Source organism: Paenibacillus barcinonensis, from assembly GCF_003217495.1.
Taxonomy (GTDB): domain Bacteria; phylum Bacillota; class Bacilli; order Paenibacillales; family Paenibacillaceae; genus Paenibacillus; species Paenibacillus barcinonensis.
Map to the genome: position 1 here is coordinate 5,130 of NZ_QJSW01000019.1, position 56,911 is coordinate 62,040.

At 48.0% G+C, this 56,911-nt stretch carries 59 protein-coding genes, 1 tRNA gene and 2 riboswitches (1 of these 62 running past the window's edge); of the genes, 47 read left to right on the forward strand and 13 right to left on the reverse strand.

Annotated elements, in window-relative coordinates; all coding sequences use genetic code 11:
* The coding region (locus DFQ00_RS22005; protein ID WP_110898632.1) for a helix-turn-helix domain-containing protein at positions 1–409 on the forward strand (409 nt) is incomplete at its 5' end.
* Between the two features lie 296 nt (positions 410–705).
* Positions 706–1,134, forward strand: a complete 429-nt coding sequence (locus DFQ00_RS22010; protein WP_110898633.1) for a helix-turn-helix domain-containing protein — start codon at positions 706–708, stop codon at positions 1,132–1,134.
* A 164-nt stretch (positions 1,135–1,298) separates the two neighbouring features.
* Here DFQ00_RS22010 and DFQ00_RS22015 read toward each other — a convergent pair whose 3' ends face one another.
* The 3 genes from DFQ00_RS22015 to DFQ00_RS22025 form a co-directional block, all read right to left on the reverse strand.
* Positions 1,299–1,922, reverse strand: a complete 624-nt coding sequence (locus DFQ00_RS22015) for a nitrogen regulation protein NR(II) (RefSeq protein ID WP_110898634.1) — start codon at positions 1,920–1,922, stop codon at positions 1,299–1,301.
* A gap of 30 nt (positions 1,923–1,952) precedes the next feature.
* Positions 1,953–2,156 carry an XRE family transcriptional regulator gene (locus DFQ00_RS22020; RefSeq protein WP_110898635.1) on the reverse strand — a complete coding sequence of 68 codons (204 nt, stop codon included), beginning with the start codon at positions 2,154–2,156 and terminating at the stop codon, positions 1,953–1,955.
* A 282-nt stretch (positions 2,157–2,438) separates the two neighbouring features.
* A complete protein-coding gene (locus DFQ00_RS22025; RefSeq protein ID WP_110898636.1) occupies positions 2,439–3,140 on the reverse strand; it encodes an urease accessory protein UreF in 702 nt (233 codons plus the stop codon).
* Positions 3,141–3,536: 396 nt separating this feature from the next.
* Between DFQ00_RS22025 and DFQ00_RS22030 the strand changes: the two genes are divergently transcribed.
* Positions 3,537–3,619: transfer RNA gene (locus DFQ00_RS22030), tRNA-Leu, on the forward strand.
* Between the two features lie 220 nt (positions 3,620–3,839).
* Here the strand turns inward: DFQ00_RS22030 and DFQ00_RS22035 are convergent.
* A complete protein-coding gene (locus DFQ00_RS22035) occupies positions 3,840–4,316 on the reverse strand; it encodes a glutathione peroxidase (protein ID WP_110898637.1) in 477 nt (158 codons plus the stop codon).
* A 376-nt stretch (positions 4,317–4,692) separates the two neighbouring features.
* Positions 4,693–4,867, forward strand: a riboswitch (cyclic di-AMP (ydaO/yuaA leader).
* 117 nt (positions 4,868–4,984) lie between these two features.
* Here DFQ00_RS22035 and DFQ00_RS22040 point away from each other — a divergent pair.
* Both DFQ00_RS22040 and DFQ00_RS22045 read left to right on the forward strand, forming a co-directional pair.
* Positions 4,985–5,410, forward strand: a complete 426-nt coding sequence (locus tag DFQ00_RS22040) for a hypothetical protein (protein ID WP_110898638.1) — start codon at positions 4,985–4,987, stop codon at positions 5,408–5,410.
* A gap of 89 nt (positions 5,411–5,499) precedes the next feature.
* Complete coding sequence (locus tag DFQ00_RS22045) at positions 5,500–6,261, forward strand: HAD family hydrolase (protein ID WP_110898639.1); 762 nt, start codon at positions 5,500–5,502, stop codon at positions 6,259–6,261.
* A 154-nt stretch (positions 6,262–6,415) separates the two neighbouring features.
* On the opposite strand, the gene DFQ00_RS22050 is transcribed toward DFQ00_RS22045, so the two are convergent.
* Positions 6,416–7,711 (reverse strand): Nramp family divalent metal transporter, encoded by a 1,296-nt coding sequence (locus DFQ00_RS22050; protein ID WP_110898716.1) that lies wholly within the window; start codon positions 7,709–7,711, stop codon positions 6,416–6,418.
* Between the two features lie 553 nt (positions 7,712–8,264).
* Between DFQ00_RS22050 and DFQ00_RS22055 the strand changes: the two genes are divergently transcribed.
* The 16 genes from DFQ00_RS22055 to DFQ00_RS22130 all read left to right on the forward strand — a co-directional run bounded on the left by DFQ00_RS22055 (position 8,265) and on the right by DFQ00_RS22130 (position 22,755).
* Positions 8,265–8,684, forward strand: a complete 420-nt coding sequence (locus DFQ00_RS22055) for an organic hydroperoxide resistance protein (RefSeq protein WP_110898640.1) — start codon at positions 8,265–8,267, stop codon at positions 8,682–8,684.
* A gap of 239 nt (positions 8,685–8,923) precedes the next feature.
* Positions 8,924–9,169, forward strand: coding sequence for a zinc ribbon domain-containing protein (locus tag DFQ00_RS22060; RefSeq protein ID WP_110898641.1), 246 nt, complete (start codon positions 8,924–8,926; stop codon positions 9,167–9,169).
* A gap of 104 nt (positions 9,170–9,273) precedes the next feature.
* The gene (locus tag DFQ00_RS22065; RefSeq protein WP_110898642.1) at positions 9,274–9,552 is read left to right on the forward strand and encodes a hypothetical protein; all 279 of its coding nucleotides are present in this window, start codon (positions 9,274–9,276) and stop codon (positions 9,550–9,552) included.
* A 118-nt stretch (positions 9,553–9,670) separates the two neighbouring features.
* Positions 9,671–10,090 carry a thiol-disulfide oxidoreductase DCC family protein gene (locus tag DFQ00_RS22070; protein ID WP_110898643.1) on the forward strand — a complete coding sequence of 140 codons (420 nt, stop codon included), beginning with the start codon at positions 9,671–9,673 and terminating at the stop codon, positions 10,088–10,090.
* A gap of 129 nt (positions 10,091–10,219) precedes the next feature.
* Positions 10,220–11,077, forward strand: coding sequence for a DUF6612 family protein (locus tag DFQ00_RS22075; RefSeq protein ID WP_110898644.1), 858 nt, complete (start codon positions 10,220–10,222; stop codon positions 11,075–11,077).
* Positions 11,078–11,262: 185 nt separating this feature from the next.
* The gene (locus DFQ00_RS22080; RefSeq protein ID WP_110898645.1) at positions 11,263–11,646 is read left to right on the forward strand and encodes a VOC family protein; all 384 of its coding nucleotides are present in this window, start codon (positions 11,263–11,265) and stop codon (positions 11,644–11,646) included.
* Positions 11,647–11,811: 165 nt separating this feature from the next.
* Complete coding sequence (locus DFQ00_RS22085; RefSeq protein ID WP_244213967.1) at positions 11,812–13,149, forward strand: nucleotide-binding protein; 1,338 nt, start codon at positions 11,812–11,814, stop codon at positions 13,147–13,149.
* A complete protein-coding gene (locus DFQ00_RS22090) occupies positions 13,146–14,429 on the forward strand; it encodes a TadA family conjugal transfer-associated ATPase (RefSeq protein ID WP_110898647.1) in 1,284 nt (427 codons plus the stop codon). Before DFQ00_RS22085 ends, DFQ00_RS22090 begins: the two co-directional genes overlap by 4 nt.
* 20 nt (positions 14,430–14,449) lie before the next feature.
* On the forward strand, positions 14,450–15,211 hold the full coding sequence (locus DFQ00_RS22095) for a type II secretion system F family protein (RefSeq protein ID WP_110898648.1): 762 nt from the start codon (positions 14,450–14,452) through the stop codon (positions 15,209–15,211).
* A gap of 13 nt (positions 15,212–15,224) precedes the next feature.
* Positions 15,225–16,094 carry a type II secretion system F family protein gene (locus tag DFQ00_RS22100; protein WP_110898649.1) on the forward strand — a complete coding sequence of 290 codons (870 nt, stop codon included), beginning with the start codon at positions 15,225–15,227 and terminating at the stop codon, positions 16,092–16,094.
* Between the two features lie 72 nt (positions 16,095–16,166).
* Entirely contained in the window at positions 16,167–16,394 is a 228-nt protein-coding gene (locus DFQ00_RS22105) for a Flp1 family type IVb pilin (RefSeq protein WP_425271051.1), read from the forward strand.
* Positions 16,372–17,049 carry a TadE/TadG family type IV pilus assembly protein gene (locus tag DFQ00_RS22110; RefSeq protein ID WP_110898650.1) on the forward strand — a complete coding sequence of 226 codons (678 nt, stop codon included), beginning with the start codon at positions 16,372–16,374 and terminating at the stop codon, positions 17,047–17,049. Before DFQ00_RS22105 ends, DFQ00_RS22110 begins: the two co-directional genes overlap by 23 nt.
* An 87-nt stretch (positions 17,050–17,136) precedes the next feature.
* On the forward strand, positions 17,137–19,254 hold the full coding sequence (locus tag DFQ00_RS22115; protein ID WP_110898651.1) for a hypothetical protein: 2,118 nt from the start codon (positions 17,137–17,139) through the stop codon (positions 19,252–19,254).
* A gap of 74 nt (positions 19,255–19,328) precedes the next feature.
* A complete protein-coding gene (locus DFQ00_RS22120; RefSeq protein ID WP_110898718.1) occupies positions 19,329–20,327 on the forward strand; it encodes a pilus assembly protein in 999 nt (332 codons plus the stop codon).
* Positions 20,328–20,342: 15 nt separating this feature from the next.
* A complete protein-coding gene (locus DFQ00_RS22125; RefSeq protein ID WP_110898652.1) occupies positions 20,343–20,849 on the forward strand; it encodes an A24 family peptidase in 507 nt (168 codons plus the stop codon).
* A 109-nt stretch (positions 20,850–20,958) separates the two neighbouring features.
* Complete coding sequence (locus DFQ00_RS22130; protein ID WP_167433800.1) at positions 20,959–22,755, forward strand: DUF6382 domain-containing protein; 1,797 nt, start codon at positions 20,959–20,961, stop codon at positions 22,753–22,755.
* Between the two features lie 86 nt (positions 22,756–22,841).
* On the opposite strand, the gene DFQ00_RS22135 is transcribed toward DFQ00_RS22130, so the two are convergent.
* Together DFQ00_RS22135 and DFQ00_RS22140 are read right to left on the reverse strand one after the other, a co-directional pair.
* Positions 22,842–23,753 carry a TIGR01777 family oxidoreductase gene (locus DFQ00_RS22135; RefSeq protein ID WP_110898654.1) on the reverse strand — a complete coding sequence of 304 codons (912 nt, stop codon included), beginning with the start codon at positions 23,751–23,753 and terminating at the stop codon, positions 22,842–22,844.
* Between the two features lie 187 nt (positions 23,754–23,940).
* Positions 23,941–24,408, reverse strand: coding sequence for a DUF2621 domain-containing protein (locus tag DFQ00_RS22140; RefSeq protein WP_174812251.1), 468 nt, complete (start codon positions 24,406–24,408; stop codon positions 23,941–23,943).
* Between the two features lie 168 nt (positions 24,409–24,576).
* On the opposite strand from DFQ00_RS22140, the gene DFQ00_RS22145 reads away from it, so the two are divergent.
* Both DFQ00_RS22145 and purU read left to right on the forward strand, forming a co-directional pair.
* Positions 24,577–25,683, forward strand: coding sequence for a deoxyribonuclease IV (locus tag DFQ00_RS22145; protein WP_110898655.1), 1,107 nt, complete (start codon positions 24,577–24,579; stop codon positions 25,681–25,683).
* Positions 25,684–25,726: 43 nt separating this feature from the next.
* Entirely contained in the window at positions 25,727–26,620 is an 894-nt protein-coding gene (purU, locus tag DFQ00_RS22150; RefSeq protein ID WP_110898656.1) for a formyltetrahydrofolate deformylase, read from the forward strand.
* 101 nt (positions 26,621–26,721) lie between these two features.
* Here the strand turns inward: purU and DFQ00_RS22155 are convergent, their stop codons facing one another.
* The gene (locus DFQ00_RS22155; protein WP_110898657.1) at positions 26,722–27,198 is read right to left on the reverse strand and encodes a hypothetical protein; all 477 of its coding nucleotides are present in this window, start codon (positions 27,196–27,198) and stop codon (positions 26,722–26,724) included.
* 403 nt (positions 27,199–27,601) lie between these two features.
* Here DFQ00_RS22155 and tkt point away from each other — a divergent pair, with 403 nt between their 5' ends.
* The 5 genes from tkt to DFQ00_RS22180 all read left to right on the forward strand — a co-directional run bounded on the left by tkt (position 27,602) and on the right by DFQ00_RS22180 (position 33,088).
* On the forward strand, positions 27,602–29,644 hold the full coding sequence (tkt, locus tag DFQ00_RS22160) for a transketolase (protein ID WP_110898658.1): 2,043 nt from the start codon (positions 27,602–27,604) through the stop codon (positions 29,642–29,644).
* Between the two features lie 154 nt (positions 29,645–29,798).
* Positions 29,799–30,116: a pyrimidine/purine nucleoside phosphorylase gene (gene ppnP / locus DFQ00_RS22165; protein WP_110898659.1), complete on the forward strand. Its 318-nt coding sequence runs from the start codon at positions 29,799–29,801 to the stop codon at positions 30,114–30,116.
* A gap of 184 nt (positions 30,117–30,300) precedes the next feature.
* Positions 30,301–31,656, forward strand: a complete 1,356-nt coding sequence (locus DFQ00_RS22170) for a glucose-6-phosphate isomerase (protein WP_090918059.1) — start codon at positions 30,301–30,303, stop codon at positions 31,654–31,656.
* 191 nt (positions 31,657–31,847) lie between these two features.
* On the forward strand, positions 31,848–32,480 hold the full coding sequence (locus DFQ00_RS22175; protein ID WP_110898660.1) for a YigZ family protein: 633 nt from the start codon (positions 31,848–31,850) through the stop codon (positions 32,478–32,480).
* Positions 32,481–32,485: 5 nt separating this feature from the next.
* Positions 32,486–33,088, forward strand: coding sequence for a TetR/AcrR family transcriptional regulator (locus DFQ00_RS22180; RefSeq protein ID WP_110898661.1), 603 nt, complete (start codon positions 32,486–32,488; stop codon positions 33,086–33,088).
* A gap of 173 nt (positions 33,089–33,261) precedes the next feature.
* Here the strand turns inward: DFQ00_RS22180 and DFQ00_RS22185 are convergent, their stop codons facing one another.
* Positions 33,262–33,663: a secondary thiamine-phosphate synthase enzyme YjbQ gene (locus DFQ00_RS22185; RefSeq protein ID WP_110898662.1), complete on the reverse strand. Its 402-nt coding sequence runs from the start codon at positions 33,661–33,663 to the stop codon at positions 33,262–33,264.
* A 256-nt stretch (positions 33,664–33,919) separates the two neighbouring features.
* Between DFQ00_RS22185 and cysT the strand changes: the two genes are divergently transcribed.
* From cysT to DFQ00_RS22240, 11 genes are all read left to right on the forward strand, one after another.
* Positions 33,920–34,735, forward strand: coding sequence for a sulfate ABC transporter permease subunit CysT (gene cysT / locus DFQ00_RS22190; protein WP_110898720.1), 816 nt, complete (start codon positions 33,920–33,922; stop codon positions 34,733–34,735).
* Positions 34,732–35,529 carry a sulfate ABC transporter permease subunit gene (locus tag DFQ00_RS22195; RefSeq protein ID WP_110898663.1) on the forward strand — a complete coding sequence of 266 codons (798 nt, stop codon included), beginning with the start codon at positions 34,732–34,734 and terminating at the stop codon, positions 35,527–35,529. The genes cysT and DFQ00_RS22195 overlap by 4 nt, the downstream gene beginning before the upstream one ends.
* 1 nt (position 35,530) lies before the next feature.
* The gene (locus DFQ00_RS22200) at positions 35,531–36,595 is read left to right on the forward strand and encodes a sulfate/molybdate ABC transporter ATP-binding protein (protein WP_110898664.1); all 1,065 of its coding nucleotides are present in this window, start codon (positions 35,531–35,533) and stop codon (positions 36,593–36,595) included.
* Between the two features lie 46 nt (positions 36,596–36,641).
* The gene (locus tag DFQ00_RS22205; RefSeq protein ID WP_174812331.1) at positions 36,642–37,712 is read left to right on the forward strand and encodes a sulfate ABC transporter substrate-binding protein; all 1,071 of its coding nucleotides are present in this window, start codon (positions 36,642–36,644) and stop codon (positions 37,710–37,712) included.
* 189 nt (positions 37,713–37,901) lie between these two features.
* Positions 37,902–38,348, forward strand: coding sequence for a hypothetical protein (locus tag DFQ00_RS22210; protein WP_110898722.1), 447 nt, complete (start codon positions 37,902–37,904; stop codon positions 38,346–38,348).
* Between the two features lie 225 nt (positions 38,349–38,573).
* Complete coding sequence (locus DFQ00_RS22215; RefSeq protein WP_110898665.1) at positions 38,574–39,368, forward strand: MBL fold metallo-hydrolase; 795 nt, start codon at positions 38,574–38,576, stop codon at positions 39,366–39,368.
* Positions 39,369–39,515: 147 nt separating this feature from the next.
* A complete protein-coding gene (locus DFQ00_RS22220; protein ID WP_244213960.1) occupies positions 39,516–40,490 on the forward strand; it encodes an RNA polymerase sigma factor in 975 nt (324 codons plus the stop codon).
* Positions 40,483–41,100 (forward strand): ATP-dependent Clp endopeptidase proteolytic subunit ClpP, encoded by a 618-nt coding sequence (gene clpP / locus DFQ00_RS22225; protein WP_279630431.1) that lies wholly within the window; start codon positions 40,483–40,485, stop codon positions 41,098–41,100. Before DFQ00_RS22220 ends, clpP begins: the two co-directional genes overlap by 8 nt.
* Positions 41,101–41,393: 293 nt before the next feature.
* The gene (locus DFQ00_RS22230; RefSeq protein ID WP_110898667.1) at positions 41,394–41,768 is read left to right on the forward strand and encodes a GntR family transcriptional regulator; all 375 of its coding nucleotides are present in this window, start codon (positions 41,394–41,396) and stop codon (positions 41,766–41,768) included.
* A 5-nt stretch (positions 41,769–41,773) separates the two neighbouring features.
* Entirely contained in the window at positions 41,774–42,640 is an 867-nt protein-coding gene (locus DFQ00_RS22235; RefSeq protein WP_110898668.1) for an ABC transporter ATP-binding protein, read from the forward strand.
* Complete coding sequence (locus DFQ00_RS22240; protein WP_110898669.1) at positions 42,633–43,259, forward strand: ABC-2 transporter permease; 627 nt, start codon at positions 42,633–42,635, stop codon at positions 43,257–43,259. Before DFQ00_RS22235 ends, DFQ00_RS22240 begins: the two co-directional genes overlap by 8 nt.
* A 470-nt stretch (positions 43,260–43,729) precedes the next feature.
* Here DFQ00_RS22240 and DFQ00_RS22245 read toward each other — a convergent pair whose 3' ends face one another.
* Entirely contained in the window at positions 43,730–45,136 is a 1,407-nt protein-coding gene (locus DFQ00_RS22245) for an aminotransferase-like domain-containing protein (RefSeq protein WP_110898724.1), read from the reverse strand.
* Between the two features lie 135 nt (positions 45,137–45,271).
* On the opposite strand from DFQ00_RS22245, the gene DFQ00_RS22250 reads away from it, so the two are divergent.
* Complete coding sequence (locus tag DFQ00_RS22250) at positions 45,272–46,207, forward strand: DMT family transporter (RefSeq protein ID WP_110898670.1); 936 nt, start codon at positions 45,272–45,274, stop codon at positions 46,205–46,207.
* 121 nt (positions 46,208–46,328) lie between these two features.
* Here the strand turns inward: DFQ00_RS22250 and DFQ00_RS22255 are convergent, their stop codons facing one another.
* Positions 46,329–46,898 (reverse strand): TetR/AcrR family transcriptional regulator, encoded by a 570-nt coding sequence (locus DFQ00_RS22255; protein WP_110898671.1) that lies wholly within the window; start codon positions 46,896–46,898, stop codon positions 46,329–46,331.
* Between the two features lie 154 nt (positions 46,899–47,052).
* Here DFQ00_RS22255 and DFQ00_RS22260 point away from each other — a divergent pair, with 154 nt between their 5' ends.
* Positions 47,053–48,579: an FAD-dependent oxidoreductase gene (locus DFQ00_RS22260; protein WP_110898672.1), complete on the forward strand. Its 1,527-nt coding sequence runs from the start codon at positions 47,053–47,055 to the stop codon at positions 48,577–48,579.
* Between the two features lie 106 nt (positions 48,580–48,685).
* Here DFQ00_RS22260 and DFQ00_RS22265 read toward each other — a convergent pair whose 3' ends face one another.
* Complete coding sequence (locus tag DFQ00_RS22265; protein ID WP_110898673.1) at positions 48,686–49,489, reverse strand: Cof-type HAD-IIB family hydrolase; 804 nt, start codon at positions 49,487–49,489, stop codon at positions 48,686–48,688.
* Positions 49,490–49,771: 282 nt separating this feature from the next.
* On the reverse strand, positions 49,772–50,776 hold the full coding sequence (lplA, locus tag DFQ00_RS22270) for a lipoate--protein ligase (RefSeq protein ID WP_110898674.1): 1,005 nt from the start codon (positions 50,774–50,776) through the stop codon (positions 49,772–49,774).
* A gap of 262 nt (positions 50,777–51,038) precedes the next feature.
* On the opposite strand from lplA, the gene cobD reads away from it, so the two are divergent.
* The 6 genes from cobD to DFQ00_RS22300 all read left to right on the forward strand — a co-directional run.
* Positions 51,039–52,169 carry a threonine-phosphate decarboxylase CobD gene (gene cobD / locus DFQ00_RS22275; protein ID WP_110898675.1) on the forward strand — a complete coding sequence of 377 codons (1,131 nt, stop codon included), beginning with the start codon at positions 51,039–51,041 and terminating at the stop codon, positions 52,167–52,169.
* A gap of 38 nt (positions 52,170–52,207) precedes the next feature.
* A complete protein-coding gene (locus DFQ00_RS22280) occupies positions 52,208–53,245 on the forward strand; it encodes an adenosylcobinamide amidohydrolase (RefSeq protein ID WP_244213962.1) in 1,038 nt (345 codons plus the stop codon).
* A gap of 37 nt (positions 53,246–53,282) precedes the next feature.
* Positions 53,283–54,260, forward strand: a complete 978-nt coding sequence (gene cbiB, locus DFQ00_RS22285) for an adenosylcobinamide-phosphate synthase CbiB (protein WP_110898725.1) — start codon at positions 53,283–53,285, stop codon at positions 54,258–54,260.
* Positions 54,254–54,979 (forward strand): histidine phosphatase family protein, encoded by a 726-nt coding sequence (locus tag DFQ00_RS22290; RefSeq protein ID WP_110898677.1) that lies wholly within the window; start codon positions 54,254–54,256, stop codon positions 54,977–54,979. Before cbiB ends, DFQ00_RS22290 begins: the two co-directional genes overlap by 7 nt.
* A gap of 181 nt (positions 54,980–55,160) precedes the next feature.
* A riboswitch (adenosylcobalamin (AdoCbl) riboswitch) is annotated at positions 55,161–55,309 on the forward strand.
* 418 nt (positions 55,310–55,727) lie between these two features.
* Positions 55,728–56,732, forward strand: a complete 1,005-nt coding sequence (locus DFQ00_RS22295; RefSeq protein WP_174812252.1) for an ABC transporter substrate-binding protein — start codon at positions 55,728–55,730, stop codon at positions 56,730–56,732.
* Positions 56,729–56,911, forward strand: partial view of a FecCD family ABC transporter permease gene (locus tag DFQ00_RS22300; protein WP_110898679.1) — the beginning only. It continues 864 nt past the right edge of the window; the window shows 183 of its 1,047 coding nt (coding positions 1–183); its start codon is at positions 56,729–56,731; its stop codon lies beyond the right edge, outside the window. Before DFQ00_RS22295 ends, DFQ00_RS22300 begins: the two co-directional genes overlap by 4 nt.

Here is a 56,911-nt window from a genome sequence, read left to right on the forward strand (position 1 = left end):
GAGAATTGAACACCTGATTGCCGAAAAAGGCATGACGAAGAAGGCTTTCTGTCAACAGCTGAAGATTAGCACAGGTAATCTGGGTGACTGGAAACGTGGAAAATCCATCCCGAGCACCAATAAACTGATTGAAATTGCTGCGTTTTTCGATGTGAGCTTGGACTGGCTTATGATAGGACGTTTATCGAAAGAGGCAATTGTGCGCGAAAAACGGGAGGATTATTTTTTTAACGTGTTGCGGCAATTGGATTGCCAAGAGAGTGAATTAACGACTGTGGAGCAGTCTTTTATCAGTGAATATATTGAGTTCACCCGTTATCGCAAATTCAAGGAAAGTAAAGAAGGTAGCGGTTATCTCTACCCGTCTGAACAGCGCGATGACGCGGCATCGGATCAAGAAGAAAATTAACGCTTCGGGGAGTGCGGCTGCTGGCAAGCAGACCGAAGTGCGTTTTGTTGTGATGAGTGTAGTAGGATATAGTACATAAAAAGCTCTATCTGCATCCAGTTTCTCCGAAGACAGTACGGAGCTTTTTTGGTTAGGGCATCAGCTGATGGTAGAAAAAGAACATATTTAGTGGTTCACGAGTATCGTGGCTCGTTGGGAATATGAACATGCTTCAACTGCTGTATTGGGCTGAAGCTGTGCTATAATTCTATCGTGTGACTATAAGTGGATTAATACAGTTGGAAGGCGGTTCTGGCATGCAGTCAATCTATGAGCGAATTGAACACCTGATTGCCGAAAAAGGCATGACGAAGAAGGCTTTCTGTCAACAGCTGAAGATTAGCACAGGTAATCTGGGTGACTGGAAACGTGGAAAATCCATCCCGAGCACCAATAAACTGATTGAAATTGCTGCGTTTTTCGATGTGAGCCTGGATTGGCTTATGATAGGGCGTTTATCGAAAGAGGCAATTGTACGCGAAAAACGGGAGGATTATTTTTTTAACGTGTTGCGGCAATTGGATTGCCAAGAGAGTGAATTAACGACTGTGGAGCAGTCTTTTATCAGTGAATATATTGAGTTCACCCGTTATCGTAAATTCAAGGAAAGTAAAGAAGGCGGCGGTTATCGTTATGAATCCGAGCAGGGGGATGATGATGTAACGGACCCCCAGGGTCGGGAGTGATCCTGACATGGAGCAGGAACCGGAAGTCAGAACCGAAGCTGTGAATCGGAACCAGACCCAGGATCACGGATGGAGCCTCATCTGTTCCGAATCATTCGGAAGCAGACGAGGTTTTTTTTTGTATGCTGTCATTGGAGGGTGGAGACTGAGTGTAATCTGAGCTTTTAATGGAGCTTGTCCAGGATGCTCGAGTATTTCGGATAGAGTCTGCGGATGCATTCAGGACAGATATCATGGGTGAATTCGGCAGAGGTGTGTTTCTCCAGATAGTGTTCCACGGAGTTCCATTCGTTTGATTCGTCCTTGATATGTTTACATACGGCGCATATGGGCAACAAACCGTACAGTGTGCGTGCTTCGATCAGAGCTTGTCTTAACTGTTGCTCGGTCTTTTTTTGTTCGGTGATATCGGTATGAGCAATCAAGGCAAGGTCATCGCCGAAACAGGAGCCGTCATGTAATGGGGTTAGCTCTACACGAAACCACTTCACTTCCTTGAACGGAGTTGACACAGAGATGTCGTATGTATGAGCTTGCTTGAAAGGCACGATGTTGTGTCTCAGATGCTGTGCAAACCGGGTTGGGGGGACATCCCGCTGTGCTGTCCATGCTTCCATCAGGTGAAGGTAGTTCTTGTGGCGGCTGCCTGCTTGTGAAAAGGGTTTGTGGAATCCACGCTCCCAGGCTCGGTTGCAACTTCGAATGATCCAATGCTGGTCGATGATGATTAGCTGATGATTGGTGGACTGGAACGACAGGCTTTCGAGGTCGGATGTCATGTGTCTCATGAGTGAAGTCCTCCTTGGATAAAAGAAATGTTATCGCAGTTCCTCTGGTATGTCCAAAATATCAGCTACCTGATGCCTGAATCTCGTTGCTTTACGTGTACCATGAATAAGATTGGACAGTCGGTAGGGTGGTATGCCATGCTGTTCGCAAAAGGTTTTTTGGTCAACCTGTAGTTCGGTTAGCCGTCGTTTGATAGCCCATCCGAACGGAGTGACGGGTTTTTTCTTGTTCAAAAGGGTTCACCCCTGATTGGAATTATAGTATTCAGCAAGCGTTTCTTCGTGTAAAATAGATAGAGATGCGAGCTGTAATTTCCATTATATACGTAATTTCGTCATCTAACAATTAAAAAAGACGGAAATAAGTGTATTTTTTGAATTAAAATGACGTAAATACGTTTTTAGGGGATCTACAGACTGAGAGTGCTGGAGCTTGTATAAACGAAAAAACACGCCAGCAAGGGGGTTGCGGCGTGTTTTTGCATGTGATTAAGAGAGGGGCAGGTGGGGAGCTTCTTATGCCCTGTAAGCGTGAAGTCCGGCTCCGAGCATATGGAAGCTGGGGAATAACGTCTTCATAGACAGTGATGCAGGATGCATGTGTCCATCCGGGGAAGAGGCACTCACGGTATTCCATTCATTCTCAAGGTCTGTGGTCAGGCGACCGAGCAGCTCCTTGGTGACATCTTCACTTAGAGGAATAACTTTGGAGGCTTCGGATATACAGGCATACATGGCTGAATGCAGATAACCGAGGACTGCTTCTTCGACGGGGATGTCGAGATGGTGGTTAATCCAGGCGTGAACGGTGGAGAGACAGCCGACGGAATTGTATTTAGCGAAAATCTGTTCAAGCGGTTTGAAGTCGATCCATGGATGCAGGGCGTGAGATAGCTTGATTAAACGCTTGCCGATGGTAGCTGCTTGTTCTCTGAGCTCGGCTGGTGTGCGCTGCACATGAACAAGCTTGTCGATCAGCGCGATCCGCCAGGTGTCTTTGTGATCGATTGCGGTATAGATGCCTTTGATGGCCATACCTTCAAGACGGACCAGACTGGGATGGAGCTGGCAACGCATGAATGATTCAAGATCCTCGGCGGTACGAATGGTGCCTTCCCTGATATGTGCATCCATGCCGAAGAAATGGGAGAACCCTCCAACCTGCACAGAGGGATCAAGTAGCTTCACGTAATCTAGCAGCTTATTGCCACGGTTCACGATCTTTCGCCTCCAGTGCTTGTTTTGTTAACATTCATTACATAAAACAATCTTTTTCAAATCATATGTGTTAAAATCCGAATTATATGATATATATATTCACATAATTATCCGTGTTTTGTCAATGGTCTACATCTGAAAAAGATTAAAATTCGAATTATTTATTTAAATGTGTTAGATAATATAACATATGCGCTGTTACAAATGACTTGAAAATACGGTGTCGGAAGGAGAATCATTCTGGTTGATTTGCGGCTGTAGCGTTTTTTATTGAATCAGATTCAGGATATGTGCAAATTCGTAAAATATGACTGATTTTTAGCGTAATTAAATAAAGGCTTTACATTTAGATTATATTCCGGTATAATCAATTCTGTTGCCGATAATTTACGACATGCGGTCGTGGTGGAATGGCAGACACGCTATCTTGAGGGGGTAGTGGGCGTATGCCCGTGGAGGTTCGAGTCCTCTCGACCGCATTATAATGAAGTGTTACTGAAGAAGCTTCCCAGCACGGGAAGCTTCTTTTTTTTGTATTTTAAAACAAAACATAACGGACAGTGGGGAGTGCGCCAGGGAATCAAACCTACGTTTTCAACGGCCTATATAAAAAAAAGCCACCCTGTAAACCGGGACAGAGCCGAAGCTCTGTGGTTTGGGGCGGCCTTTAAACAGGGTGAAGAATTCATTGTGCTAGGTTTACTTCAACAGTTTCTGAATATCCTCTACAATTTTGTCAGGTGTAGTCTGTGGAGCATAACGCTTCACAACCTTTCCTTCCTGATCAACAAGGAATTTGGTGAAATTCCATTTAATAGCCTTGGAGCCGAGCAAACCTGGTGCTTCCTTCGTAATATGCTGGAATAACGGGTGAGCACTAGCGCCGTTAACGTCAATTTTCTCAAACATAGGGAAGCTTACGCCATAGTTCATCTGACAAAACTCAGCGATGTCATCAGAGGACCCTTTCTCCTGCGCAAACTGGTTGCTAGGGAAGCCAAGCACTTCAAACGGGGCCTCCTGGAATTGATCTTTCAGTTCCTGCAAGCCCTTGAATTGAGGGGTGAGGCCGCACTGGCTTGCGGTATTTACAATTAACAACACTTTACCGCGATATTGGGACATTTCAATCTCTTGTCCGCGAAGGGAGTTGACTTTGTAATCATAGACTGACATGGGATCGCCTCCATCATATTATATTGATATATTCATTATATTTTATGCAATTAAATAATGCAAAATTTATTTACTGACCTTGATTTATTCCCCTTAGCTCTATCTTGTTCGCAGAATGGATGCAGACAATTTAATTAATTTTTGTGCGGTCGAGAATTAGACAGCTTGGAGGAGGTGGATAGCGCATAAGCTCATTGTAAGCGTTATTATAGAAGTTTATTGCCGGAAATCTGACAATTGGGTGATCTGCGCGGACTTTACATGATCATGGCATGGGTGTATGATTCAAAGCGTAATTTGAATTTTAATTATATTGTACCTGAAAAACGAAACAAACGATGATATCGATCGGTCTTACAATCAAGATTTACGAACGATGTTTCAATCGCTGAGTTTCCATTCATCGTGGGTGGAAAACGGGGGAACCAACAGGATGGGCTGAATATAGCAGCAGACATCCATGGGGTGAATTTTCCGGTGACAGCCGGAAATAGGGCGACTCTCGCGTCCGAATCCGTCAGCTAACCTCGTAAGCGTTAAAGGGAGAGGCAACAAACCGCACGCTGGTTCATGGCGTTTTCGCCATGGATTATTTAAGAAGCGTTTCGGAGGCCTTGGTCCCCACGCTTCTTTTTTGTTGTCTTTTCACGCCAAGGGAGGAACGAATGATGGATACAGAGATGATTCTAGTAACGGCTCCGAATGAAGCTGGACGTAAGTTTGTGAAGCTGCTGATGTACAAAAAAATGCCTTTTGCCGTTCTGACAAACAGTGCGGGTGAGGAGCGCAAGCTCCGCCGGATCGGAGTAGAGCATGTCATTCGTATGAATACAGCAGCAGCTCAAAAATGGTTTCTGCCGCAAGCCAGTGTAGGCAACGTATTTATTTTTGAAAACAGTCTGAACCTGACTTGTCGTTACTTGCAGATTGTTCGCTCCTGGACATCGAAGCCTCTGTGCGTTATAACGGAGCAAAGTCATCCAAAAGGAATTTATCGGGGCATGGGTGCAGACAAAATTGTATATTCGTTAAATGGGGAAGTTGGTTTCTTGCTTAATGGTTGCAATATCGAAGCTGAAGCAAGCAGCTTATGATTGATCCTGTGTAAGGCGCCTGTTATAATTACAGGTATGGACTAACGGAATTTGAGGAGACTCATGCTTGTCGTGGGTCTTCTTTTTTTATGGATACAGCATGCGCGCCCGGGATGGTCATTAGCGGCGTACAAGGAGGAATCGGCTTGCCGGATATTGCCGGGTTGAAGTGGTTGTTTTTTGATGTAGGGGATACGCTGGTGGATGAATGGGAGCCTGTGGACGATATTATCGGCCAGTTTGTACGTGAGGCGAATGCCTGCGGTTATCCTGTTAAGATTGAGGCTGTACGAGAGCTGTTTGCACAATGTTACCAGAGCTACGAACAATGGCCTATGAAGGTGGCTATACAGACTTACATTCAGGATGAAGGTCACCGCAAGCAGATTCAGGACAAGCTGAAATTCCACAAGGAGCTGGAACGCCCCTTTCCTTCTGCGGCCAAGGTGCTTGAGCAGCTGTCGCATCACTATCTCATTGGCATTATTGCGAATCAGAGCCCTGGGACGGAGATGAGGCTGGAGAGCTATGGACTTCGGAAGTATGTTCATGTGCTCGCTTGCTCGGCAGAAGAGGGAGTGTCCAAGCCGGACCCGGAATTGTATGCGGTTGCCTTGAAACAGGCTGGATGTGCCCCGGAGGAAGCGGTGATGATTGGGGATCGGATTGATAATGATATCGTTCCGGCTCGCAGTCTGGGCTTGCATACGATTCGTATTCTTCAGGGATATGGAAGATTTCAACCCGTAATGTCCGAGCATGAGCGTGCAGACTGGACGGTGGAATCGCTGGATGAACTGCTGCCGCTGCTTATACCAGATGTGTCTTCGGATGAGAACCGTTCCGTGTGAGTGTTGTCAGGTTAGTAAAGTGAGGCTAGTTCAGGTTAGAGGTGCATGTGGCTGAGGCTATGTGTTGAAAAAAGACTAAATAAAGGCTGATGCATCTGGGGTGTGATGAAACCAGTGTGCATCAGCCTTTAATATTTGGAGACGACAATAAACATTAAAACAGCATTATGGTCTGGATAATCAGGTACACATTTAAGACCACGATGATGGCTGCAATCGTCCAGGAAACGATCTTGAGCCAGAGCTTGTTGGCAAATTGACCCATGCTTTTTTTGTCACTCGTGAACATGACCAGCGGAATGACGGCAAATGGAAGCTGCAAGGATAATATAACCTGGCTCAGGATCAAAAGCTCCTCTGTACCATGCTCCCCCGCAATGGCGGTAACGATAACGGCCGGAATGATCGCGATCAGACGTGTGACGAGACGACGTAGCCATGCCGGAATACGAATGTTCAGAAAACCCTCCATGACGATCTGTCCGGCGAGTGTGCCCGTAAGGGTGGAGTTCTGACCTGATGCAAGCAAAGCGACGCCAAACAGGACGCTGGCAAGGGTTGTGCCGAGTAGCGGAGTCAGCAGATGATATGCATCTGAAATCTCGGCCACCTGCGTCATGCCTGCGCTGTGGAATACTGCGGCAGATACAATCAGAATGGCAGCATTAATGAACAGGGCCAGTGTCAGTGCGATGGTTGAATCCATCGTGGTGTAACGGATGGCTTCTCTTTTACCCTGAGCTGTTTGCTCGATCTGACGGGTCTGAACAATGGAAGAATGCAGATACAGGTTATGGGGCATGACAGTAGCCCCGATGATACCGATGGCGATGTAGAGCATCGCCGGGTTCTGTATAATTTCACTGCTAGGAAGAAAGCCGTGCAGTACACCGCCCATGTCCGGTTTCGCCAGAAAGAGGTCGATTCCGAAACAGAGCGCAATGGTAGCCATCAGCACGATGACAAGAGTCTCTAGCGCGCGGAAGCCTTTATTTTGCAGTACAAGAATGATTAGTACATCAACTGCGGTAATAATGACCCCGTACAGCATGGGAATATTAAACAGCAGCTTCAGGGCGATGGCCGAGCCGATGACCTCAGCCAGATCGGTTGCTGCGATGGCAAGCTCACACAGAACCCATAACATCATAACTACAGGGAAGCTGAAGCGTTCACGGCAAGCCTGCGCCAAATCTCGTCCGGTCACAATGCCCAGCTTGCCTGCAAGAGATTGCAGAACCACGGCCATCATATTGGATATGAGGATGACGGACAACAGGGTGTAGCCAAACTGGGAGCCTCCTGCGATATCTGTAGCCCAGTTACCGGGGTCCATATATCCGACAGCAACAAGATAACCTGGACCGACAAAGGCGAGAAATTTTTTCCACCAGACTGCATCTTTGGGTACTTTCATGGAGCTGTGGGCTTCACCCAGCGACGGAGCCATGCCAGTGGCAGAAGCCACTTCACCGGATGGGACATTGAATGGATTTCGTTGACTCATAGATGGATCACCTGACTTTACATTAAGATGGGGGCCGATTAACAGCCGATGAGATCGTGGTGCTGTATATTATGCACTGGAACGAAAATATAAATTGTTATTTTGCAATAAACGTGAGGGCTAATATATCTAAAATTTTATGTTCATATTTACATTGTACACACTCAATACTTTTTGTCTAGTGCAACTTTTATGTATTGAGACAAAAGCTGTGCTACACATGGCGTTTATATTGCGGGTGTGAATGATCTCACCGGACTTGTGATAAATTTCAGTATGCTCGGATGGAAGCGTTCCAGAGTAGCCACGAAAGAGGTTTGGGGCTCACCCTGGGAGAGGTTTCAGATGGAATACATGCGACGGGTTAAAATGGATGCATGAAATGAAGTCAAATGTAAAAGCTGTTAAAGAATACGAGCAAGACGTTTCAAAACGAGCCAGAAGTTTAAAATGAATTGTAGGCAGTTCAAATTCGAGCAGTGAAGGAGAGATTCTGATGGAAGCTTTATATACAGCAACAGCAACGGTAAAGGGTGGACGAACAGGCTCGGTAGCTTCTTCGGACGGTGTACTACAGCATGATCTGAAAATGCCGAAAGAGCTGGGAGGCGCTGGCGGTGAAGGGACAAACCCTGAGCAGTTGTTTGCAGCCGGATATGGAGCATGTTATGAAAGTGCTCTTGCTAACGTAGCTCGTAAAGCGGGTGTGAAATTGGAAAATGTCGTTGTCACGAGCAACGTATCCATCGGCAAGGACCCTACGGATGACGGCTTCAAACTGGCGGTGCGTCTGGATGTAAGCATTCCGGGAGTAGATCACAGTCAGGCGGAGGAGCTTGCCCGTAAAGCACATGACTTCTGCCCGTATTCCAAGGCAACACGCGGCAACATCGACGTTGTGCTGAATGTAGTATAAATGCAATAAATAGAGGCTCTCTTATCAAGAGTCAGGCGTAAAATAAAGAGCGGGGTATCCTTAGGATACCTGATGTTCAAGCACCAAGCCCTGCTGGCAGATCAGCAGGGCTTGGTGCTTGGTTATCTGAATCTGAAACAAAGGGGAGGAGAATCCCCTGGTTAGCGCGTACTCTTTTACATAACAGGCAGTCAGTATAATCACTTCATGCTATACATTTCCATAAGGGGGGAACGGTCATGAGTATTGAAGAGATGATTGAGAGAAGGTTTGTATGCACCAAATGTCGGGGAACGGATTGCAACATCAAGGAGGTTTCGATGTCGGGAGCAGGGCTAAGCAAGGTGTTTGATATTCAGCATAATCATTATTTATTTGTATCCTGTACGTCCTGTGGTTATGTGGAAGTTTTTAATCCAGACGTGCTCAAAGGCAAGAAGCAGGGACAAGTCGGCACTATTCTGGATATTCTGTTTGGCGGATGAGCGTTCTTGAGTTGACATTGACCTGAAATTTCTTTAATATGACTTAGTACGAAAAGTGTCAGTGTTATTAGCATGAACCAAATTTGAATTCACAGGTGATATCCATGTCTTATAGACCAAGTATTGCACAACTGCAAGTGGCCAGTAAAAATGAAAAAGACGGTTTGTATGAATTTACGATGAAACTCGTGGATGGTACACAGTGCCGTGTATTCTACTCCAAAGCACCGGATTGGAAAATGACTGCAATCAGCCGTCTGCAAAAGACACCTTGTCCTGTATGCCGTAAAGATTTCATCTGCAAATGCATGGATCAATGGTCGGGCGATTTGCATCAGCAAATGATCGAAGATGAATGGATGCAAAAAGCATTGGCCGAGTAATTGGCTGACAGATATGAGCGTGGGCATAGTGCCTGCGCTTTTTTTCTTTTGGCAGGAGAAGGCATGGGCTCAAAAGTGGGTAAGTAATGGAACAGCACCAGATGAGGAGGCTAACATTATGGCAGCTCAAAGGGACAAACATGAGGGACACCCGATCGTTCTTGTGGACGGCGTGTGTCACTTCTGCCAGGGATTAACGAAATGGATTATCAAGCGGGACCCGGAAGGGAAATATCATTTTGCATCACTTCAATCGGATGTCGCCAAGGGTTTACTGGAAAAGGGAGGCCTGAGCACAGACAGCATGGATACATTTGTGTTGATTGAAGATGGAAAATACTACACACGCTCGACTGCGGCATTAAGGCTGGCTAAAGGTTTGAAGTTCCCCTACCCGCTGCTTTATGTGTTTATCATCGTTCCCAAATTTATTCGGAATACAGCTTACAACTGGGTTGCACGCAATCGGTACCGCTGGTTCGGGAAGGATGAAGCCTGTATGCTGCCTACACCTGAGACTAAAGAACGATTTCTATAAGTATAGAAGTAGCAGTTTTTCAGGATAATCTTCCATAAGAAAGCAATTCCATGTAAGATGATTAATATCGGCAATTATTGGGTAATAATGCAGATCACATTATTTTTACATTATTGGGAGGATAACAACTTGAAGAAGTGGACGACAATGATTATTGGGGCTTTACTGGTAGTGAGCTTGGCGGCATGCGGGAATGACAAAGATAACTCCGCAGCTCCTGCGACAGGAAGTGGAACAACAACGGAGAGCAGCAAGACAGAAGGACAGAGTGCGGCTGTTCCTACACTGGACGAATTGCTTGCCAAAACAGGTGAGGCCACTAAAGCGCTGAAAAGCTTCACTACGGAAGCGAACATTGATCAGAAAATCAAGCTGGATGCCGGAGAGCAATCTCAGGATCAGCAGGTGAAAACATCGCTCAAGATGGATATTATTAAAGATCCAATGATGATCTATCAAGAGATGGAAATGGATATGTCGGGACAAAAGCAAAACGTGAAACAGTATATTACTTCGGACAATATTTACTCCCAGGTTGGAGACCAGTGGGTAAGCATCCCTGAGGCCCAAACGAAGGAATTGATTGAGCAGATGAAAGCCAGCATGAATCCCGAAAAAGAGCTGGATCAGTTCAAAAAAGTGAAAGAAGATATCAAAATTACAGAAGAGGGCGACAGTTACGTTCTGAACGCGGACGTTTCAGGTGACAATGTCAAGGAATTGGGTAAAGCCGTGATGGAACAAAACGGCTCAGATGCCCAAATGCAGGCTTTGCTGGATCAGATGACCATCAAGAGCATGAAGATGAAATATATGATTAACAAGGAAACGTTTTTGCTTGAGAACATTGATGTAGCGATGGTTATGGAAATGGAGCAAAACGGTCAGAAAATGACGATGGATATGAAAATGGACACATCGTTCTCCAACCATGACAAGGTAGCGGAAATCAAGGTTCCTCAAGAGGCATTGGACGCTGCGAAATAAGAGCACCGCGAACTGTAATACGTTTTAAATGGAACACCTCTGAAGCTGAATTCGGATTAACCTGTGGGTTATCGAATGAGGGTCAGGGGTGTTTTTTTGGACTTTGGTGACACTTCAAAATGGTATAGAATAGACGGGGGCCTTATACTTTTTATTGTAGACACGGGGAAGGGGACAATTCAGATATGATCAGGTATGCGCATATTCATCATGTCAGCTTGGCGGTTCGAGATTTGCAGACGGCAAAAAAGTTTTATTCCGGCTTGTTAGGCATGCAGGAGATTGAACGTCCGCCGTTTCGTTCAACGGGTGCGTGGTACGCGATTGGAAGTCAGCAGCTTCATCTGCTGCAGCATCCAGAGGGGCACACGCTTCGTGAAGCAGGAATTGATACAACCGATGGACATTTTGCACTGTGGGTGGTCAGCTATTCAGAGACGATTGCCTGGCTGGAGCAGCAGGGCATCGAATATGAGGCGAGACCTGATAGTGTGGCAGGATTCGCCCAGATCTTTATTCTGGATCCTGATCGAAATATTATTGAATTTGGCGCGCCTTACGGCTCTTAGGTGAATCAGTTAGAATAAATGTGTTGCTCGTCCAGAATTTGTATGATATAGTATCCATAAATTCATAGCACGTGACGGAAGCACCGTCCATATTCTGCATGTTCATGCGGATAATGGGCGGTGTTTTTTTGTGCTTTTTTTGCAGGGAGGGGAGCAGTATTGATTGTGCTTAAAGTTGTGCTGGTATCGAGGGATAAAGATTATATTCACGCCTGGCTTGATTATGCTCAGAGCAGCTCGGCAGGCTCTCATATGCGATTCATTGCATTTTCCGAGTGGGATGCATTTAGCAGTTATATGCTCGAACAGGATGAACGAGAAATACCAGATCTGCTTATCGCTGAGTCCGAGTTTTTGAACCCTTGGCTGTTGGATGGAGGGCAGGATTCCGGGGTCTCCTGGCTCTTGCTCAGCGAAGGGCAGGATGAAGGACATGACACCAAGCGGCTTATGAAATATCAGCCATTACCTGTGCTGCTGGAGGCAGTAAGGAATGCATGCCGACAGCCGCAAAGCCGGAGAAGCTCGCGTTCAGGTCGGAGCACCTTATCTATCGCTGTAGTATCCGCTTCTGGGGGGAGCGGTAAAACGGCAGTCTCTTTGCATCTGGCCAAGCAGCTTGGACTTGCGGGGTATTCGGTGCTCTATCTCAATCTGGAGACGATGGACAGCTCTTTTCCTTTTTTGGAGAAGGGGCTTCTGCAGAGCGGTAAATCGCTGACTGAGGCTGAAACGGGATTGTCACGACTGCTGTACGATCTGAAGGCTCATCGGAGAGAAATGAACGGGGGAGGAATTCAGGTTCAGCGGTCAGAGGCGGGGAAAGAAAAAAAATTGGGGCGAGTTTGGGCACAAGGTATGAATGAAGATGGCGGCAGGAGTGCAGGGGCTTCTTCGGGTTCGAATGAAGGTACGATAACTACGGGGAAAATCAAAGCTGTGGAGGAATATGTCGTGCGGCATGAGGGATTGAGGTCGGATGTGTTTTGGCCGTTAGCGAACCGTAAGGAGATGCTGCAGATGTCTAAAGCAGATACGGCTGATTTGATCCGGTTTCTGGTGGGTTGCGGGCGGTACGAGGTGTTAATTCTGGATGGGGACTCCGACTGGCATGAACGAAGTGAAGGCGTGCTCGAAACCGCAGATACGTTCGTCTGGCTGGTGAGGGATGATATCGCTGCAATGCACCGATGGGGTCAGTGGTTGCAGCATGCAGAGCGTACTCGGCCGGAGATGCTTGGAAGTGTGCTGGAGCGTACGTATTTTGTCATTAACGAGCACCGGGAGCAGGTGCTTAATCCGTTGCCTAGAGCTGATCTGCATGTGGACGCGGCTTTGCCCTACATCCCTTCGTGGAAGCAAATGAATCAGGAGGAGGTCATGTTAAGCTCACCGATCTTTCAGCGCGAAGTGAAGCGATTGTGTGGCCTGCTGCTCCAGTCTGAGGATCAAGAGCATAGGAATACAGGACAATTTCTATCAGAGGAGCCTTGGATATTATGACAGAGCGGTCATGGAACACACTGGATCATGAGCAGCAGTTTCAACGGATGCGCAGAGAGGTGCGTGCATCGCTTGATCTGACCTCTTCTGCAGGAGATGAGGAGCTGTGGCACGGGATCGAACGGAGAATTCTTGGTGATCCGAATCTGGGAGAACTGACTTCAGGCGAACGTCATGCATGGGTGCAGCGATTGTTTGATTCGTTTCGGGGTTTGGATATTTTGCAGCCCTTGGTAGATCACCCGGATATTACGGAAATTATGATTAACAGTCATCTGGAGATTTTTGTGGAGCAGGAAGGCGATGTAAGACAGATTCCCCTGCAATTTGAGTCCAGAGAGCGGCTGGAGGATATTATTCAGATGATTGTTTCGGGTGTGAACCGGATTGTGAATGAATCTTCTCCCATCGTAGATGCTCGTCTCAAGGATGGCTCGCGGGTCAACATTGTGTTGCCACCTATCGCGCTCAAGGGCCCAACGATGACCATTCGGAAGTTCCCAAGCGAACCGATGACGATGTCTGATCTGATTGAGAAGGGGGCATTGCATCAGGATGCGGCGATATTGTTACAGCAGTTAGTAAGGAGCAAATATAACATTTTTATCGGTGGAGGAACCGGGTCTGGTAAAACCACTTTTCTGAATGCCTTATCTCAATTCATCCCGTCCGATGAGCGGATTATTACGATTGAGGATTCCGCGGAATTGCAGATTGTGACGGTGCCTAATCTTGTATCTCTGGAGACACGCAATGCCAACACCGAAGGGAAAGGGCAGATTTCTATCCGGGACCTGATCAAGTCCTCGCTGCGGATGCGTCCCAATCGCATTGTCATTGGGGAGGTACGGGGTGCAGAAGCGCTGGATATGCTTCAGGCGATGAATACAGGACATGATGGTTCGTTATCCACCGGTCATGCCAACACCATCTCAGACATGATCAGCCGGCTCGAAACGATGGTGCTCAGCGGTGCAGAGCTTCCCATTGAGGTTGTAAGACAGCAGATTAGCTCGGCCATAGATATTTTTGTCCATCTCTCCCGGTTACGGGATCGTTCACGACGTGTGACGGAAATCAGTGAAGTTATCGGGATGCACGGTGGTGAAGTGCTCCTGAATCCGTTGTTTCGTTTTCAGGAGCAGGAGGAGCGGGAAGGTCGCATTATCGGAGGATTGGTGCAGGTAGGAAAACTGATGAAGGTAGATAAAATCCAGATGGCCGGGCTGGGAGAATGGCTCGGTCGCTACATAGCGCAAACAGAAGGAGCTGGCGCGTGATCATAAGGGGGTGATTCAAGGTGAATCAGAGCAGCCAGAGGTTAACGGATTACACCGTATATACGCTGACTTCAAGACAGCGTCTGCTGTGTATGCTCGTCAGCGGTGCATTATTTTTCGGTGTGGGTCTGCTGTTTTATCATCACTTGCTTGCAGGGGCTATATTGGCAGCAGGCTGCATATGGGTGCCGAGGTTATGGAGAAACGTACTGCTGGAACGCAGAAGGATGACATTGAGCCTACATTTCAAGCAAGCACTTTATGCCTTGTCTTCTGCACTGGCGGCTGGTAAATCGGTCGAGAACGGGTTTAAGGAATCTGTGGAGGACCTGCGTATGCTGAATCCTGAGGCCGATACGGATCTGATCCGGGAGTTCACGATATTAAGGACACGAATGGAATACGGGCAGCCTATTGAAGAAGCATTGCAGGATTTCTCGGATCGGGCACAGATCGAGGACATTACCAATTTTGCGGATGTATTTATTACATGCAAACGGACGGGCGGTGATCTGGTGGAGGTGGTCCGTCGCACATCGGCTGTGATCGGAGAAAAGCTGGATATACAGCAGGATATTATGGTTGCCGTAGCGCAGAAGAGATTTGAATCGAAGGTGATGTTTGCAGCACCATTCATTTTTCTGCTGTTTCTGAATCTTACCGCCAGCGACTTCATGGAGCCGTTATACAGCGGGATGGGATACCTTATCTCTACGGGTGCCCTTGCTGTACTGGTCTGCTGTTATTTGTGGATTCATCGCATTATGGATATCAAAGTGTAGGGAGTTGAAAAAAATGCTACTTCCCCTTGTCATTGCAGGAGGTCTGGGAGTGAGCTGGATCGTGCTTGATCGAACTCAGGGACCAGCTTACCGACATTTACGACAGCTTGATCTGGAAGGGGTGCGTCTCCAAAAAATGCACGGCCCGTTTCTGTTTTTATTGGACAAGATCGAGATAGGACGCAGATTGCCTGTGCTTATGTTTCGAATGCAGCATGCGATACAGAAGATGTACGGTATACAGCATAGTGGTGAGAAAACGCTGCTCTATTGTGCCGAAATGTTGACATACTCTTGGCTGATGCTGCTGGCTGGCTGTGTGCTCACTCTCATTGGCGATATAGGCACGGGCGGAATCGCTGGTGGGCTGGTGCTTGGAATTGCTGTACCATTTGCGATGGTAAAGGATTTGTACGCTAAAGTACAGCGGCGAGATCAGGATATCCTCATAGAGCTGCCTGAGCTGCTCAACCGGATTGTATTGCTGGTTGGTGCGGGCGAGACGGTGCAGCGGGCTATCACGCATTGTGTGGCAAGTCAAGGTGAGCGGGATCATCCGCTTTACAACGAGTTAAGAAAGGCGACAGTGGACTGGCATAACGGCTACTCGTTCCAACAAGCCTTTGAGCAGTTCAGCCGCCGCTGCGGTGTGCAGGAGGTAACGATTTTTACAACGACGGTGCTGCTTAATTTCCGGCGTGGGGGAGGTGACTTTGTATTGGCGCTGCGGGATCTGTCACATGTACTTTGGGAGAAACGTAAGGCAGTGAGCCGGGCTAAGGGAGAACAGGCATCTTCCAAGCTTGTGTTCCCCATGGTGCTCATCTTTTTTACAATCGTGGTTATGATCGGAGCGCCTGCTTTTATGATGATGAATATGTAGGTGGAATGGGCAAGACGATGAGCTACATTGATTAGCAGAAGTGTACAAGATGGAGAGGACAGGTGAAGGAAAATGAAGGAGCAGGTGATCGAGATGAAAGCATATGTAACAGAAGTTGTGAAAAATAAGGCAGCAGCTCTATGGCAGGAGGAGGAGGGGCTGGGTACGCTGGAGCTGATCCTGATTATCGGGGTCATCATTATTATTGCATTGATATTCAAGAAAGAAATAACAAATTTGATCACAAGTTTGCTTTCAAAAGTGGACACCAAAAGTAATGAATTTTTCCCGGACAAGTAGGCTGAGAAAAGAAGAAGGGAGCTTCACCATTGAAGCCTCTCTGGTCTTTCCGATTATTCTTTTTATTCTAATATTGCTGCTTTTCTTCACGATGTACATGTATCAAAAGGTATTTCTGAACCAGCATGCCTATGCGGCGGCGGAACGTGCAGCCTACAGCTGGGACAACAGCCACAAACAGGCTATGACAGGTGAATATATGGCAGGAGAACAGGATCCCTTGTACTGGAGATTGACGGATGACCGTCTCTTGGGTGTGATGTTCGGATGGGCGGGGGCAGACAATGAGGTTACTGTATCTCTAGCTGGTGGGGGCGACACTCTTTCGGAGAAGAAGCTGGCTCAGGCATCCGCCGGCATGCCCTCTGCTATGAAGGGTTCAATGACTTACCAGAATGCTCTGATTCAACGGAAAGTAACGACCAGGCTGGAGCAGGTAATTTCACTGCCGCTGCCTTCATTTTTGTTCGATGCAGGCAATCGTGCAATAACACAGGGCTCGTCCGCTGTTGTAGAGCCGGTTGAATTTATTCGAACGGTGGACTTGGCTCGTTATTATGGGGCGAAGTTCAAAGGCAAAGGGGGGGAAGCTGCGGCTTCTGCTGCTAAGGCTGGACAGGTTGTACAGTATTTTGGCAAAAGTAAAACAAAGTAAAGGAGGAGGGAGGCTCTGTTCAGAAAAAAAGACGGTGAATCCGGGGCTGTAACGCTGTTTTTGATATTAATTCTGGCGGTAGTGTATATGTTCGTGGCGATCTTTATTGATTATGCACGCATTGCCGCTTTTAGAGTGCAGACGGAACGTATGACACATGGTGCGATGAGGTCGGTAATGTCTGCTTATGATACGTCATTGCGGGAGTATGGTTTGTTTGCATATGGTGACAGTAGTGGGGAAGCGACTATGGCTAAGGTGTTAAATGATAGTGTGAAGCCATCGGCTGTGAAGGATCGTTTCCCTGTTCTGGATGTGCAGTGGGACACGACCTCACTCCGCATGGAACGTGAACTGGGTAGATATGATATTTTCAATCGCCAGATCCAGGAGGATATGAAGTACAGGGCACCGGTTGATTTTGTGCTGGAAGTGATTGATCGGTTTAAACCGATGTCGGAGGAGATGAAGGAAGCGGCACATACGGTAGATCTGTTGAAACAGTTACAAAAGCTCTATGACAAACGTGAAAAACTGCTGGATCAAGCGATAGACAGTCAGGTTGAATCTGCGAATCAGGTTACAAGACTTCCTGACTTGATTATGAAGCCGCCCGAACAGGCCATCTATGATGAAATGCTTGAGGAAGCACCGACGACAGCTGCAGAAGCAGCTTCCCGTTATGCGGATTATTTAAGCAAAAAGCAGGCAGACGAAGGTCTGCCTTTGATTAAACAGCAGTACATAGTTGAATTGGGACGTTACCGGACAGGGGTCAACAGCACATTGACAGGCATTAGCATGATGCTACAGCCGGCGCTGCAGACACATCAGACCAAGCTCGCGGAAGCAGAGGCGAGGATTGAAGAGGCACGTCAGATTAATGAAGAGATGAAACGTGTGATTGCCGAAGGGGAAAACCGCGCTGAAAATGTCAGTTATGACGATGTGGGCAATTCGTCTCTGCCAGGGGTCGATCTGGAGAAGACTGGCTCGGGTAGTGAGGCTAAAAGCACACGATCTCTGGCTTCGGAGCTTGTAAGAGACGATGCTTTGTTTGATCGGTTAAAGTCACGCGTGATATCACAGAATACGGAATTTACTAACGTTCGCAACGACAGCATGGAGCTGAATACACAGCTCCGAAGTGTGACGGGAACCTGGGGGATTCCGATCAAGCCGACGGTCAGACGAGCCAGTCAAACGACAGAACGTTACATGAATTCCTATGGGAGGCCGGGTCCCTCCAATCTGGTTACACAAAGCAGACAAGAGCTTGCAAATGGGCGAGGGTCAGATGCACAGCGCAAAGCGAATGACAAGCAATCCAAAGGAAAGCTGCAAGAAATGAAACGTCTATTAACACGGATTGAGAAAGGAGATTCTGGTGCGCAGCAAGCGTTCAAACAGCTTGAGCAATATTATCATGCCAACATTACATTGAATGAAAACAGCTCGGAGCAAGCGGAAAAAGCCGAGATTTCCAGTGATCCGTATGATTCAGGGGGGAGTGCCATGAAAGGAATGGATCAGCTGTTTGGCGGTATGTCAGGGGCTCTGGCCAGCCTGGGCGATGAATTGTTTCAGAATGAATACGCGCTCGCTTATTTTAATGCTATGGATTTTGGCCAGTTGTTTTCCTGGACAGAAGGGGATGGCAAGGCAGGGGACGTATTCAAGCTGGAGAATCAGGAGCTGGAATACATCCTCTACGGATTTCACAATTCTTCTGGTAACATCGCGGCTTCGTATGCAGAGGTATTTGGTGTTCGTCTTGCCATTCGAACGGCTGAAGGACTGGCAGAGAACAGCAAGCTGGGTAATCCGCTCCTTGTGTTGTCTGCAGCAATCCTTTATGGCATTACACATGCTATCGAGGACATGATGAAGCTGGCTAATGAGGGCAGCGTGGAGCTGTCCAAATACATCAAGGTGAAGCTTACTTATAGAGATCATCTCCGTCTGTTCCTGCTCATGCACAGCAATAATGAACGAAAAATGTCCCGAATGCTGGCATTAATTCGATTGAATACCGGGGTAAACCCGGATGAAAAGCTTACCTATGCTTCAGGTCAGATGCGTAGCAGCATCAAGCTTTGGTTTTTACCCGGAGTCGTGCGAAGTATAGGTGCTGCTACGGGGAGCGCAGATCAAGTACAGGACGGGCGTTTTTTTATCGAGCATAGGGCGGATTATTCCTATTGAACGGGTGGAGAAATTTGGACGGAGGGGCAATGGATAGAGGGATTCACGTTCATGATAAACGGTCAAGCATGAAGATGCAGCAACAACAGAGAATAACACGCCTAAACCAATTGAAGAGACTGCTTTTTCTAAGAGAACAGATGCCGGAAGCCAAGAAAGAACAGGGCAGTATGGTACTGGAAGCTTCGCTTGTACTGCCTGTATTTCTATTTTTTATTTTTTTTTTGATCTTCATTGTTCAGATGACACTAATCTCTACTGCATTGCAAAATACTGCCGGGGAAGCGGTGAAGCAGCTGTCGACAAAAGTGTATCCGGTCTCACTTGTCTTCAGTCCTTCAGATTCTGCTGGTGGAGAGGGGGGCAAGGAGGGAGGGAAGTGGCCGGAGCTTTCACTGACGGAATGGGCCGATGATTACGCCTCTTCTTTACCTTCACCGTTAAACGATTGGGTTCGGGCAGCTGCAAAAAGCGGCGAAGAACCGCTGCAAAGGATCAAAACAGCAGTGCTTGAGACGGTGCTTGATCCTGTGATCAAGCCGTTGCTACAGCCATTTGTTGAAACGACGCTGCTGGATATGGAGCGAATTCATGTTAATGGAGTGTCTATTCCCAATCTGAAGAGCAAAACGAATCCATATTTCAGACTTGAGCTGAGTTATGAGCTCCCTGTAAAAGTCCCCTTTCTGGGAAAATCACTACGAATTCAGGCTGCTGCGGCAGAACGCATATGGATTGGTGATACAGGAGAGGGAGCGGGTGGCAGTAAAGGAGATGGCGTCAGTGCAGATGCAGCAACGGTATTATCGAAGCCGGAACCGGCATTTATAGGGAATCATGCAACGATTAAAGTTCAGGTTGAGCCGGGAGCTTCGGCTAATCTTACGATATTTTACAAGTCGGGTGAGAGTTCTGCGAAGCACATTGGCTGGGCTGTTGCTGACGAAAATGGGATCATCGAGTGGACCTGGTTTGTTGGCACCCGGACGACAGAAGGGACATGGAGTTTTGTGGTGGAGACAGCGGCAGGTGCGCAGACGGAGACGACATTTACTGTAGCATCCCGAAAATAAGGAGAGGTGATCTAGGTGGAATGGTTTTATGCGGGCTGTTGCGTTTATCTTCTGGCAGCGTTTGTATCGGATATACGCTCCATGAAAATTCCGAATCGGCTGACAGTACCCGTAACGTTAGCAGGAGCGGCTGCTCATCTGGCATCGGGAGGGTGGGAAGGCATTGTGTTCTCGGCAGCAGGATTTGCTGCCAGCTTCAGCATTCTTTTTCTGATGTATATCATCGGTGCGGTAGGGGCAGGGGATGTAAAGTTGTTTGGGGGGATAGGTGCATGGACGGGCTTTTCTTTTGGCCTGCACGTTATTATTTCTTCCATTTTGTATGCGGGTGTAATTGGAATCATCATCCTGCTGCTTCGAAGAGATGGAGCAAAGCGATTACGGACGATGGTGTTTAATCTGTTCAGTTTCTTCAAGCTGGGCTCACTAAAGCTGGTGAGTCAGGAGAAAAGCTTAAAGTTTCCATTCATGCTGGCCGTTCTGCCCGGTTTCATCAGCTCATGGATGTACATGACAACATAACGAGTGTGTGCATGACACAGGTCATTTATCCTGCAACTAATAACATTAGAAAGTGAGGATCGGTATGTATGGATTAACGAGAGATTTTGTGCGAAATGGTGGAGCATTTATGACTTTGCAAAAAGAGAATGGACTTCACATACACGAGCTTAGCAGGGTGCAGCTTGGTATGTTAACCTCAAATCGAATCCCGCGTATACTGCCTATGCATACACGGGAGATTGATCAGAATGTAACGCTGCAGTACGATATCTCCGGTTATAAGATGTTATCTCAGATGCTGAGGTCTGGCCAGATTGCTCTACCTGTGCTATACAATCTTCTATTCCAGTTAGTTGATGCACTTGAAGAATGCAGACAATATATGCTGGAGCCGCAAAATGTATGGCTTCATGAAGAGTATATTTTTATTCAAGGGTCTGTAGAGCAAGGAGAGCTGGGTTTAATTTACGTGCCTATGACGGATGCCCGGCAGGAGGAGCATACTCCTCTGTTATTCCGTGATCTGGTCATTAGACTCATGGCATATGTGCAGGAGCTACAAGGAGAAGGGATTCAACGTGTGCTACAGCTATGTGATAGCGAACGTTGGAATATTCGGCAGTTACGTGAGCTGCTGCTGGAATTGTGCACCGGGAGTACAATCTATCCGGGAGTCGGGGGTGCGGGCCTGATGGAATCAGGAAATGAGCCCAGCTTTGTGTTAAATAAATCTGATGCCTGGGAGTCACCGGTTCAACGTCAGCCATCGTTTAAGGTGAATGAAGAGGCTATTGAGGGTGAAAACCTGCGTTCAAAGTCTTTTTTACATAGAAGAGTGGCTGAACATCCTTACTCGGACAACTCCATTTCTATCTCAAATGATAGGAAAGCGAAGCCTCTCGCTTCACAAATGCAGTATCCTTCTTTGGCCGGGGAGGAACAGGAGGATCCGAAAGAAAAACAGAGCGGGTCAACATCAGGCTCTTCAAGAACGACATATATTTGGCTCGTCTGCATGGTTTCAATAGCATTAGTCTGGAGGTTCATCTACATGGAGCAGCCAGGCCGGAACGAAATGCTGCTCTCCACTTCTCTAAGTGTGGGGCTTGCTGCAGCTGCATGCTGGATGTGGAAGCGAAAGGCAGGCTCTCGTAGTGAATCAAGCGATCCAAGGCCATTCCTTATTACCGCGTTGAGCCGGCGAAAAAATAAACAACCGAGGAACGAAGATGGCATGTATCAGGAGAACTGGCGATGGAATGCACCTGAAAAGTCGGGCGAAGCTGCAAACCTGCATCAGGAATTGTCATCTGCCATCTCTGAAAAGGAGGCCTCTACATTCTCTCGCTCAAGTAATGTCCATGCTGGTGTCAAGACGATGATGACTGCTGACATACCTGCTGCACACAGTCTGCACACTTTATCTGTACAGGAGCATAATGCCAGAACAGGTACAGGTACAGGTACAAGTGCACATACAAGTAAAGGAGAAAATGTATATTCAAGTTTAGATGATACTTCAGAACTGAGTGGCAAGGCTGTAGCTGCTGAAGCGACCGTAAATCTGCAGCAGCTGGCTGCCTTGGGTGCAGGAAGGAAAAGTGCTGATGTACCTGTATATTATCTGGAGAGGACTTCACAAGAAGGTGTACACAGCGAGCGTGTCGATGTGAGGGGGACCTCTTTTGTGATTGGAAGGGCTGCAGATATGGTTCAATGTGTAGACAATGCTACCGGGGTCTCACGTGCGCATGTAGAACTTAGCCGAAGCCCATCGGGAGGCTATGTCATCAAGGATCTGGGTTCTGTCAATGGAACGATGCTTCAAGGGAATCTGATGGCCCCATATAAGGAATATCCATTGGCGGATGGAGATACATTCATTCTTGCGGAGTCGGTTTATGTATATCGCGTGGCAGAATGAATGGCTCTGTTCCGTTCCGTTTATCCAATACATATTCAGGCTAGGGGCCGCTTGCAGGCATAATATGGTGTGAATTGGTCAGTAAGCTAATCAGACAATCCCCGATGCTTCAAGTCTTCCAAAGCCTGGGTCAGCGTAGGGAAGGTGAATTGGAACCCGTGATCCAGTGATTTCTGGGGAATGACCCGCTGTCCTTCAAGCAGAACTACAGACAATTCACCGACCACAGCTTTAATCAAAAATCCAGGAACGGGGAACCAGTGAGGGCGATGATAGACTTTGCCAACGGTACGTCCGAATTCATCATTCGTCACCGGATGAGGTGAGGAGGCATTGACTGGCCCTGAGATTTCCTTGTTGTGAATGGTAAAATCAATCAATCGTACAATATCCATAATGTGAATCCAACTCGTCCACTGCTTGCCACTGCCGATTTTACCACCAAACCCCAGCATATATGGAATTTTCATCAACGGAAATGCACCCTTTTTATGCCCTAGAACGAGACTGACCCGGATTTTGACCAGTCTCACGCCTTGAATGGCATCTGCCGCAATTTCCCACTGCTCCGATACTCGGGAAGGGAAATTCACCGATTTTTGCGGACTGCTCTCATCGAAGGTTTCATCTGAAGAGGTTCCGTAAATCGCCATAGCGGAAGCCTGAACCACGACTTCAGGCTTCTGCTTCAACGCTGCGACCAGCCGGGCGACTCGTGCAACGGTTGTCACCCTGGATTCCACAATCTCCAGCTTGGCTTTGGTAGTCCAGCGCTGGTTCAGCGTTTCACCAGCGAGGTTCACGAGAGCATCGAAGCCTTCAAGCTCTTGAGGTGTTTCTTCGAGCTGCTCCCACGATATATATGTAAGATTTTGACTTGGATTTTGCAGATCGGGCAGCTTGCGGGTGATTACTTTCACATGATGTCCGGCTTGCAGCCAGTAATCAACAAGAGCTCCTCCGACAAAGCCGGTTCCCCCACAAATGGCAATTTTCATATGTAGAACATCCTCTCTGAATAGGTCAAAAAGCTCCGAAGGGTAAGTGAAGTGTGTACAAAAGACTTACCCGCACGGAGCTGTTCTGTATTTAATTTAACCAATTTGGCCCCTAGTCTAACTGCTCTTTTTTATTATTTCCTTTGCCAGTTGGTGTATTATATTATATCAACCCAATTATGATTTATCATTTCATCAAATGGCGATACGGAGTATAGTCGATTTTGTTTTTCTCCAAAAACTTCACCAAAAACTTATTGTCCCGCTTTGGAGTTGCGATAATGTATCCTTTAATACAATGATCTCTGGACACTTCGGCAGCATTGTCTTCCACAGCAATTTTGCCTATCTCGGCTGCGATGGAATGCTTGGCAATATCACGAAATGGGCCAGGTACAGGCTCAACGAGCTGATCCAGAAAAGCTTTGGCTTCATCCGTCCATAAGTGACGGCTTGTCTCCACCCAGTAGTTTTGCCAATCCAGCTTGGACTTTCCGTCTGCCTTCGGCAGCACCTTGAGGAATTTGCGCATCATGAAAAACCCACCTATACACATGCTGCCTAGCAGCACGAGTGTCCAGAATGCAATCGTATTCATAAACCAGTTGCTGGGTGCATTGCTTGTCAGAATGTGGGTGTATGCATTAACAATCATTGCGGAGTCACCTCGGTTTATTGATTTTACGGGATGACGAAAAGCGCCGCCCGATCTAGCATCATCAGCTGTCAAAAATAGCCTCTAACCTGAATTATAGCGCATTTCTAGATTTATTTCGATAATCGCGTTATGATAAGGGATAATTCAGAAAAAGGGGGATCAATGATGCTGAAAATCGGCTCCCACGTGTCCTTTTCGGACAAGGGATTATTGAGTGCAACGAAGGAAGCGTCCTCGTACGGTTCCAGTTCGTTTATGATATATACGGGTGCACCGCAGAATACTCGCCGCAAGCCTATTGAATCCATGTTTATTGAGGAAGGCAAGCAGGCAATGCAGGCAGGCGGATTTGAGGAAATTGTTGTCCACGCCCCTTATATCGTTAATCTGGGCTCTTATAAGGACAGCACGTACAGACTCGCTGTAGATTTTCTTCAGGAGGAAATTCGTCGTACCCATGCCATTGGTGTGAAAAATATTGTCCTGCATCCTGGTGCGTTTACAGACAAGGATGCTCATTATGGCATTGAGCGTATTGCACAGGGTCTGAATGAAGTGCTGGATGGCATTCAGGAGACGGACGTGAATATTGCTTTGGAGACGATGGCTGGCAAAGGGACCGAGATGGGCCGCAGCTTCGAGGAAATTGCCCAGATCATCGAGAAGGTAACTTATAATGAACGTCTGACTGTGTGTATGGATACATGTCATATTCATGATGCCGGTTATGATATTGTCAATAATCTGGATGGAGTGCTGGACGAGTTTGATCGTACGGTCGGACTTGATCGAATTGCTGTAATGCACATCAACGACAGTAAAAATGCTGCGGGGGCACGCAAGGACCGACATACTCCTATTGGATCAGGATGGATCGGTTTTGAAGCGATCAATCGCATTGTAAACCATGAAAAATTAAACAATCGTCCATTTATTCTGGAGACGCCTTGGATTGGTAAAGATGCCAAAACGCAGCGCCCGATGTATGAGATTGAGATTGCATTGCTGCGAGGAGATGTAGAGGGCCGTTTCGGTCAGGAATTCCTGACCGACGTTGAACAGCTTCAGCATTTCTTCAAAGGCAAGGAAGTGCAGTCTCGTTCCTATGTGCTGGATGTATGGACATTGCTCAAAAATGATGCCAAAGCCAAAAAAGCTGACCCGCGTGAACCGCTGGAGCGGTTGTATGACATGGTAATCGAAGCGGCATTGTTCCCGCATTTGAATGAAGAGCAAGTGAATCATCGCTTGATTGCTTGGCTTGCAGGGTAACCCCTGCAAGTCTTGCCTAAATTAAAGGAGGAAGATTAACCCGATGGAGATTCATGCCAAACAAGCACGACCAGATAATCAAAACCGCGCCAATCGAGCGCGTATGCTCATTTCCTGCCCGGACGGTCCAGGAATTGTAGCCGCAGTATCCCACTTTCTGCATCAGCACGGAGCCAACATTGTACAGTCTGACCAGTATACGATGGACCCGTCCGGTGGTATGTTCTTTATGCGGATCGAGTTCGACCTTCCGCAGCTGGACAATAATCTGGAGCAGCTGAAAGCGGATTTCGCTGAAGTTGCAGGTCGTTTCGAGATGGAATGGACGCTTTCTGCGGTGAGTCGCAAAAAGAGACTGGCTATTTTTGTATCCAAAGAGGACCACTGTCTTGTAGAGCTGCTGTGGCAGTGGCAAGCTGGCGATCTGGATGCGGATATTGCGCTTGTTGTCAGCAATCACCTGGACATGAAGGACTACGTGGAATCATTCGGCATCCCGTACCACCATATTCCGGTTACAGCAGATACCAAAAAAGAAGCGGAGCAGCGTCAGCTCGAAGTGATCGGAAGCGATGTGGATGTGATTATTCTCGCACGTTATATGCAAATTATCTCCCCAATGTTTATCGAGCACTACCGCAATCGCATCATCAATATTCATCATTCCTTCCTGCCAGCTTTTGTTGGAGGCAAGCCGTATGCTCAGGCTTATAATCGCGGCGTCAAAATCATTGGCGCAACGGCGCACTATGTAACGGAAGAACTGGATGGCGGTCCAATTATTGAACAGGACGTTCAGCGTGTAAGTCACGGGGATGATGTAACGGAGCTGAAACGGATTGGACGTACAATCGAGCGTGTTGTGCTTGCGCGTGCAGTGAAATGGCATGTTGAAGATCGTGTGCTCGTTCATGAAAATAAAACGGTTGTATTTTAAGCTTATGCTTTAATACTGCGCAAGGTTGATCCGTAACCTCGCAATAGAATACACCACATGAAGTGTATGACATATCGTCGAATCAGGCGGCACCTGTTCTATTATTGAACCAGGGGCCGCTTTTTGGCGTGCACATATTTTCCGCATAGACCAAGCACTGCACCAAACAGGATATGTCCGGCAGTCCAATAAAGAATGGCTCCTGCGTCATTAAGGTCGGGCACTCGTGAAGATAAGGGAGCGAGGGGAATGTACAGCAGGGAGGAGACAGCACCGAGACCTAACCCCCTACTGAGGGGATGTCCTGAACGCTTGACCCACCAGATGTAGAAAATGCCAATGACAACAGATACGCCAAGATGCAGAGCAAATTCAAACCATTCAGGCAGATGTGGCGGAAGACCAGGCACAAAATCAATATTCAGCAGCAGGGTGTATACCTTTTCGCCTGTTAATGCCTGAACAGCCTTCAGAAAGAACCCCAGAACAACACCGCTAATCCATCCGGTTATGATCCCGGACAACCAGGGTAATGATGATTTTAACGAACGAGACGGGTGCCGGGTAGTATCGGGCATAGCAAATCCTCCTTGGAATGAAGTCATATTAACGTGTTTACCTGCGACTATCAGAGACATGAAGGTTTAATTGAAAAATAAACCGTACTCCTGCTTTCGAATCGAGCGCAAGGAGCATCTCATGTAAATTTCGCTGTAACCTCTAAAAAGTGTATGGTTTTCGAGTTAAAGGTTATACTTCATGCGATGGATTGGCAAGGTTCAGCAGATATCAGCCGAATTTTCCGTAACTTTCTAAAAGAAGGTTATGGAAAAGCTTCACGCCAAGTGATACAATACAAAAGTGAATAAGTCAAAATGAAACATTCAAGCGGATTCACTTATTGTTTATGCGGTTTGCTTGTATGATGAGAGGGATTCGCTTGCGCACCCGACTTATCTAAAGACATGAGGAGGACAAACCATGACTGACAAGAACGAAGCGATTCAAAAGGACGAGAACACCACAATCGACAATCTGTCGATTACAACCGTACGTACTTTGGCGATTGATGCAATTGAGAAGGCAAATTCCGGACACCCGGGTATGCCGATGGGCTCCGCTCCGATGGGGTACCAGCTTTTTGCAAAAACGATGACTCATAACCCGGACCACCCGACTTGGATTAACCGGGACCGCTTTGTGCTGTCCGCAGGACATGGCTCCATGTTGCTGTACAGCTTGCTGCACCTGAGCGGCTACGATCTTCCAATGGAAGAATTGAAACAATTCCGTCAATGGGGAAGCAAAACTCCGGGTCACCCGGAATTTGGACATACAGCTGGTGTTGATGCGACAACCGGACCACTGGGCCAAGGTATTGCAATGGCTGTTGGTATGGCTATGGCTGAAGCTCAACTCGGCGCAACTTACAATAAAGACAAATTCAACGTTGTTGATCACTACACATATGCAATCTGCGGTGATGGCGACCTGATGGAAGGCGTGTCCCATGAATCTGCTTCCCTGGCTGGACGTCTGGGCCTTGGCAAACTGATCATGCTGTTCGATTCCAACGACATTACGCTCGATGGTAAGCTCGATCTGTCTTCTTCCGAAAGCATCGCTAAACGCTTTGATGCGTATGGCTGGCAAGTGCTTCGCGTTGAAGATGGTAACGATCTGCCTGCAATTGAAAAAGCAATCAAAGAAGGTCAAGCAGACACTGCACGTCCTACATTGATTGAAGTGAAAACCGTTATCGGTTACGGAAGCCCGAACAAGCAAGGTAAAGGCGGCCACGGCGGTACTCACGGTTCTCCACTGGGTGCAGAAGAAGCAAAACTGACTAAAGAATATTATAAATGGGTGTACGAAGAAAACTTCCACGTGCCAGCTGAGGTACGCGACCACTTTGCTCAAGTTAAAGAGCGCGGTATCGCTGCAAACCAAGCTTGGGACGCGAATTTTGCCGAGTACAAAAAAGCATATCCAGAGCTGGCTGCTCAGTTCGAAACTGCGATCAACGGCAACCTTCCAGAAGGATGGGATCGTGATCTGCCTAAATATGCGGCAACAGACAAAGCGTTGTCTACACGTGTAGCATCCGGTAATGCCCTGAACGGTCTTGCGCATAATGTGCCGCATCTGACTGGTGGTTCGGCCGACCTGGAAAGCTCCACAATGACTCACCTGAACAACCTGACTAACTTTACTCCAGAAGACTATTCGGGTCGCAATATCTACTTCGGTATCCGTGAATTCGGTATGGCTGGAGCGATGAACGGTATGGCTCTGCACAGCGGTGTGAAAGTATTCGGCGGTACGTTCTTCGTATTTACCGACTACCTGCGTCCGGCTGTTCGTCTGGCTGCACTGATGAACCTGCCTGTAACGTATGTCCTGACACACGACAGTATCGCTGTTGGTGAAGATGGTCCTACACACGAGCCGATCGAGCAATTGGCTTCCCTGCGTATCATTCCGAACCTGACGGTAATTCGTCCAGCTGACGGTAATGAAACTTCCGCAGCTTGGGCTTACGCGCTGGAGAACAAGAGCAACCCGGTTGCCTTGGTACTGACTCGTCAAAACTTGCCGATCCTTGAAGGAACTGTAGAGGGTGCACGTGAGAACGTAAAACGCGGTGCTTATGTTGTATCTGATGCGAAAGACGGCAAACCGGTAGCACAAATCATCGCAACAGGATCTGAAGTACAATTGGCTGTTAAAGCTCAAGCTGCTCTGGCTGAGCAAGGCATCCAGGTTCGCGTAATCAGCATGCCAAGCTGGGATCTGTTCGAGAAACAAGACAAAGCTTACAAACAGTCCGTGCTTCTGCCCGATGTTAAAGCTCGTCTTGCAATCGAAATGGCTCACCCGATGGGCTGGGAAAAATATGTTGGGGACCAAGGCGATATTCTCGCAATCAGCACATTTGGTGCTTCCGCGCCTGGCGACCGTGTAATCCAGGAATACGGCTTCACAGTGGATAACGTAGTTAGCCGCGTAAAAGCTTTGCTATAATTGCATTGCTATATATAAATGGGCTGTCATGGGCGGAATGGCTTACAGCGGTTCTGGCTCGTGACAGTTGTTATTTCCACAGAGCAAGGGGCGGCATCGCTGTCCTGATCTGTGTTGCCTTTTGTTTTGATTAACTTCAGGGGAGCGGGTACGCATGTCACAATTCGATCAAGTCAGTGTAGTGAAGAAGGCCAACATTTATTATGATGGTCAGGTAACCAGCAGAACGGTTATTTTGGGGGATGGCAGCAAAGTGACGCTGGGCATCATGCTTCCAGGCAGTTATGAATTCGGAACGGATTCTCGTGAAATTATGGAGATTCTGTCTGGAGATCTGAAAGTACTGCTTCCCGGTGAAGAAGAGTGGCAAGAGATTCAAGGCCAAGCTACATTCCATGTGCCTGCCGAATCCAAATTTAAACTGGAGATACGCAGCGTTACTGACTACGTTTGCTCGTACCCGGCGGAATAACACAAGAAGGGGAACCAGAACCGCATCCCTGCGGATTCGGTTTGCCCTTTTTGCTTCTTGCCTGCTAACAGCCAAGTTCACGCTGCAAGCTTGTCAGCCCGGTGGATTTGAAGTATCCTTAGGCTAAGTTGTTTAAGCGTTGAAAACGGAAATAGTATACCGATATCAGGAGGTTTTTGAGATCATGGCAAAAAAAGTGACATTCGATTATAGTACAGCATTGCAATTTGTGAATCAGCATGAAGTGGATTATTTCGCTGAACCGATCCGCCTCGCTCACGAGCAGCTTCATAACGGTACAGGAACAGGCTCCGACTACCTGGGCTGGATCGACCTGCCAACAGCGTACGATAAAGAAGAGTTTGCCCGTATTCAAAAAGCAGCTGCCAAAATCCAAAGCGATTCCGAAGTGCTGATCGTTATCGGTATTGGTGGATCATACCTTGGAGCGCGTGCAGCGATCGAAATGCTGACACACTCCTTCTATAACAATTTGCCGAAAGACAAACGCAAAACGCCAGAAATTTATTTTGCGGGTAACAACATCAGCTCTACGTATGTAACACATTTGCTGGATCTGGTAGAAGGCAAAGACTTCTCCGTAAACGTCATTTCCAAATCCGGTACAACAACCGAGCCGGCAATTGCATTCCGTATTTTCCGTGCAGCATTGGAGAAAAAATACGGGAAAGAGGAAGCTCGCAAACGTATCTACGCAACAACAGACAAAGAGCGCGGAGCACTCAAAAAGCTGGCGAATGAAGAAGGTTATGAATCGTTCATCATCCCTGATGATGTAGGTGGACGTTATTCCGTACTTACAGCCGTAGGTTTGCTGCCAATTGCAACAGCTGGCATTAACATCGAAGAGATGATGCAAGGTGCGGCTGACGCTTCCAAAGAATATAGCAATCCAAATGTTGCCGAGAACGAAGCATATCAATATGCAGCGGTTCGTAACGCACTGTATCGCAAAGGCAAAGGCACAGAGATTCTTGTCAACTATGAGCCATCCCTGCACTTCGTATCCGAGTGGTGGAAGCAGCTCTTTGGTGAAAGTGAAGGTAAGGATTACAAAGGCATCTATCCTGCATCTGTGGATTTCTCTACAGACCTGCACTCCATGGGTCAATTCATTCAGGAAGGCAGCCGGAACATCTTCGAAACCGTTATTCAAGTGGCTGAAGTATCCGAGCATATCTCCATCGAGGCTGATGCGGACGATCTGGATGGTCTGAATTTCCTGGAAGGCAAAACAATGGATTTCGTGAACAAAAAGGCATTCCAGGGAACATTGCTCGCACATACAGATGGTCAGGTTCCAAATCTGATTGTGAACATTCCAGATATGACTCCATATTCGTTTGGATATCTGGTATACTTCTTTGAAAAAGCATGCGGCATCAGCGGATATCTGCTGGGTGTGAATCCATTTGACCAACCGGGCGTGGAGGCATACAAGAAAAACATGTTCGCTTTGCTGGGCAAACCAGGCTTTGAAGAAGAGAAAGCAGCGCTTGAAGCGAGACTTTCTGAATAATTCACAGCTACGCTCATATAGTTAAATAAGGATTGTAACATCCATTCGGGACACGGTGCTCTGCGGAATGCCGTCTCCCGGATGTGATCAAACAGGGCAGTTCATCCGCATGATGCGGGGAACTGCTTTCTTGTAAAATGAATGGTTGATGTAAGGTCAGGTTCACAAGTATCACAGAAAGTTGGATTAAAATGATGGAACGTTACCGTACGGTTCGGGGATCGGGCCAGCTGGAGATCGTGATCAAAAAGTCACGGTTTATCGGTCATATTATGCCGGTCACGACCGAGGCAGAAGCGATTGCTTTTATTGATGATATCAAGAAAAAACATTGGAATGCGACACATAACTGTTCTGCTTACATGCTTGGTGAGCGGGATGAGATTCAGAAGCAGTCTGATGACGGGGAGCCCAGTGGTACAGCAGGTAAGCCCATTCTTGAAGTGATCAAGAATCAGCAATTAAAAAATGTAGCGATTGTGGTCACACGTTACTTCGGGGGAATCATGCTTGGAGCAGGCGGCCTGATCCGTGCTTATACGGATGGAGCTGTAGCAGCGATCGAAGCAGGAGAAGTCATTACGAAGGTGCTGCATCGCGAAGTGTTTGTTGAGCTGGATTATACGTGGCTAGGGAAAGTGGAAAATGAGTTAAGAAGCCGGGACGTGCGTACAGGTGAAACTGCTTTCACCGATAAGGTTACGTTGACTTGTCTTCCGCCGGATAGTGAAACCGAGGCATTTATCGCCTGGATCACGGATTTGACGCAAGGGCAATCCCGGATCACGGAGGGACAGCGGCTTTATTTTATTGAAGGGGAATAAAATATATGGCTAGAAGAGCAGTCGAACAGGAGTTGTCGAGGGAGCGGATACTGGAGGCGGCGAGGCACCTTTTTATTACCAAAGGATACCGCGCCATTTCGATGCGAAGCATCGGCCAGCATCTAGGCTATAGTCATGGGTCGCTGTATTATCATTTCAAGGAAAAAGCAGAGCTGTTTTATGCCATCGTGGTAGAGGATTTTAACCATCTGGGGCATCTGCTGCTGCAAGCCATGGTCAGGCCGGTTGCAGGCGGTGTGAGCAAGGTTGAGCACATTTTGATGGAATTCATCCGGTTTGGTTTGGAGAACCCTTATCAATATGAGATCATGTTCATGATTCGGGATGAGGAGCTGTTGTCCTACTGTCGTACTGAGCAAGGGCGTTGCTTTGAATTGTTCGCATCCATCATTCGGCAGTATATGAAGGAAGAAGGCTGTTCCGAAGAGGATATACAGCATGTACCACGTACGTTGTTTCTCGCTCTGCACGGATTCATATCGTATTATATTCAAGATCGTTTGACGTTTGCGGAGATCGAATCTTCCGCGCTATCTCATGTCAAAGTGTTGTGCCGTAACTTGGGCCAGCAGCCTGGCGTGCAATAACTGGCGCTTTTGCTTGCGTCCCCACACTTCAGGACGGTGATTTGTCATAACATTAATTCTTTATAACGTTATCATGCGAAAGCTACAATCCGCAGAAGACGAACACAGGCGGCTCCGATCCGAATTGATCGGGAGGACCGCCTGTTTATGTTTTCTTTTTTTTGCGATGTCAACTAACCCTCCATAATTTTAATGAAATACTCCCGATGACGCGGTCCGTCGAACTCACAGAAATAAATGCCTTGCCAGCGTCCTAAAAGTAGTCTGCCCTCATGTAAAATGACGGTCTGAGACGGCCCGGTGGTTATGGATTTCAGATGCGAGGCCGTATTGCCTTCTGCATGAAGGTACTGAGGATGCTCCCACGGATATACTTCATCGAGACGTAACAGGACATCATGCTTCACATCAGGGTCTGCATTTTCATTAATCGCAATGCCTGCGGTGGTGTGCGGACAGTAGATCAGTACGGTTCCGCTTTGAATGCCGCTGCGTTGAACAACCTGTTGTATTTCACGTGTGATATCCTTCATTTCATCGCGTGCAGAAGTGGTTATGCTTTGAGTAAATAACATCCTTCATCGCTCCTTAACCTTGTTTTCTCTCTCTATCATTTTACCGTTAAAACTTGTGGCTTCACCACCTCCATCGTTCGAATAAAAGCATTGACGATTAGCACTGCAAACTGGTAAAGTATCAGATAAGAAAAATTCCAAGTAGACTAATGGGAATAATGATAAAGTAAACTTATCCAACTTAGGTAAATGTCGTATGATGTCAGGTAGACTGCCGACCGGAGCTAAAGCCGGAGGCTGGGAGGGAACACAGCAAATGAACACCGTTCTTCGTCACAAGGGATGGACTTGGGGATTTCGCAGTACAGTATTGTTATATTTCGTCGTGCTCATCGTGCTTCCGATTATCGGAGTATACGTCAATTCCTTCTCGGAAGGATGGAGGCATTTTGCCGAGAGTATTGTGGACCCGATTGCATGGAAGGCGGTGCTGTTAACCGTGCGTCTGGCCGTGATCGCTGCTCTGCTGAATGTGGTCATGGGCACGATGATTGCCTGGGTGCTGACAAGATATCGCTTCGCTGGCAGATCATTTCTGAACAGTCTCGTCGATTTACCGTTTGCTTTGCCAACGGCTGTAGGCGGGTTGATGATTATGCTGCTGCTCGGGCCGGTGAGCGCTGTTGGCAAACTGGCTTCCTCGCTGGGCTTCGAGATTGTTTTTCATCAGCCTGCCATCGTTATTGCGATGACCTTTGTTACGTTTCCTTTTGTCATTCGCGCGGTGCAGCCACTGCTGGAAGAGATTGATCCTTCCGAGGAGGAGGCCTCATACACGATGGGGGCTTCCAAAGCACGCACATTCATGCAGGTCATACTGCCATCCATGGCTCCAGGTATGATTAGCGGTGGGATGCTGGCTTTTTCCAGAGCGCTGGCTGAATTCGGAGCCGTTGTACTGGTTGCAGGAAATATTCCGGGCAGAACGCTGACAGCCTCCGTCTTCATCTATGGAGAGATTGAAAGTGATAACCCGACAGGGGCAGCCGCAGTATCAGTACTGCTGCTGACGCTCTCCTTCCTGATCCTCTGGCTGATTAATCTGGTTCAGATGCGGGGGAGAAGACGATGAGAAGACTATTAATCGGACTGACATTTGCGGTATTTACCCTGCTGCTGATCATTCCGCTTGCACGAATTTTGATTGGTGCATTTGAGGACGGAGCGGGCGGTTTTGTTCAGGGGATTATGCGTCCCGAAGCACTGCATGCATTGATGATGACGGGACTGGTTGTTCTCGTAGTAACCTTGCTTAATACGCTGTTTGGCATCATGATGGCAATCTATCTGGTTCGTGCAGGCTGGCTGAGTGACCGGGTGAAGGGACTACTCAACAGCATTGTGGATTTACCTTATGCAGTGTCGCCGGTTATTGGCGGTTTGATGATCGTTTTGCTGCTCGGACCGAACAGCATTATGGGTGGTTTTTTTGAGGGCATCGGATTTAATGTGGTGTATGCCTTCCCAGGTATGGTTATTGCCACGTTATTTGTTACGTTTCCACTGATGGTGAGAGAGGTAATGCCTGTTCTGCAAGAGCTTGGTTCACAGCAGGAGGAGGCAGCATCTACACTGGGTGCCTATGGCTGGAGAACGTTCTGGAGTGTAACCTGGCCTTCCATCCGCTGGGCAGTGGTTTACGGTCTGGTTTTGACCGTAGCACGCTCATTGGGTGAATTCGGGGCTGTACTGGTCGTATCCGGTAATATTATGAACAAAACGCAGACGGCAACAACGCTGGTATATCAGGATGTAGAGAATTTTAATGTGTCAGCTGCGAATGGCGTGGCATTGGTGCTGGTAACCTTCTCCGTCGGGCTGCTGCTCCTGATGGAATGGGCCAAGAAGCGAAAGGGAGTGCATTGAGATGCATGTGGAAGTTCGTAATCTGAACAAACATTTTGGTGATTTTCATGCGGTAAAAGATGTCTCGTTCGATATTGCCAAAGGCCATCTGATCGGTCTGCTTGGTCCCAGCGGAGGCGGGAAAACGTCGATTCTGCGGATGCTCGCAGGGCTTGAAAGCCCGGGCTCAGGAGAGATTCGTTTCCACGGAAAGGTCGTCAATCATCTGCCACCGCAGGAGCGGGGCATCGGATTTGTCTTTCAGAATTATGCGCTGTTCAAACATATGAGCGTATTTGATAATATTGCGTTTGGTCTCAAGGTGAAAAAAACACCCAAAGCCCAGATTCGTGATCGAGTAATGGAGCTCGTGGAGCTGACAGGGCTGAAAGGGTTCGAACAGCGTTACCCACATCAATTGTCGGGTGGACAGCGTCAGCGTGTAGCCTTTGCCAGAGCGCTTGCGCCAGAGCCGCAGCTGTTGCTGCTGGATGAGCCGTTTGCCGCTATTGATGCGAAGATTCGTCAGGAGCTGCGTTCGTGGCTGCGGGAGCTGATTGAGCGTGTGGGCATTACATCTATCTTTGTTACGCATGATCAGGACGAAGCGATTGAAGTGGCAGACGAGATCATGATTATCAGCCAGGGAAGACTGGAGCAGAAGGGAACCCCTTGGGATATTTATAAAAACCCGCAAACGCCATTCGTGGCGACTTTTATTGGCGAGTCTACGGTGGTGGAGGATGCTTCCCAGCTAAAAGGCTTTGAGCATGCGGTTCAGGGCAGCAATACACGTGCATTGATTCGACCAGAGTACATCGAGATCGGGTTAAAGAATGAATTTACCATGTTATCGGCAACGGAAAAAGGCACCGTCAAGCATCTTCACTTCCGCGGCAGTGAGTGGATGGTGGAAGTTGAGGTGCGGGGCCACAAGCTGATTACGTATCGCTCGCTGGAGAAAACCACGCTGGAGATCGGGCAGACCATTCGTGTGCTTGTGCACCGTGCTTATTTGTTTAATGACTCGGAGAGCTGGATTGTGGAGAACCGACTCAAGGAAGATCCGATGCCGGTCATGATCTAGAGCCCGTTATTGTAAGGGGAATATAGAAATGAAAGAAGGAGCAGCTATGCAGACGAGCCAAAACAAAAAGAAATTCATCTCTCTATACGTCATTCTGATGCTTGTGCTCGTCTGTGTAACTGCCGGATGCAGCAAGCAGGAGGGGCAGGCGCAGTCATCTCCGGTCTCAGGTGGTAATTCATCTCATACGTTGGTAATTGGTGCATATAGCGTAGCGAAGGATGCCGTGGGAGAGCTGCTACCGAAGTTTCAGGCGGAATGGAAGGCGAAGACGGGACAAACGATTAACTTTCAGGAGTCATATGAAGCTTCAGGAACACAGGCGCGAGCCATTGTTGGCGGGTTTGAGGCAGATGTTGCCCTGCTTGCGATGGAAAGCGACATTGATAAGCTGGTGAAGGCCAAGCTGGTCACAACGGATTGGAAGCAGACCCCGAATGCGGGCATGATTACCCGTTCAATTGTTGTTCTGGGTACAAGAGCAGGCAATCCCAAGGGCATCAAGGACTTTCAGGACTTGACCAAGCCTGGTGTGAAGGTGTTATACCCGAATCCGAAAACTTCCGGCGGTGCACAGTGGGATATCAACGCCATCTACGGTGCAGGACTGAAGCTGTCGGAGGAGAGGGAAGGCCAGAAGGACCCTGCTGCAGCGAAGGCGTTTCTGGAAGAAGTGCATCAGAATGTCGAATCGCTGGACAAGAGCGGCCGATCCTCCATGGCAGCCTTCGAATATGGTGTGGGCGATGTCATCGTGACGTACGAAAATGAACTGTTAGCCCGGATTGCAAAGGGAGTCAAGTATGATATCGTGGTGCCGAAAAATACCATTCTGATCGAAAATCCCGCAGTAGTGGTGGATAAATACGCGGACAAACACGGTAATCGCGAGCTGGCAGAGGCGTTTATCGCTTATCTGCGGACGCCTGGAGCACAGCGGATTTTTGCGAAGCATGGCTTCCGCTCGGTAGACCCGGATGTATTCGCGGAGACGAAGGCCTCGTTCCCGACACCGGCAGGTCTGTTTGATATCAACTATTTGGGCGGATGGGATGAGGTGCGCAAGACACTCTATTCCAAACGTGGCGTATGGTATCAGGTGCTTGCAGGCTTGTAACAGCGACTTTCCAGGTTATTCTGTCATCGGAGTGGACTGTGTAAAATCTTTAGTTACAGCTAATATCGGCATGTGAGCCTTCATTTCGCGTATGTGGAGATGGAGGTTTTTTTCTGCCAAAAGGTTATAATAGGGAGTATACTAATGCACAAGCTGGCATAATCGTAGTTGCAGAAAGGCGTGACAGGAATGAGTACAGAGATCAAATTATCCCAAAGTACCGCGATTCGACTGGAGCAGGCCCGGGGAAAGGGCATGCCGGAAGCGGATATTCTCAAGGCAATTCAAGCCAAGGACGTGGCGGCATTTGATGCCGTGTCCGAGGAACATTATCGCTATGATACCTTTTTCTCTTATGCGGACGAGCACGGCGAGAAGCTGGAGGAAGCCCTTCTGAACGGGTATCGAATTACGTTTAATACTCGCGGTGGACTGGGCATCTGGCTGGAAAAGGCATTTAATCTGCAAGCAGATAAGGATTTCACGGTAGGTGAGGGCATCATCACAGGTTTGCAGTTGACTGCTGCCCAGGCAGAGGTGCTGGAGCAGCGCCTGGCATGGAACTGGGTCATTACCGATGCCAAGGAGATTCCTGCGGGCCGTGAACTGACCTTGAAACTGCGTGCGCTGGTGTGAGCGAGCGCCTTCTTCATGATGTCTGACAAGGGGTTCCACAGGTCAGACGACAGACTTTCCCGGACAGCGGTAATGAGCTGCAACGGGAGAGTCTTTTTTTTGCAAAAGCGGAGGTAGAGGATTACAATTTACATAGAATGTTTGAGATCAAGCGTAAGGGTCAAAGAACAAAAGAGTATAACATCTGAGCTGATCGGGCTTCAGGGAGCGAGAGGGGAATGCGGAATGAATCAGCTCACATTTCTGGGCACAGGCGATGCTATGGGTGTTCCACGGGTGTATTGTGATTGTGAGGTATGTATGGAGGCCAGGCTAACGGGAGAGAATCGACGCAAGCGTTCATCGGTACTGATCCACGAGGGCGGTCACGTTCGAGATAGGTATGAAGACAGAAGGTTTATGATTGACTGCGGACCCGACTGGCGTTCCCAGATGGAGGATCAGGGCATACGGATGGTGCACACCCTGCTCATTACACATGCGCATTTTGATCATATCGGCGGTTTGCCGGAATGGGCGGATGCGTGCCGCTGGCTGGGGGTGAAGGGCAAGCTGTATGCTCCGCGTGAGGTGATCGTCACGATTCAGGCGCAGTTTCCGTGGCTTGCTCGTCATATGGATTTTCTGGAGACGGATGACGGAATCGAAGTGGGTGGATGGAGCATTCGCTCCTGGAAGGTATGTCACGGGCACAATGGATACTCGTATGCTTACCGACTGGAACGTGAGGGGTATGCGTGGGCATACTGTTCGGACGCAATTGATCTGAAGAAGCAGGAGAAGGTATTGCTGTATGGACTCGACCTGCTGGTGCTGGGTACGAGCTTTGTGCATGAGCTGGCAGAATTTTCGACGCGTTCGGTGTATGATATGCAGGAGGCGCAGGAGCTTTTGCGGGAGCTGCAGCCGAGGCAGACGTATTTTACACATATGTCTCATGATGTTGATGTACGTCAGAATTACAGCCTGGATCAAGGTATAACGGTAGCTCTGACAGGCATGACGGTGAAGCTGGGTTAAGTCTGAGATGAGCAGCATGGGATGAGCCAGATTAGCATATGAAAAAAAATGAAGAAGAGCGTATCCTTCGTAGGGGCTTCTTCGTTTACATAGTGAAAGTCATCTAAATTAGTATCAATCAGGAACCAGCAAAGGGGGGCCCCCGAGATGGCCTTTGTGAAGTCCGTAGATCGTCAGATCAACAGTATACAGCATGAATGGAACAATACTACGAGCAGTTACTACATGACAAATGAATCAAACGAGCGTAATACAGATTATCCCACATACGGCATGGCTGTAGCTAATGCAGCTCAGGTCATGGGCAGAAACCAGGATATGGCGGGAGAGAACCGGCCAGAATCAACCCTTCCACATGTATTGCCGGACCTGATGGGATCTTTATATGCGTATTGCCTTTCACTGACCAAATCGATGAACGAGGCAGAGGATCTGATGCAGGAAACCTGTCTCAAGGCGTTATCGTCTGCTGCGGCTCATGCTGTAAAACGAACGGAGGCGTTCAATTGGGAGGCTTATCTGATTCGGATCGCACGGAATACGTGGATTGATGCAATCCGCAAGCAGGAGAAGCTACGATCCATAGTGGATGGTCTGAAACCTGTGATGTCAGCGTATGTGGAGGAAGAGCCATGGGAAGAGCTGGAGTCGGCGGTAAGTGTTCTGATTCGGGAGCTTTCACCGTTGCAGCGAGTGATTTATATATTGCGTGAAATGATGGGATATACGGCGGCAGAGACTGCAGGTATGCTAAATACAACCGAAGGAGCTGTGAAGGCGGCTTTAAATCGAGCCCGTACGGCCTTGAGCAAGGTGAAGCAGCAGCTGGAGGAAGCCGGAACGGATGCCATATTTGAAATGAGTTCAGTGGGAGGAGCTGCTGATGCAGAACAGGAGCAGCTTCGAAGCTATCTATTGGCTTTCCGACAGGGGGATACGGCTCGTCTGATTGACCTGTGTCTGAATCGGATGTATGATCCGATGGCTGTGGCGGGTACGATTCTGCAGAGCACTTTGCCGTCTACATCAATGCAGCCAGTGATGGCGTATCATGAATATACTGCTTTGGATATGAATTCAATGTCTTATCGAGTCGGTTATACGATTCTCCTGGCTGCCTAATGATAAGGAGGCGACCCGGCATATGAATGTAGTACCTTATGTAGTGGAGCAGACCGCTCGTGGTGAGCGGAGTTACGATATTTATTCACGTTTGCTGAAAGACCGCATCATTATGGTGTCGGGAGAGATTGAGGATCAGATGGCCAATGCCATTGTGGCCCAGCTGCTGTTTTTGAGTGCAGAGGACCCGGATAAGGATATTCAGATGTACATTAACAGCCCTGGGGGCTCGGTGACAGCAGGGTTCTCGATCTATGATACGATGCAGTTTGTGAAGCCGGACATTTCAACGATCTGCACAGGCATGGCTGCCAGCTTCGGCACAATTCTGCTCGTGGGCGGCACCAAAGGAAAACGCATGGCGCTGCCCAACAGTGAGATCATGATTCATCAGCCACATGGCGGTACGCGCGGGCAGGCATCAGATATGCTCATTCATGCGAATCGCATTATTCAGCACCGCCAGCGTCTGAACCAGCTGCTGGCAGATCATACAGGCCAGCCACTGGAGCGGATTGAGAAAGATTCCGACCGTGACTATTTCCTTACAGCGGCGGAAGCGGTGGACTATGGTCTGGTGGATAAGGTAGTTACAGGTCCTGGCGCTTGAATGTAAATGCACGCTAAGTGTAGGCTAGGTGTAGGCAAAAGTGAAGTTTGGTGTGAAAGTAAGTATTACGAATAAGTATGTGAAAGAATACGAGCAAAAACCGGGCTGTCTCTAGCCAGTTTGTGTTTCAGGCGGCAAGCCTTGCAGGGATGACAGGAAACTGTCGTCCTTTTTTATTTTGATGCAGCGCGTTGAATTGTAAATTTGACTTAAACCAGGCATAGTGTATATATTATATATATACACTATGCCTGGTTTGTTCGTAAGATGTAGATGTGATGAGGTGAAAACACATGAATATTCGGATATCCAATGCATCAAGCGACCCTATTTATATTCAGATTTTATCCCAGATTCGGCAGAGCATTCTGAACGGAGAACTCGCAGCAGGGGATAGTCTGCCTTCCATTCGGCAGCTTGCTAAGGATTTGCAAGTCAGCGTCATTACAACGAAACGTGTGTACGAGGAGTTGGAAAAGGAGCAGCTGATTGATTCCGTAGTTGGTAAGGGGAGCTTTGTGTCCGGTGCAAATCAGGATTTTATCCGGGAGAGACGTATGAAACAATTGGAAAGCAAGATGCTTGAGGTTATTCAGGAAAGCAAGGCACTGGGCATGAGTTCGCAGGATTTGATTCATCATCTTACTTTGCTGTTAGAGGAGGAATAAACACGATGAACGCTATAGAATTCCGAAATGTGACAAAAGCCTACCCATTATTTAAGGTGCACAACATATCTATGGATGTAAAGGAAGGATACATCACAGGACTCATCGGCCCAAACGGAGCTGGAAAAAGCACCCTGATCAAAATGATTACAGGATTAATTCATCCCGATCAGGGAACATTGCGGACGTTGGGCAGTGAAATGCCAGAACAAGATGTAGCTGTCAAGCAGCGCTTGGGAATTGTATCCGATGAATGCTTTTATTACGAACATCTGACAATCCGAGAGATGGCCCGTATGATTGCTCCCTTTTACAGCTGCTGGGATCATGCTTTGTTCAACCGTTACCTGGAGCAGTTTGAACTGTCTCCCAAAAAGAAAATTCAGGATTTATCCAAAGGCATGAAGATCAAATTTTCCCTTGCGGTAGCTCTGTCACATGATGCCGATCTGCTTGTCATGGATGAACCAACATCGGGTCTTGATCCCGTTTTTCGGAGGGAGCTGCTTGATCTTCTGGCGGGAATGATTCAGGATGAGACGAAGTCTATCATTTTCTCGACACATATTACGACAGATCTAGAGCGCATTGCGGATTATATTGCGTTTGTTAACCAAGGCAAGATCATTTTTAATGAAGCCAAAGACGATGTACTTGAACGCTACACCATTGTCAAAGGAGACATGGAGCTCCTGGATGCCGATACCCGGAGACATTTCATTGGTATTAGAGAAACAAGTGTTGGTTTTGAAGCGTTGTCAGATAACAAAGCGGAAGCACAGGATCTGTTTGGCAACGAGGCGCTACTACACAGGCCCGCCTTGGAAGACCTCATTTATTTCACCGCAAAAGGGGGACGTCAGCATGTTTAATCTGCTTCGCAAAGACTTTATCGTTCTGAAAAGCTCCTTGTGGACAATTGCACTGTATTTGGTGGTGTTCAGCTTCGCTTTTATTCCAAGCAGTGAAATGTCTATGTATTTTGTGGGTATTTACACCGCTTTTGGCTCGATTATGCTAGCGACGATGATCGATATTAAAAACAATAATCATAACTTTCTGGTGACTCTCCCAGTCAGCCGCAAACAGATCGTGAAAGCCAAGTACTTGTCCTCCATTCTGTATGCACTGTTTGGAGTGTTAACCTCTTACGGAATTCACAAGCTGGTTAAACTGAATTATCCTGAGTTGAACAAACCCCATTATTCATTATTGGATATTGTTATCTCGCTGGGCATCGTACTTGTGCTGGTGTCGATCTACATGCCACTTTTCTATGCACTTAGCAAAAAGGGGGCGGGCATCATCAATACTATATTTTTGATCTGTATGATTATTCTGGCCCAGCCTGCTGCGTTTCTTCTCCATATGGCTGGTAAGAAAGGACTGGGTACAGCGCCAGTTATCTCAGCAGTTTCCGTGGCCATTATAGCGCTGTTTCTCATTTCGTATATCGTTACGATTCGTCTCTTCGAGAGAAAAGACCTGTAAGCCTGTTGATTTATGGACGCACTCATCAACATCTCTATATGCCCTTCCGGTGGTCGCTATCGCTAACGATCTCAGAAAAGCTTATTTATTGCATTTCAGGGTGTTTTAAAATGTAACGATCTCCAGTAACGCTATTTCATATAATCTATGCGATTTACGGCCATTTCCCATCAAAAATGCTAGATTAGCGTCCACTGAGATCGTTACATTTTTTCAGTAGTGAAAAACGCTTGAATAAGGCTTCTGGTGATCGTTAGCGTTAGCATATCAACAAAGGCAGCGGTGAGCCAGTTTCATCCTAGGCACAGAAATGTCTAATGGAATCTTTGGCAGGTCCCAAACTGTAGTTATACGCTCAATCTTTCCACGTTCTGAAGTTCCCAAGTTCCCAAGTTCCCAAGTTCCACACTCCCATGTCCTTTCCTTTATCCAGTGCGAGGTTAATCCTCCCTGTCCTCTACTGATTCGTTTTAGCTTCTCTCCGCCAAAGTGATCAGTCTGTGCATTCCCTCTCGAATCTGCTGCTCACGGGCGTAGGAGAAGGAGAGGCGAAGCTTGCGACTGCCGGAAGTATGCGAAGGATCAAATACCGTCCCTGGCACAAAAGCAACCGAGTGCTCCATGCTTCGATGCAGCAGCCTGCCTGTGTCTATTCCTTCGGGAAGCTCGGCCCAGATATTCAGGCCGCCCTCAGGACGAGTCCATGTCCAGTTGGTCTCCTGCAGACATTGCTCCATCACTTCCATGCGCAGCTGAATCGCGGTGCGTAGCTTGGACAGATGCTGATGCATGCGTTCGGATTGAAAATAGCGCAGAAACAGCTTCTGATTCAGCAGCGGTGATCCGTTATCCGTCAAAGCTTTGATCGCCTTTAGTCCTGGCATAAGCTTCGGGCGACACATGATGGCTGCAATCCGCAAACCCGGCACAACGTATTTGCTATAGCTGCGGATGTACAACGTATGCCCGGAGGTATCGTAGGTAAAGATGGGTGCCGGGGGTTTCTCTTTAAAATATATATCATATGTGCTGTCGTCCTCCACCAGGAAGCAGCCGTATTGCTCAGCCAGCTCCGGCAGCTGTTTACGCTGCTCCACCGAGATGTTGATCCCGGTTGGGTTCTGAAAGGTCGGTGTCATATAAAAGAGCCGCGGCTTCTCTGTTCTCATCAAATGCTCAATCTGTTCCAGATCGTAGCCTTCCGGGTGGATATCGGTGAAGACGAGCCGTGCACCCTGTTTGCGGAAAATCTCCATGGCAGGGCCGTAGGTTGGTCGTTCGATCAATACCTTGTCTCCAGGTTTGACCAATGCACGGGAGATGACATCAATGGCCTGCTGTGCACCGGATGTAATTAGCACTTCGTCAGCAGAGAGATAGAAACGTTCCTTGCTCGTCAGATGACTAGCCAGACTGCTGCGCAGCTCCAGATCACCCTGGATGGTTGAATATGTGCCGAGTAACCGAGGATACTGGTCCAGCAGGTCACGCATTAACTCGCCCCAGTATCGGTTGGGCAGCAGAGCAGGATCAATCAATGACTTGGAGAATTGATATTCAGCCTCAAGGGATTGGACCCGGTCGAGCGAGTCCCAATGAAGCCAGGCAGACACGGATGGATCATCCGCCTGTTCTGCTTCCGCTAATGGTTTGGCGGGACTGATATAATAACCCGACTTGTCTTTGACATAGACAATCCCGCGCTGCTTTAACTCCTGATACGCCTTAAATACCGTTAGCCGATGTACGCCGAGCAGTTCGGACAAGCTTCGCACCGAGGGCAGCTTCTCCTGTTCCGTCCATTCACCTGCTTCGATCCGCACCATGAGATAATGAATGACCTGCTCGTACCGTTTCATGCTGTTATCTGTCATCATGATAGTTTCACCCACCCGCTTCACGCTCCTTCTGAGCCTTATTGTAACAGCTAATGGGAGATAACTGTTCTGTTTTGTTCATTCTGTTCTGTAGACCATGAGCTATGATGGAGAACAGATAAAGGAGTGGTTAACATGGTAGGGGTTGCATTTACGGTGATGTGTCTCGTCTTTGGCACAACATTTCTCGCGATTAAAGTTGGAGTTGAGGCAGGCATGCCACCTTTTCTGTCAGCCGGGTTACGGTTTGTGATCGCAGGAGCTTTAATGTTTACATGGATGTGGATGAAGGGAAAAGTGAGCTTGTCGCTGCTGTTCCGCAAAGAAATGCTGATTACAGGGGTGGGACTGACCTTCGGGACGTTTGCCACGTTGTATTGGGCTGAACAGCATGTCAGTTCAGGTGTAGGGGCAATTCTATCCGCTACAGGGCCACTAATGATTATGGTGATGCAGACGGCATTGTTACGGCAAAAAACCTCTGCCCGCATGATTGCTGGCTGTCTGATCGGTTTTACTGGCGTTGTGCTTGTTGTGCTGCCGGGAGTGTCCCTTGGTGCGGGTTCATTATTTTTGTGGGGTTGCATCGCTGTGCTTGTAGGGGAGGTCTGTTATTCGGCAGGTACGCTCTACTCCAAAAAAGTCATTCACCAGTTCAGTGAGATGAGTCCTGTGGCGATTAATGCGGTGCAGATGATGTATGGAGGCTTACTGTTATCCGTGCTATCGGCATTAACGGAGTCCTGGAATATGTCAGCACTGGATGTACTGCCAGCGGTGTCTTCCGTGATCTATCTGACGGTCATCGGCTCGATGGTAGGCCACAGTCTGTTCTATTGGATTATGTCGCGCACCAATCCGCTATTCCCGGCAACCTGGCTGTATATCTCTCCGCCCATTGCAGTCGGACTTGGCGCGATAGTCTATGATGAGCATGTCAGCTGGGTAACGTGGGTTGGCGTTGTGCTGGTGATCTCGGGCTTGTTGGCAATGAATGAGAAGGTGAGCAACTGGTTGAAGAGAGAACGTGTGACAGGGGTGGGGAAAGCTCCTGAATCTGTTTTGAAATAGAACGCCGAAGGATAAAGAGCATTGAAATCCAATAGGATACGCTTCTTATGAAGCTTGCGATCATCTTAAAGTGAAAGGCTCAATCTTGAGATCAGCTCCTGATTCCAGATTGAGCTGTTTGCTATTCTAACAGGATGTTCTCATTAACCAATTGGTAGTAATATTCATCCATCTGTTCAGCTGTAATATTTTCTTCAAAATGAAGTATCCACCACGTCACAAGTAGGCTAATCACCCCCGAGTGAAATTCCGCTACAAGCTCAACAGGAAGTGAAAATTGCTTGCCTCTTTTCTTTAGTTCCAGAAAATCTCGCTTGAAGAGTTCTCCGATATAATTTCTGAAAAAATCATTGAACACCTCATCCTCCTTTTGGTTTTGAACAATCGTTGTCAGCACGTTTCCAGACATAATTTTAGATAGGCTTTGCAATGGCTGCTGTAACCGCTCTTCTACATCCATTTGCAAATAATCTCTCAGGAACCAGGTCAGGGTGGAGGACAGCAGCGCGAATTTATCTTCAAAATGTTTGTAAAATGTTGTGCGATGAACCATGGCTTGGTCACATATTTCATTAATCGTAATGTTACTGAATCGTTGTCCGTGCATGGACAATAGATCAATAAGCGCCATCGTTAACAATTTATGAGTACGGGTAACTCTCAAATCTACTTTTTTACCAACTATTTTCATCTACACCATTTCCTTATTGTAGTTTATCTATATACTTGCCTTATATTGTTCCTTACCAAAAAAGAGATTTTAGTTATATATTGGTATTATAAGTATATTTTTGATTAGTCTACAACTGTAGAAAAATAACCCTCATAGAAAGGATGGATTTACGATGCCTGATATGAAAAAAGCCGTGGTGATTGGAGCAGGGATTGCAGGGTTAATCACTGCACGAATGTTATCTGATTATTATGAAGAGGTATGTATTATCGAGCGAGATGAGCTGCCTGCTGAACCGTTGAATCGACAGGGTGTTCCCCAATCCTTTCATCCACATCGGGTATTGCCACGGGGTGGACTCATTCTGGAACATTACTTCCCCGGATACAATGATGAATTGATTACACTGGGTGCCATTCCTTCAGAAAAAGAGAAGATTGTCATTGCCAATCGTTACGGAACATTAGTCAATAAGGCGGATGCTGCATCTCCCTTCAACATTGCATCGTGCAGCAGAGCCTTGCTCGAATGGGTACTGCGTCAGCGGGTCCAGAACATAGATCATGTAAGCTTCTTAACGAGTACGGAAGTTACCGGGTTAATGGTGTCAGAAGATCAGCGTTCCATTACAGGCGTATTTACTAAAGAAAGAGGCCCTGATCAGCCGATAGAGATGCTTGCAGCAGATATGGTAATTGATGCTTCGGGACGATCTTCCAAATTGATCAGGTGGCTGGACAAGATCGGTTTGTCCGTGCCTGAGCCGGAGGTGCTGAAGGTATCGCTTGGTTACAGCACCCGCTACTACAACATACCATTCTCTATTCAACATGAATGGGGAACCGTGATAACGGAATCAGACCCGGAGGAAGGAATTCGTGCAGGCATGTTATGGCGTATCGAAAATGATATTGCGGGAGTACTGCTCTTCAACGCAGGTGGCAATGAATATCCTTCCACCGATCCGGATGAGTTCCAAAAGCAAATCAAGCAGCTGTTTGCTTCAGATGAAATCTCGGCTTTAACAGACCAGTTGGAGCCTCTTCAAGGGCCGCGGGGATATCGTATTTCCGAGTCTGTCCGTCAACATTTTGAACTTATGGAGCATTGGCCGTCAGGCTTGCTCGTTCTTGGCGATTCATTTTGCAGCTTCGATCCGATCCATGGTCAGGGCATGACGGTTGCCGCAATTGAAGCCGAGACGATAGGGAAATGTTTGGAGGCACAGCGAGTGCATCCTGAGCCGCAGTTTGAGCGCCAAGTGCTGCTTCGGATGCAGCAGGAGATCGAACCGGCCTGGTGGCTGAGTTCCGTGGCTGATCTGCGTTGGCAGGGGGTTGAACATGTTGGAACATCCCAACTGAAGGGTGTATCCTTTGCCCAGAAATATATCAATTTGTTTGTGAAGCAGGCGATGAAAAGGTCGAGCCAGGAAAACCATAATCATCTCTTTTTTATGCAGTTTCTGATGAATGCCTTAATCCTTCCTCCAAGCGAATTTTTTAAAGGGGACGTCCTCAACATGATCCTGAACGACAATGGCTCTGAAGAAGAAATGGAGTTAAGAGCAGAGCTTGGCGTTGAAGATCCGGGGCTTTTCCAGCAAAGAATAGATGAGATTATTCCGTCATTTCAGTTGGAGCCTGATGCTCGAATCAACAAAATACTGGATTCTTTGCGGCTTGCTATGAGCAAATAAGTAGAAGAACATGAACAAATAATGTTAATTGAGTTCCACTAAAAAAACAGCCTGGAACCACAGCTTATGTGGTATCCGGACTGTTTTTTGGTTAACGACTTATGAATTACTCTGCGTTTAATACAAACTTCTCGATAACCTCTTTGACACCGTCCTCGTTGTTGCTTGCCGTAATGTAATCTGCCAGCTCCTTCAGGGCAGGGATGGCGTTACCCATCGCTACACCAAGACCGGCTACCTCCAGCATCTCGTGATCGTTCCACGAGTCCCCGATGGCGATGCATTCGCTGAGCTGATGACCGAAATGATCAGCCAGGAATGTCAGCGCGTGACCTTTTGTACCTTCTTTATGCATGATTTCGAGGAAATACGGCTTGGATTTCGTAATGTGTACCTCTGGGCCGAGCAACTCACGCAGCTCAACAGCCACTTGATCCAGATAGTCTGGCTCATCAATGATGAGCAGCTTTGGTGTAGGCTGTTCGATCACTTTAATGAAATCAGACTCGATGTAATATTGAGTGCCGTTTAACTTGGCATAATCAAGCAGTTTTTGATTTTCCTCACGGGCGTAGAGCTTGTCGTTGATGTATGTTTGCAGATGCAGGTTGTTCTCCAGACAGTAGTCAAACAGCTTGCGGGAAGCCTCTTGTGGTACATAGCGCTCATACAGCACCTTTTCGTCCAGCAGGTTTTTCACCAAAGCACCTTGATACGTGATAATTGGCACGTTCAGCTTGGTTTGGCGTGCCAGTGCCTGTGCAGAAGCATACGCGCGTCCAGTAGCGAGAGTTACTACCACACCGTGTGCTACCGCTTGTTCCAGTGCAGTTTGCGTAGCAGGTGTAACTTCCTTGTTGTCGTTAATCAGGGTGTCGTCGATGTCGATGGCAATAAGTTTGTAGGTCATGTGATGTTTCTCTCCTTTTTTATCTGGTTCTATTTCATTGAACAAAATAGGCTCACCCAAAAACTACGATGACAGAATAACCTTCCAATCACTGTGATCCTCCGATTTTTTTGAACTCTTATAAGGAGAAAATCCGGTGATAAGCATATGCTTCCGATGCAGCTTTCTTACAGAAAGCTTTCAGGCGAACGCTTCGCTTTTTCAGATTTCTTCTGTGCTCTCCGTTGCTGTGATCCTATATCGTTCAAACAAGCTATATCCATCTAACGGTTATTTTCTTCTCTACTCCTCCAGGAAAATAAGACCGATAAAGTCCTCCAGCTCCAGGTTGCCGAAGTAATGCTTCACATCCAGACCTTCCAGAGCGGAGCGCACCTCCGTTTCGTCATAACGCTTGCCACGCAGCATATCCTCGATATCAGCCACATCGCCAACACCGAAGAAATCGCCGAAGATTTTGATATCCTCGATGCGTCCATCCTTGATGTTCATGCGCAGATCAATAATGCCGACAGGAAATTTGCGGGTGTGCTTCACATTGCTTTCCGGTGACAGACCGTAGTTCCAGTCCCAGTTGTTATAACGCTCGGCGGAGATTTCCTTGATTTTGTCCCAGTCCTTCTCGGTCAGCTTGTACTGAGGAACATCCTTCGGCTCCATGCCGAAAATGTGACGCAGCAGCGCATCACGAAACTGTTCAATCGTCAGATTGGTGTCGATCAGCTCACGAATGTTGGCCACGCGACTGCGGACCGATTTGGTGCTCTTGGATTTGAATTTCTCGGGATTCACGTTCAGGGAAGCCTGCACATGCTCCAGATTCAGATCAAACATCAGCGTGCCATGACTGAACATGCGTCCACGGGTAGCAAATTGCGCGTTGCCCGAAATTTTCTTTTCGCCCACTTGCAGATCATTACGTCCAGTCAACTCGGCATTTACGCCAAGCTCGTGCAGGGCTTCAACGACAGGCTGGGTGAACTTGCGGAAGTTGTGGAAGGATTGACCATCATCCGCAGTGATAAAACTGAAATTCAGGTTGCCCAGATCATGATACACCGCACCGCCCCCGGATAGACGACGTACCACCTGCACTCCGTTATCCTGAACGTACTCGATATTAATCTCTTCGATTGTATTCTGGTGTTTACCGATAATAATCGACGGACGGTTGATATAAAACAGCAGATAGCTGTCATCCTCCATCGGCAGATGCTTCAGAATGTACTCCTCAATCGCAAGGTTTACAGAAGGATCTGTAATGCCCTGATTATCTACAAACAGCATGGTCATTCCTCCATTAATGTATGTGAGGGACGTCAAATCCCTTATGTAGTGATGCTTGTGAAAATGATTCGGAGCCAAGGCTCCTGAAATTCCTCTTCTATTGTAAACGAATTGCGGTTAGGACACAAAGAAAACACGCAACCTTCTTACATACAAGTTCTGGCTTGGGCTCTAACGATAAAAATGAAAAACAATACAGGATTGACCCGTACCTCAAGTGCCATCCATAATAAAAAGAACATGCAGAGAGGATGACGGATGAATGACCGGTTATATCGAAGTGTTCGGACATGGCGGAGATGTGGAGACCGCAGCTTCGCGTTTTGGAGGAAATGCCACAGATTTTCTCGATTACAGCGCCAATATTAACCCGTTAGGACCGCCCAGGGAAGTGATGGAGACTCTGCTGCAGGGGATGCATGCTGTGCTTCGTTATCCCGATCCGGGGCATCGTGCCTTCAAAGCATTGCTGAGTGAACGACTGGCGGTAACGCAGGAACAAATCTCTGTGGGCAATGGTGCGGCTGAAAGTATGGCGCTGATTCTGCTTGGACTTGCTCCACGCAGGGTGGGAACCGTAGAGCCAGGCTTCTCGGAGTACGGAGCCTTGGCACGGCAATTTGGGGCAGAGGTTGTACATGCGATGGGCCGGGAAGAGCTGAACTGGCGTGCAAGGCCCGAAGATATTGAACGGCTGATGGAGGAGGTAGACCTGCTATTCCTCGGACAGCCTAACAATCCGAACGGTGTGCAATATCCGCTGGAGGTGCTTCACAGGCTGGCACGCAAAGCAGAAGATAGCGATACCGTGCTCGTTATTGACGAGGCTTTTATTGATTTTATTCCAGCCGCCCGGCGTCAGTCTCTCGCTTCGGATGTGAATAAGTATCCGAATATCATCATCATTCGCTCCATGACCAAGTTCTACGCCATTCCCGGTCTGCGCCTTGGCTATGCGATGGGGAATGCAAAATATATACGGGCGATGACACAAAAGCAGGTCACCTGGAGCGTAAACGGGCTGGCCCTTGCTGCTGGTGAGGCCTGCATGCGCAGCGGCGAACGATATGAACAGGAGACGATTGAGCAGATTGCGAAGGAGAGAGCACGGCTGATTACAGCACTGGACGCGTATGGATGCAGTGTAACGCCGGGAGAAGCCAACTTCTTGCTGGTACATGTGCCGGAGCCTTGGACGGCAGCTTCGATGCAGGAGGCACTCGGGCGGCGAGGTGTTCTGATTCGCAGCTGTGCCATGTATCCAGGACTCGGTGCAGGGCATGTTCGCTTCGCAGTGAAAGAGCCCCGAGCCAATGAGCGATTGCTTGAGGTGCTGGGAAGTGTACTTGCAGCAGGAGAGCCTCAGCACCTGAAGGGAGCATCGACTTATTAAGCTGGTCGTGCAGCATTTCATACTGAATGTGAAGGAATATGGAAGCCGAAGTGAACGAAGAGAGAAGAGAGAAGAGAGAAGAGAGAAGAGAGAAGAGAGAAGAGAGAAGAGAGAAGAGAGAAGAGAGAGGCAGGGAAGCCGCTGTGACACTCCCGTTTTATAACTATTTTACACATGACAAAAAAGACGAGAACACTTATATGTCCTCTTCCTGGCCGGGTCTGCGAATATCAGCACATGAACGCCATATCAGGGCCCATAGTCCGCAGATTGTGCAGGCGTTATCGAGTGCGGTGTATGGTGGTGGCATGCTCAAGCTGGATCGTGTCTTTAATATCTATGTGGATATGCATTATCGCTGTGATGATCCACCCCGTGATATTGAGCAAGCACTACATGAATGGCAGGAGCGACCTGAGCAATGTGCCGGCTTGTTAACAGCGGTCAGGCTGGAGCACACCTCTATTCAGGAGTATACAAGTGCTCATTTTGGGTTGCTGTGCTGTACTACAGCAGGGGTATCGAATGCAGCGCGCGCTGGCTCGGAGAGAACCGTATTTGATGTCCATGGCAAAAAACACAAAACGACAGCCTTGCCCCTGCGGGTTGCAGAGGCTGCTTCGGCAATTGCGCCTGAGTACAGTGCCTTGCACGTCTGTGACCTATCAAACACACCTTCATCTGACACATCCAGCATATCTTCATCCAATACATCCAGCATATCTTCATATATCCCTGGAACGATTAATATCATGCTGTGGTTTAACGGACAGATGACCCCGTCTGCGATGGTTAACGCCATTCAGACAGCGGTCGAGGCCAAGGCAGCAGCACTCGCGGATGCAGGAATTATGGATTCGGAGAACGGGCAGACTGCCACAGGCACAACAACGGATGCCATTGTGCTCGCTATTCGTCAGGCTGAGCATGAGAGCCAGCCGCTGCATGCATATGCAGGTACAGCTACCGCTATGGGCGCGGCGATTGGCCGATTAGTATATGACACAGTGACAGAAAGCCTTCAGGCTGGACTGCATTGGAAAGAGAGGAGAGGACAAGGCGACAATGACATTTGATGTTGGACACCTAGGGGCATCACCCTTCTGGGCAGGTATGGCAGGAGCCTGGATCATCATCCTTGCGTACATATTGGACCGATGCATCGGAGATCCGCGCTGGATACCCCATCCGGTGATCGGCATGGGGAAAGGCATCTCTGCTCTGGAACGTGTTATCCGTTCATATGTGAAGACGGATGGTGGATTGAAGAGAGCTGGTTTATTATTGCCGCTCCTGATTGCCGGGGGTGCATTTGCTGTGACGTGGGTCGTTTTGTTTCTGCTGGGTATGATTCATCCGATCCTGGCAGCATTAGCCGAAGTTGTACTTATTGCAACCACGATTGCTTCCAAAGGATTACGTGATGCAGGTATGGAAGTATACGGTCATCTGAAACAGCAGGACTATACTGCCGCAAGGCGTTCACTTGGCATGATTGTTGGACGTGACACGGCACATCTGGATGAGCCTGAGGTCGTTCGGGGAACGGTGGAGACGGTCGCGGAAAATATCGTGGATGCCATCGTATCCCCGTTATTCTATGCACTCATTGGCGGCGCTCCGCTGGCTATGGCGTACCGTGCTGTCAATACGCTAGACTCAATGGTAGGTTATAAAAATGACAAGTATCTGCATCTTGGCTGGGCCTCTGCCCGTCTGGACGATTGGGCGAACTGGATTCCCGCCCGTCTGACCGCGATGCTGTTAATTGCGGGAGCATGGGTCATGAAACTGGATGCAAACGGCGCAGCGCGTATGGTTATCCGAGATGCAAGATTGCATCCAAGCCCGAACAGCGGTTTCCCGGAATCAGCCGTTGCAGGTGCGCTCGGGATTCGTTTGGGCGGACATAATGTGTATCACGGTGTATCCTCGTTTCGTGCGTACATGGGCGAAGCAACACGGCCAATGGAGGCTGAAGATATCGTGCGCACAACACGGCTGATGTTCTGGTCTGCGGGCGCTTTTGTTTCCTTATGTTTCTTGACCGTGCTTGTTGCATGGCTGGCTGGAGGCACGCTGTTATGGTAATAAAGTCAGGGCAAGAGCAGCATGAATCAGAACAGGATGCATCACTACGGAGTGAATCAGGACAGCTTGGTCCGCAGCGCAGCCTTGTGCTGATCCGTCATGGAACGACGTCGTGGAATGTGGAAAAAAAATATTTGGGGCATACCGACATCGGTCTGCTGCCTGATGCACAGGAAGAGCTGGCTGTGCTGCGCGAGCAATGCCGCGATCTCACATGGGACGCCGTGTATTGCAGTGACCTGCTTCGCTGCCGTCAGACGCTTGCACATATTGCGCCGCAGGCGGCTGCACAGACAAGGCTGGATCGCCGCCTGCGCGAGAATGATTTTGGACTGTGGGAAGGTCTGACCTATGAGCAATTGAAGCATAATCCGATGTACCGAAGCTGGATTGATCATCCGCAGGAGGTTACACCACCTGGGGGAGAGGCGTGGTCGGCTTTTGCCGAACGCATTGATTCATTTCTGGACGAGCATCTGTGTTCGGATGAAACATCATTGCTTTCGGGAGAGGTGGGCAAGCCATTACCGAGGACTTCACTCAGGACACTTATTGTGACACACGGCGGGGTCATTCGTTACATGCTGTCCCGACTCCTTGACGGCGTTGGGTTCTGGGATACACATGTCATCCCCGGCCAAGCCATTCAGGTTCATATGGAGAAGCAGAGCGGGAGATGGCTTGGCAGCAGGGTGACTTTTCCGTCAATCGGGTTGTAAGGCAGTGCAATATACCCTATAATCACAACAGAAGTGTGCTCGGTACTGACATGTTTGGTGGAATGGGCTGTGAAGCTTGATCGGATGTGTTGTGTGTTGAGTTCTGCGATTGTGTTAGATGGAATTAACCACTTTTAACGACCAAGGGTCCCGCGTGCGGAGCTGTTCATGATAGGGCAACACAAGATCATGATGCGCACAAGGGTAAAATGGGGAAGCTGGTGCAAATCCGGCACGGTCCCGCCACTGTGAAACAGGAGCATTCCTGTAAGTCAGATTACCAGCCCTGGACGTACAAGCCGCTGTTCCTTCGAGGAAAGGACAACGTTTCGGGCCATTCTATGTGCATGGACAGCCTAGGGCTGCATATGTACAGATTGCCGTATGCGAGACGTTCTCCCTGATCCTTGCAAGAGGGTCGGGGATTTTCTTGTTGTACACGATGTGTTGAAAAATATTATGTTACACGAGCCACTCCGATTGCAGTACCATTTTCCGATCGCTGTTATCCCCGGATTTTTTTGATTCCTTAAATTTGAGGGGGAAATCCGGTGATAAGCGTATGCTTCCGATGCAGCTTTCTTGTAGAAAGCTTTCAGGCGAACACTTCGTTTCTCCAAATGGGTTCTGCACTCTCCGTTAAACGTGTACATATCTTCATTTTCGTTTCACTGGAACACCAAGATGGGGCAGAGCATTAAGAGTGAGGTAATATGCAACAACAATAGTACAGATAGAGAAGGGGAGAATGAAACTCATGATTAAAAACTGGAAAGCACTAGCATCCCTGCTGAGTGCAGCGATGCTGGCACTGGCGCTGGCTGGATGCGGCAATGCGGCAACGAAAGAAGGGGCAGGCAGCTCTCAGCAGCCTGCGCAGGAGCAGTCTCAGGAACACACACAAACGGATTTCAAAACCCAATATCCACTTACGGTTACAGATGCGACAGGTGAATCATTCACGTTTGACAAAGCACCAACCAAAATCGTCTCGGTCTCTCCGGCTGAAACAGAATCTCTGTTTGCACTCGGACTGGACAAGGAGATCATTGGTGTTTCCGATTATGACGATTATCCCGAAGCGGCCAAAACCAAAGCCAAAATGGGCGGCATCAACAAGCCGAACGAAGAGTCTGTTATTGCGGCCGATGCCGATATCGTATTCGGAGGTATTTCATTAAGCGAGGATGCAGTGAAGAAGCTGCGTGATATGGGCATTACCATTTTTAAAACCGATCCTAAATCCATCGACGATGTGATGAACAATATTGAAACCTTTGGTAAAATTACCGATCATCAGGAGCAGGCTCAGAAGCTGATTGCACAGATGAAGCAGGATGTTACGGATGTCACCGAAGCAGTGAAAGCTGTAAAGCCGGAGGACAAGAAGAAAGTATATATTGAATTTTCCCCAGGCTGGACCGTAGGTAAAGGTGAATTCATGGATGAGCTGATCACTGTAGCAGGCGGCACCAATATTGCAGCAGACAAAGAGGGCTGGTATCAGATTAATGAGGAAAATGTCATTGCTGCCAACCCGGATGTTATTCTCTATGCAAACGATGTTATTGACGAGAATTCCAAAACGCTGGATCAGATTATCAAGGCGCGCAGCGGCTGGGATCAAATTACGGCAGTGAAGAACAATGCTGTAATGGGCTTGGATGCCAACCTGCTGAGCCGTCCGGGTCCGCGTGTAACCCAAGGATTGAAAGAAGTAGCCAAAGCGATCTATCCTGACCTGTTCAAATGAGCAAGAAGCTGATCCTGTTCGGAACGATAGGCGTGGCACTGCTGGTGCTTACCGTGCTCATCTGCACAGGCATCGGTTCAGTGGCGCTGCCCATTCGGGACATTGCAGGCATTCTTATTCATAAGCTGCCCTGGATCGGCGACTGGGTTACACCGGATTGGAACAAAGCGTCCGAACAG

Excerpts from the sequence above, each read along its gene's own strand:
- DFQ00_RS22060 (WP_110898641.1), top strand. The coding sequence starts at position 8,924 with ATGAGTATTGAAGAGATGATTGAGAGAAGGTTTGTATGCACCAAATGT.
- DFQ00_RS22035 (WP_110898637.1), bottom strand. The coding sequence starts at position 4,316 with ATGTCAGTCTATGATTACAAAGTCAACTCCCTTCGCGGACAAGAGATT.
- cysT (WP_110898720.1), top strand. The coding sequence starts at position 33,920 with ATGAACACCGTTCTTCGTCACAAGGGATGGACTTGGGGATTTCGCAGT.
- DFQ00_RS22240 (WP_110898669.1), top strand. The coding sequence starts at position 42,633 with ATGTTTAATCTGCTTCGCAAAGACTTTATCGTTCTGAAAAGCTCCTTG.
- DFQ00_RS22265 (WP_110898673.1), bottom strand. The coding sequence starts at position 49,489 with ATGACCTACAAACTTATTGCCATCGACATCGACGACACCCTGATTAAC.
- DFQ00_RS22180 (WP_110898661.1), top strand. The coding sequence starts at position 32,486 with ATGGCTAGAAGAGCAGTCGAACAGGAGTTGTCGAGGGAGCGGATACTG.
- purU (WP_110898656.1), top strand. The coding sequence starts at position 25,727 with ATGGAGATTCATGCCAAACAAGCACGACCAGATAATCAAAACCGCGCC.
- DFQ00_RS22080 (WP_110898645.1), top strand. The coding sequence starts at position 11,263 with ATGATCAGGTATGCGCATATTCATCATGTCAGCTTGGCGGTTCGAGAT.
- DFQ00_RS22250 (WP_110898670.1), top strand. The coding sequence starts at position 45,272 with ATGGTAGGGGTTGCATTTACGGTGATGTGTCTCGTCTTTGGCACAACA.
- DFQ00_RS22120 (WP_110898718.1), top strand. The coding sequence starts at position 19,329 with ATGCAGCAACAACAGAGAATAACACGCCTAAACCAATTGAAGAGACTG.
- DFQ00_RS22260 (WP_110898672.1), top strand. The coding sequence starts at position 47,053 with ATGCCTGATATGAAAAAAGCCGTGGTGATTGGAGCAGGGATTGCAGGG.
- DFQ00_RS22155 (WP_110898657.1), bottom strand. The coding sequence starts at position 27,198 with ATGCCCGATACTACCCGGCACCCGTCTCGTTCGTTAAAATCATCATTA.
- DFQ00_RS22130 (WP_167433800.1), top strand. The coding sequence starts at position 20,959 with ATGACTTTGCAAAAAGAGAATGGACTTCACATACACGAGCTTAGCAGG.
- DFQ00_RS22235 (WP_110898668.1), top strand. The coding sequence starts at position 41,774 with ATGAACGCTATAGAATTCCGAAATGTGACAAAAGCCTACCCATTATTT.
- DFQ00_RS22065 (WP_110898642.1), top strand. The coding sequence starts at position 9,274 with ATGTCTTATAGACCAAGTATTGCACAACTGCAAGTGGCCAGTAAAAAT.
- tkt (WP_110898658.1), top strand. The coding sequence starts at position 27,602 with ATGACTGACAAGAACGAAGCGATTCAAAAGGACGAGAACACCACAATC.
- DFQ00_RS22135 (WP_110898654.1), bottom strand. The coding sequence starts at position 23,753 with ATGAAAATTGCCATTTGTGGGGGAACCGGCTTTGTCGGAGGAGCTCTT.
- DFQ00_RS22255 (WP_110898671.1), bottom strand. The coding sequence starts at position 46,898 with ATGAAAATAGTTGGTAAAAAAGTAGATTTGAGAGTTACCCGTACTCAT.
- DFQ00_RS22200 (WP_110898664.1), top strand. The coding sequence starts at position 35,531 with ATGCATGTGGAAGTTCGTAATCTGAACAAACATTTTGGTGATTTTCAT.
- DFQ00_RS22195 (WP_110898663.1), top strand. The coding sequence starts at position 34,732 with ATGAGAAGACTATTAATCGGACTGACATTTGCGGTATTTACCCTGCTG.
- DFQ00_RS22215 (WP_110898665.1), top strand. The coding sequence starts at position 38,574 with ATGAATCAGCTCACATTTCTGGGCACAGGCGATGCTATGGGTGTTCCA.
- cbiB (WP_110898725.1), top strand. The coding sequence starts at position 53,283 with ATGGCAGGAGCCTGGATCATCATCCTTGCGTACATATTGGACCGATGC.
- DFQ00_RS22050 (WP_110898716.1), bottom strand. The coding sequence starts at position 7,711 with ATGGCTCCGTCGCTGGGTGAAGCCCACAGCTCCATGAAAGTACCCAAA.
- DFQ00_RS22070 (WP_110898643.1), top strand. The coding sequence starts at position 9,671 with ATGGCAGCTCAAAGGGACAAACATGAGGGACACCCGATCGTTCTTGTG.
- DFQ00_RS22170 (WP_090918059.1), top strand. The coding sequence starts at position 30,301 with ATGGCAAAAAAAGTGACATTCGATTATAGTACAGCATTGCAATTTGTG.
- DFQ00_RS22015 (WP_110898634.1), bottom strand. The coding sequence starts at position 1,922 with ATGAGACACATGACATCCGACCTCGAAAGCCTGTCGTTCCAGTCCACC.
- DFQ00_RS22245 (WP_110898724.1), bottom strand. The coding sequence starts at position 45,136 with ATGATGACAGATAACAGCATGAAACGGTACGAGCAGGTCATTCATTAT.
- DFQ00_RS22280 (WP_244213962.1), top strand. The coding sequence starts at position 52,208 with ATGGAAGCCGAAGTGAACGAAGAGAGAAGAGAGAAGAGAGAAGAGAGA.
- DFQ00_RS22100 (WP_110898649.1), top strand. The coding sequence starts at position 15,225 with ATGCTACTTCCCCTTGTCATTGCAGGAGGTCTGGGAGTGAGCTGGATC.
- DFQ00_RS22055 (WP_110898640.1), top strand. The coding sequence starts at position 8,265 with ATGGAAGCTTTATATACAGCAACAGCAACGGTAAAGGGTGGACGAACA.
- DFQ00_RS22205 (WP_174812331.1), top strand. The coding sequence starts at position 36,642 with ATGCAGACGAGCCAAAACAAAAAGAAATTCATCTCTCTATACGTCATT.
- DFQ00_RS22110 (WP_110898650.1), top strand. The coding sequence starts at position 16,372 with ATGAATTTTTCCCGGACAAGTAGGCTGAGAAAAGAAGAAGGGAGCTTC.
- DFQ00_RS22090 (WP_110898647.1), top strand. The coding sequence starts at position 13,146 with ATGACAGAGCGGTCATGGAACACACTGGATCATGAGCAGCAGTTTCAA.
- DFQ00_RS22175 (WP_110898660.1), top strand. The coding sequence starts at position 31,848 with ATGATGGAACGTTACCGTACGGTTCGGGGATCGGGCCAGCTGGAGATC.
- DFQ00_RS22105 (WP_425271051.1), top strand. The coding sequence starts at position 16,167 with ATGAAGGAGCAGGTGATCGAGATGAAAGCATATGTAACAGAAGTTGTG.
- DFQ00_RS22230 (WP_110898667.1), top strand. The coding sequence starts at position 41,394 with ATGAATATTCGGATATCCAATGCATCAAGCGACCCTATTTATATTCAG.
- cobD (WP_110898675.1), top strand. The coding sequence starts at position 51,039 with ATGACCGGTTATATCGAAGTGTTCGGACATGGCGGAGATGTGGAGACC.
- DFQ00_RS22140 (WP_174812251.1), bottom strand. The coding sequence starts at position 24,408 with ATGATTGTTAATGCATACACCCACATTCTGACAAGCAATGCACCCAGC.
- DFQ00_RS22295 (WP_174812252.1), top strand. The coding sequence starts at position 55,728 with ATGAAACTCATGATTAAAAACTGGAAAGCACTAGCATCCCTGCTGAGT.
- DFQ00_RS22220 (WP_244213960.1), top strand. The coding sequence starts at position 39,516 with ATGGCCTTTGTGAAGTCCGTAGATCGTCAGATCAACAGTATACAGCAT.
- DFQ00_RS22185 (WP_110898662.1), bottom strand. The coding sequence starts at position 33,663 with ATGTTATTTACTCAAAGCATAACCACTTCTGCACGCGATGAAATGAAG.
- ppnP (WP_110898659.1), top strand. The coding sequence starts at position 29,799 with ATGTCACAATTCGATCAAGTCAGTGTAGTGAAGAAGGCCAACATTTAT.
- DFQ00_RS22010 (WP_110898633.1), top strand. The coding sequence starts at position 706 with ATGCAGTCAATCTATGAGCGAATTGAACACCTGATTGCCGAAAAAGGC.
- lplA (WP_110898674.1), bottom strand. The coding sequence starts at position 50,776 with ATGCTGTTTGTAGATAATCAGGGCATTACAGATCCTTCTGTAAACCTT.
- DFQ00_RS22115 (WP_110898651.1), top strand. The coding sequence starts at position 17,137 with ATGTTCGTGGCGATCTTTATTGATTATGCACGCATTGCCGCTTTTAGA.
- DFQ00_RS22210 (WP_110898722.1), top strand. The coding sequence starts at position 37,902 with ATGAGTACAGAGATCAAATTATCCCAAAGTACCGCGATTCGACTGGAG.
- DFQ00_RS22045 (WP_110898639.1), top strand. The coding sequence starts at position 5,500 with ATGGATACAGCATGCGCGCCCGGGATGGTCATTAGCGGCGTACAAGGA.
- DFQ00_RS22290 (WP_110898677.1), top strand. The coding sequence starts at position 54,254 with ATGGTAATAAAGTCAGGGCAAGAGCAGCATGAATCAGAACAGGATGCA.
- DFQ00_RS22145 (WP_110898655.1), top strand. The coding sequence starts at position 24,577 with ATGCTGAAAATCGGCTCCCACGTGTCCTTTTCGGACAAGGGATTATTG.
- DFQ00_RS22040 (WP_110898638.1), top strand. The coding sequence starts at position 4,985 with ATGGATACAGAGATGATTCTAGTAACGGCTCCGAATGAAGCTGGACGT.